This window comes from Streptomyces sp. NPDC107562, from assembly GCF_055657325.1.
Genome location: NZ_JBVKBE010000003.1, coordinates 859,639 through 915,880 on the forward strand (window position 1 = coordinate 859,639; position 56,242 = coordinate 915,880).

The following is a 56,242-nucleotide window of genomic DNA, read 5'->3' on the forward strand; positions in this document are numbered from 1 at the left end:
GGACACCCGGTGCGGGTGGTGCACGGCGAGGTGCAGCCCCACCGCGCCGCCCAGCGACACCCCGGCGTACGCGAACCGCTCCACACCGAGGGAGTCGGCGAGTGCGAGCACCTGCCGGGCCAGGTCGGCGACGGTGGCGCCGGCCGCGATCAGGTCCGCCGCCGAACCGCCGTGACCCGGCAGGTTCCAGCGGATCACCCGGTGGGTGACGGACAGTTCGGGCGCGACCTTGTCCCACAGGGCGTACGAGGTCCCCAGGGAGGGGCCCAGGAGCAGCGGGGGTGCGGAGGGGGCCCCTTCGACGCGGTGGTCGAGCAGCTTCAACGTCGCTCCAGAGCACGATCGACGAGGGCTCCGGCGGAGCCCGTGTAGTGGGCGGGTTCGAGGTCGGCGTCCTTCAGCTCCGGCGCCTGCTGGAGCGGTCGCCCCTCGGCGGTCAGCCGGGCGAGCAGCTCCTTGGCGCCGGCCCGGCCGAGCGCGGGCGCGAGCTCGGCCGTCAGCCGCTCGGAGACGATCGCCCCCCGGGTGAGGCCGAGGTGCGCGCGCATGACGTCCGCGTGGACCCGTAGCCCGGCGGTCATTTCGGCCGCGTCCCGGGCCGCGCCGCCGGTCAGCCGCAGCAGGTCCCGGAGCGGTTCCCACTCGGCGTGCCAGGCCCCGGCGGGGCGCTCGTCCTCCGCCACCAGCGAGGCGTACAGCGTGGCGGCCGGCTGCGGGGCGCGCCGGGCCGCGGCGGCGATCAGCGTGGACCGCACGGGGTTCGCCTTGTGCGGCATCGCCGACGAAGCCCCGCCGCTGCCCTCGGTGACCTCGCCGATCTCGGTCCGGGACAGGGTGAGGACATCCGCGGACATCTTGCCGAGCGCCCCGGCCGTCAGCGCCAGACATCCGGCGAGGTCGGCGAGCGGGGTCCGCAGCGTGTGCCAGGGCAGCTCCGGCGCCCGCAGGCCGAGTTCACGGGCGTAGGCAGCCGTCAGCGCGGTGGGGTCGGCCGCGCCGTACGCCCCGAAGGCGGCCAGCGTCCCGGCGGCGCCCCCGAGCTGCGCGGGCAGTGCCTCCCGTACGGCCGCCACCCGGTCCCGGGCGTCCAGCACCAGCGACCGCCAGCCGGCCGCCTTGAGGCCGAAGGTGGTCGGTACGGCGTGCTGGGTGAGCGTGCGTCCCGGCATCACCGTGTCACGGTGCACGGCGGCCAGCCGGGCCAGCGCGGACCCGGTGCGGGCGAGGTCGGCCAGGATCAGGTCCAGGCAGCGCGCGGCGACCAGCATCGTGGCCGTGTCCACGATGTCCTGACTGGTCGCGCCCCGATGGACGTACGGCCCGTGTTCCGTGCCGACCGCCTCCGTCAGGTCGGCGACCAGCGGGACGACGGGGTTGCCGGCGCCGCGGGCGCGATGTGCGAGGGACGCCACGTCGTACCGGGCGGCGTCGGCCGCGCCCGTGACCGCGGTCGCCGCCCCGGCAGGGGCCAGCCCGAGGGAGGCCTGCGCCCGGGTGAGGGCCGCTTCGGCGTCGAGGAGTGCCTGGAGGTAGGCGGTGTCACTCGTCGCGGACGCGGCGGGGGAGCCCGCCCACCCGGGGGCGAGAAGGCCTGTGTCGGGCGCCGGGGAGGTCACCGGAACTCCAGGAAGACCGTCTCGCCCGCACCCTGCAGACGGATGTCGAAGCGGTAGGTGCCGTCGTCCTCGGCGTGTGCGACGAGGGTGTCGCGGCGCTCCCGTGCCAGGCCGGACAGCAGCGGGTCCGAGGCGTGCGCGGCCTCGTCGCCCGGCAGGTAGATCCGGGTGAACAGATGCGTGAGCAGGCCGCGCGCGAACAGGCACACGCTGACGTACGGGGCGCTGTTCCCCCGCGCGCCGGGCCGGAGCGTGCGGGCGTACCAGAGGCCGTTCGCGTCCGTCTGGACGCGGCCCCAGCCGGTGAACTCCACGCCGTTGCGGCCGAGGAAGCCTCCGGACGCCGGATCGCGCCGCATCGAGCCGTCCACCTGGGGCAGCCTGCCCCGCGGGTCCGGGCCCCAGAGCTCCAGGAACGCGTCCGGCAGCGGCGCGCCCGCGCCGTCGAGCACCCGGCCGTGCAGGGTGATGGTGTCCGGGTGGCCGGTGGGCGCGATGTCCTCCCCGCCCGGGAAGGGCAGCGCGTACCCGTAGAACGGGCCCACCGTGTGCGACGGGGTGGGCGGCACGCCCCCCGGACCGCTGGTGTCGATCTTCGTCATGGGGGTCAGCGTCCCTCTTCCGTCCAGGTGGCCCGCGGGCCGTCGAGCACGATGTCCCAGTGGTAGCCCAGCGAGAACTCCGGCACCGACAGGCCGTGGTCGTAGGTGGCGACCAGGCGCCGGCGGGCCGCGTCGTCGGTCACGGACTGCAGGATCGGGTCGTACGCGAAGAGCGGGTCGTCGGGGAAGTACATCTGCGTCACCAGGCGCTGGGTGAACGCCGCGCCGAAGACGGAGAAGTGGATGTGCGCGGGACGCCAGGCGCCCACGTGGTTGCGCCACGGGTAGGGGCCGGGCCGGACGGTGGTGAAACGGTAGTGGCCGTCGGCGTCGGTGAGGGTGCGGCCCGCACCGGTGAAGTGGGGGTCCAGCGGCGCGTCGTGCTGCTCGCGCCGATGGGCGTACCGGCCCGCCGAGTTGGCCTGCCAGATCTCGACGAGCTGGCCGCGCACCGGCCGCCCGGCGCGGTCCAGCAGACGGCCCGAGACGGTGATGCGCTCGCCGATCGGCTCGCCCGGGTGCTGCCGGGTCAGGTCGTTGTCGAGCTCGGTGATGTCGCGCTCGCCGAAGGCGGGGGAGGCCAGTTCCACCAGCTCCGGGTCACGGGCCACGTCGATCGCGACGAGCGGCTGCCGGGGGTGGCGCAGCAGCGAGGAGCGGTACGGGGCGTAGTCGCGCCGCGGGTGGTGCTCGACGGGGCCCCCGTCGGCGAGCCGCTTCTCGTAGGCGGCGCGCTCGGCCGCTATCTCCAGGTCGATGTCGTGCTGGGTGAGCGCCATCACGCCTCCTCCTGTTCCGGCGCCGTCGGCGTCGACGACGGGGACCTCTCTCCTGTGCGCACCTTCGCGGCCGTCCGGGCGACGACGTCCTCGGCGGTGACACCCGGCGCGCACTCGGCCAGCACGAGCCCGTCGTCGGTGACGTCGAGCACGCCGAGATCGGTGACGATCCGGTCCACGCACGCCTTGCCCGTGAGCGGCAGCGTGCACTCGTCGAGGATCTTGGGGCTGCCGTCCTTGGCGGTGTGGGTCATCACGACGACGACGGTACGGGCGCCGTGCACCAGATCCATGGCCCCGCCGATACCGGTCACCAGCTTGCCCGGAACGGCCCAGTTCGCCAGGTCCCCGCGGGCCGAGACCTGCATGGCGCCGAGCACGGCGACGTCGATGTGCCCGCCGCGGATCATCCCGAAGGACAGCGCCGAGTCGAAGAAGGAGGCGCCGGGCAGCACGGTGACCGTCTCCTTGCCCGCGTTGATCAGGTCCGGGTCGACGTCCTCCTCGGCCGGGTAGGGGCCGGTGCCGAGGATGCCGTTCTCCGACTCCAGCACCACCTCCACGCCGGCCGGGAGGTGATTGGGGATCAGGGTCGGCAGGCCGATGCCCAGGTTGACGTACTGCCCGTCCTTCAGCTCGCGTGCGGCCCGTGCGGCCATCTGCTCACGTGTCCAGGCCATCAGCCGCTCACCGTCCGCCGCTCGATCCGCTTGTCGGCGGCCTGTTCCGGGGTCAGGGCGACCACCCGCTGGACGAAGATGCCCGGCAGGTGCACCGCGTCCGGGTCGATGCCGCCCGGTTCGACCAGCTCCTCCACCTCCGCGACGGTCACCCGGCCCGCCATCGCCGCGAGGGGGTTGAAGTTGCGGGCGGACTTGGCGAAGACGAGGTTGCCGTGCCGGTCGCCCCGAGCGGCGCGCACGAGGGCGAAGTCGGTGCGGATGCCGTGCTCCAGCACGTGCTCCACGCCGTCGAACTCCCGTACCTCCTTGGGCGGAGAGGCGACCGCGACACCGCCCCGGCCGTCGTAGCGCCACGGCAGTCCGCCCTCGGCGACCTGGGTGCCGACCCCGGCCGGCGTGTAGAAGGCGGGCACTCCGGCGCCGCCCGCCCGCAGCCGCTCGGCCAGGGTGCCCTGCGGGATCAGCTCCAGCTCCAGCTCCCCGGCCAGGTACTGGCGGGCGAACTCCTTGTTGGCGCCGATGTAGGAGCCCGTCACCCGGGCGATCCGCCCGGCGGCGAGGAGTACCGCCAGGCCGGCCTCCATGGCGCCGCAGTTGTTCGACACCACGGACAGTCCGCCGACGCCGCGCCGGTACAGCGCGTCGATCAGCACGTCCGGGACGCCGCTGAGCCCGAAGCCGCCCACCGCGAGCGACGCGCCGTCGCCCACGTCGGCCACCGCCTCCAGGGCCGTGGCGACCACCTTGTCCATCCGTGAGGTCCCCTGTCTCCCGAGCACTTGCTCAGCACACTGAGCATCCAGTGAACTTTTCTTCACGCTGTCACCCGCCGCCCTGGCCGTCAACCCCCGTGCGCCACCCCTCCGCATCCCCGACGCCGCTTCGCCGCCCACCCGCGACGGACCGGTCTCCCGGCGGTATCGTTCCGTGCACTGACATATGCGCAGGCCTCGGGAGGGCACATGCCGGCGGTGGATCTCGCCAACCAGCCCGGGCATCTCGCCCGGCGGCTCCAGCAGGCGCACCACCTGCTGTGGAACGCGATGGTCTCCGAGGAGACCACCTCGCCGCAGTTCGCCGTGCTGAACGCGCTCGCCGACGAGCCGGGCGTCGACCAGCGCACGGTGGGGGAGCGGGTCGGGCTCGACCGCTCCACCGTCGCCGAGGTCGTCGGCCGGCTCGACCGCCGGGGCCTGCTGGACAAGGTCCGCGACCCGCGCGACGGCAGGCGCTTCCTGCTGCGCCTGACGGGGGACGGGGCGCGCACCCATCGCAAGCTGGCGGTGCGCACCGCCCGGATGAACCAGGTCTTCCTCGCGCCCCTGTCCGCCGCGGAGCAGCCGGTGTTCCTGGAACTGATCCGGCGGGTCGCGGATGCCGCGGAGGGGCTGCGCGATCCGGGTGACCCGGCGCAGCCCCTCGTGGGACGGCGCTGACTCACGCCCTGGTGAGCAGCACCCACACCTGGCCCTCGGCGAAGTTCAGCGGCGCGCCCTCGGGCGTGCTGAACCGCGTGCCCGCGCCCGGATCGGGGCGCTTCCAGAGCGCGTCGTACGTCCTTCCCCCACGCAGCACCTTCGCCGTGCCCGAGCCGACGGTCTGCGTGTACGGCGTGTTGCTGCCCCGGGAGTCGAAGTAGCCCGACGGGCGCATCCGCACGTACTGCACGACCACCGTCGCCGGCGCCGGGGGCCGCCCGTCCCTCGCCCCGGCGGCGTCCCCGTCCAGCGCGACCCGGTAGCGGTCCCGCCGCGCGTCCCAGGTGAAGGTGAAGCGGGCGGCCGGGTAGCGGACGGTCCGGGTGGTCTGCGCCGTGCCGCCCTCGGGGGCGGCGCCGAAGGTGAAGCCGGCGGGCGTGAGGGCTTCCCTGCCGGGGGCCGCGGGCATCAGGCGGTGGGGGCGCAGGTACAGGTTGTGCGGAGCCGCCCTGCCCCCGCCGCGGAAGTAGGCATCGGGACTCTCGCCCGGTGACGCGGCGCGCAGCGGGGACCGGTCGATCAGCGGCAGCAGCCTGGTCTGGGCGCCGGAGAAGGCGAGGACGGGTCGCTCGAACTGACGCAACAACTCCAGATCCGTCTCGCGGGCGCTGCGCACGGGACCGACCTCCTCGGGCAGGCCGCTCGCGTACACCGCCATCAGCCGGCTCAGACCGCCCTCGACCTGCTCGACGTAGACGACGTCCGCCGTACCGAGCCCGGTGTGCGGCCGGGCCGGGGGCGCGTTGTCGATCTTCACGGCGAGCACCGGCCCCACGGGCGGCGCGCTGGGGGACGGCGACGGCGTGGGTCTGGGGCGCGGCGCCCGTCCGTCGTCGTCGGGTGCGCCCCCGCCGCCCGTGCAGCCCGCCAGGAGCGAGACCGCCGCGCAGGCGAGCGCCGTCGCCGTCACGGCGGTCCGCCGCAGGCGCGCTCTTCGTCCCCAGCCCATGCCCACCGCCGCCACCCGACCTGTCCCGTGCCCTCGATTGTGTGGTTGTCCGTTCATCAATGGCCATACCCGGTCGGACCCGGTCGCTCTTACGCATGAGCCGATCGCGCATCCCGGCTAGCCCGCCCGGCCCAGTCGGCGGGCCGCCGCCCGGCCGACGGTTCGCCGCCGCACCCTCGGGTACCCGGGCCGCACCGCGGTACCGGAGGACGAGGACATGCGACGAAGGGAGTGCGGGTGATGAGGGCTGTGACGTGGCAGGGCAAGCGGGACGTACGGGTGGAGACCGTCCCCGATCCGCGGATCGAGGAGCCGACCGACGCCGTCATCCGCATCACCTCGACCGGGCTGTGCGGCTCCGACCTGCACCTGTACGAGGTGCTGACGCCGTTCATGACACCGGGCGACATCCTCGGGCACGAGCCCATGGGCATCGTCGAGGAGGTCGGTCCCGGGGTACCCGACCTGGCGGTCGGCGACCGGGTCGTCGTGCCGTTCCAGATCGCGTGCGGCAACTGCTGGATGTGTCTCAACTCGCTGCCCACGCAGTGCGAGACGACCCAGGTGACCGGCGAGGGCATGGGCGCCGCCCTGTTCGGCTACACCCGTCTGTACGGCTCGGTGCCGGGCGGCCAGGCCGAGTACCTGCGCGTCCCGCAGGCCCAGTTCGGCCCGATCAAGGTGCCGCAGGGGCCGCCCGACGACCGTTTCCTGTACCTGTCCGACGTGCTGCCCACGGCCTGGCAGGCGGTCGCGTACGCCGACATCCCGCAGGGTGGTTCCCTCGCCGTCCTCGGACTCGGCCCGATCGGCGACATGGCGTGCCGGGTCGCCCAGGTCCAGGGCGCCGGACGGGTGTTCGGCGTCGATCTGGTCCCCGACCGGCTGCGCCGGGCGAAGGAACGCGGCGTGGAGACCTTCGACCTGCGGGCGTTCGACACCGAGAAGGAACTGATCGCCGCCATCCGCGACGAGACCGACGGACGCGGTCCCGACGCCGTGATCGACGCGGTCGGCACCGAGGCGCACGGCAGCCTCGCCGCCCGCCTCACCCAGAAGGCGTCGGCCATGCTGCCGCGCAGGATCGGCGGCCCCCTCGCCGAACGCTTCAGCGTCGACCGGCTCGCCGCCCTGCACACCGCCATCGAGCTGGTGCGCCGCGGCGGCACCCTCTCGCTCTCCGGCGTCTACGGCGGCATGGCCGATCCGCTGCCGATGCTCACCCTGTTCGACAAGCAGCTCCAGATCCGGATGGGCCAGGCCAACGTCCGCCGCTGGGCCGACGAGATCCTGCCGTACCTGAGCGAGGACGACCCGCTCGGCGTCGACGACTTCGCCACCCACCGGCTGTCGCTGGACGAGGCGCCGCAGGCCTACGAGATGTTCCAGCACAAGCGGGACGGGGCCGTGAAGATCGTCATGCAGCCCTGAACCGGCCCGTGCGCCCGGCCGGCCGGGTCACCTGAAGGGCGGTCTCACGCCTGGGGCGCGAAGATCTCCGCGAGGTCGTAGCGCACCGGCTCGTCGAGCTGCGCATAGGTGCAGCTCTCCGGAGTGCGGTCCGGCCGCCAGCGGCGGAAGCGGGCCGTGTGGCGAAAGCGCGCGCCGTTCTCCATGTGGTCGTACGCCACCTCGCACACGCGTTCCGGTCTGAGCGGCACCCAGGACAGGTCCTTCTTGCCCGACCAGCGGCTCGGCGCCCCCGGCAACCGGGCAGTCTCGTGCGCCGCCTCCTGGGCCCAGGCCGCCCACGGATGCCCCGTCACCTCGTCCAGACGCAGCGGTTCCAGCTCCTCGATCAGCTCCGCGCGCCGGGCCATGGAGAAGGCCGCCGACACCCCGACGTGCTGGAGGGCGCCCTTGTCGTCGTACAGGCCGAGCAGCAGCGAGCCGACCACGGGTCCGCTCTTGTGCAGCCGGTAGCCGGCCACGACGACATCGGCCGTCCGCTCGTGCTTGACCTTGAACATGGCCCGCTCGTCCGGGCGGTAGCCCAGCGTCAGCGGTTTGGCGACCACACCGTCCAGGCCCGCCCCTTCGTACTGCTCGAACCACTGCCGCGCCACGTCGATGTCGGTCGTCGCCGGCGCCACGTGCACCGGGGCCGTCACCCCGGACAACGCCATCACCAGCAGCGCGCGGCGGTCGGCGAGCGGTACGTCGAGCAGCGAGCGGTCGGCCAGCGCCAGCAGGTCGAAGGCGACGAACGAGGACGGGGTCCGCTCGGCCAGGGTCCGCACCCGGGACGCGGCCGGATGGATCCGCTCGGTGAGCGCGTCGAAGTCCAGCCGGCCCTCCCGGGCGATCACGATCTCCCCGTCCAGCACGCAGCGCTGCGGCAACCGCTCCTTGAGCGCCTCCACCAGCTCCGGGAAGTACCGCGTCAGCGGCTTGGTGGTACGGCTGCCGAGCTCGACCTCGTCGCCGTCGCGGAACACGATCGCGCGGAAGCCGTCCCACTTCGCCTCGTAGTGCATGTCCGGCGGGATCTTCGCCACTGACTTGGCGAGCATCGGCTTGACGGGCGGCATCACCGGCAGGTCCATGCTCCGACTCTAGGCGGACTCCGGACGCGGCGCCGTGCCGGCGGCGAGGGACTGCTCCGGACGCGGTGGGGCGCGGAGGCGGCGGCCGACGCCCGGGTGCGGGACGGGGGCGGTGCGCCTACCGTGGCTCGCATGGGTGACGCGGTGGAACTGGAGGCGGGCGGCCGCACGGTACGGCTGTCCAGTCCCGGCAAGGTGTTCTTCCCGGAGCGCGGCTTCACCAAGCTGGACCTCGCCCGGTACTACCTCGCCGTGGGCCCCGGCATCCTGCGCGCCCTGCGCGACCGGCCCACCACCCTGGAGCGCTACCCCGAGGGCGTGGGCGGCGAGTCCTTCTTCCAGAAGCGGGCACCGAAGAACATGCCCGACTGGATCCCGACCGCCCACATCACCTTCCCGAGCGGCCGCAGCGCCGACGAGATGTGCCCGACGGAGGAGGCCGCCGTCGTGTGGGCCGCCCAGTACGGCACCCTCACCTTCCACCCGTGGCCGGTGCGCCGCGACGACGTCGACAGCCCCGACGAACTGCGCATCGACCTCGACCCGCAGCCCGGCACCGACTTCGACGACGCGGTCCGCGCCGCCCACGAACTGCGGTCCGTCCTCGACGAGTTCGGCGGCCTGCGGGGCTTCCCCAAGACCTCCGGAGGCCGCGGCCTGCATGTCTTCGTGCCCATCGAGCCCCGCTGGACCTTCACCCAGGTCCGCCGCGCCGCGATCGCCGTCGGCCGGGAGATGGAGCGCAGGATGCCCGAGCACGTCACCATCAAGTGGTGGAAGGAGGAGCGGGGCGAGAAGATCTTCATCGACTACAACCAGACCGCGCGGGACCGCACGATCGCCTCCGCCTACTCGGTGCGTCCCCGTCCGCACGCCCCCGTCTCGGCGCCGCTGCGCTGGGAGGAGGTCGGGGTGGCGCACCCCCGGGACTTCGACCTCGCGACGATGCCCGCGCGCTTCGCCGAACTCGGCGACGTGCACGCGGACATGGACGACCGGCGCTACTCGCTGGACGCGCTGCTGGAGCTCGCGAACAAGGACGAGCGCGACCACGGGCTCGGCGATCTGCCGTACCCGCCCGAGTACCCGAAGATGCCGGGCGAGCCCAAGCGGGTGCAGCCGAGCCGCGCGAAGAAGGGCGACCCCACGACGTAGGGCCGCCCCATGACTTCACCGAACGGTCACAGCTCCTTGATCCGGATGTCCCGGTAGGAGACCACGTCCGTCGTGCCGTGCACCTGGAGCCCGATGTAGCCGGAGGCGAACCGCCGCCCGTCCGTGCCCGGGTCGTCCGAGCGGGGCGGGGAGAAGTCCTGACCGCCGATGTTGTCGAACTCGTTGATCAGCTTGCCGTTGCGGTAGACCGAGTAGTGCTGGTCCACCACGCGGATCTCGTAGTCGTTCCACGTGCCCTTCTGGGTGACGCCCGCGCCCGCGAGCCCCACCCGGTCGAAGCCGTAGACCGACCCCGTCTTGTACATGTCGCCGGTGGGCGAGTCGAACACCTGCACCTCGTGCCCGTACTTGATGGCGACCCACTCCGGCCGCGTCTCCTCCGGGTGGTCGTGGACGTACGGGAACCGCACGAACACCCCGGAGTTGGCGTTGCCGGTGCCGGGAGCGTCGTCCCGCCACTGGAGCTTCAGCGAGAAGTCGCCGTACTTGCGCTGCGGGAACCACAGCATGCCGAGACCTGCCCGGGTGGTGCCGCTGGTCATGGTGCCGTCGGCGTTGAGCGCGAACGAACCGCCGCCCACATGGCTCCACTTGGCGAAGGAGTCCGCGGTGCCGTCGAACAGCGGACGGTAGCCCTCGGTCTGGCCGGGCTTGCCGATACCGGACTGGCGGGCGGCCCTGGTGACGACGTTGTACTCACGGTTGTCGATCACGCCGTCGGCGCGCAGCCCGTCCAGCACCTGCTTGACGTGCTTGAGGAACAGCGCGTGGGACGTCCACTCCTTCTCGTCCTCGATCAGCTCGTTGATCCGGCACCGGTTCTCGGTGAGCCGGTTCGGCACGCCCGTGTCGACCGTGCCGACAACGACCGTCAGCCGCTCGTCGTACTCGGGACAGGGCGGCGCCGGCACGCCACCCGCGACCACCGTGAAGCTCACGGTGCGCGCCGCGGAGGTGTTGCCCGCCGTGTCGCTCGCCCGGTACGCCAGGGTGTGCGCGCCCGCCCGGTCGACGATCACGGGCCCGCCGTACGCGAGGTACGGCCCGCCGTCGAGCGAGTACTCGACGCTCGCGACCTCACCGCCGTGGTCGGTGGCGCTGACGGTGACCTCGGCGCTCCCCACGTAGGCCCCGTCGGAGTTGCGGGTGCCCTCGACGGTCACCCCCGTCACCGGCGGTGTGGTGTCCTGCGGCGGCGCCGCGACGACCGTGAACTGCACGCTCTTCTCGGCCGCGACGTTGCCCGCCTTGTCGGTGGCGCGGTAGCGGACGGTGTGGGTGCCCACCTGATGCACCATCACCGGCTGTGCGTACGGCTGCCAGGCGCCGGACGCCCCGATCGCGTACTCGATCGTGTTGACGCCGGAACCCGTGTCGGACGCGGAGACGGTGACCGTCGCCATGTCGACGTAGGTGCCGTCGGGGTTCTGCTCACCGCTGACCGACGCCGAGGTGTCCGGCGCCGTGGTGTCGTCCGACTGCGGCGCCACCACCGTGAACTCGGCGCTCTTCTCGGCGGACACATTGCCCGCCTTGTCGAACGCCCGGTAGCGGACCTTGTGGTCGCCGACCTGGTCGACGACGACCGGGGCCGTGTACGGCTGCCAGGCGCCGGCGTCGCCGACGGCGTACTCGATCCGGTCGACCCCGGAGCCACCGGTCTCGTCGGTCGCGTGCACCGCCACGCTCGCCGAGCCGACGTACTGGCCCTGCTGGTTCTGCGTGCCGCTGACGTGCGCCGACGCCTCGGGCGCGGTGGTGTCCTCGCCGCCGCCCTCGGTCACCGTGAGGATGCCCTGCATCATGCCGTGGCCCGGGATGGTGCAGTGGTAGAAGTACCGGCCCGGCGTGAGCGTGACCTCGGCGGTGTGCTTGCCGCCCTGGTCGTCGTTGGGGTTGGCGAGGATGTTGAGCTGGACGTCGCTGTTGAACTCCGGGTCGCTGGTCACGAACGTCAGCGTGTGCGGCATGCCGGTGGTGTTGCCGGTCGCCTCACTGTTCTCGAAGACGATCGTGGCCTGGCCCGCCACCGCCGTGGTGGGTGCCGAGGCGTACTTGTCGATGGCGTTGCCGGCCGTCCAGGTCAGCACCTGGGCGGCGGCTGCACTGTCCGCTCGGTCGGACCGCTCGGTCTGCCCGGCCGCCGTGGCGGCCTGGAGCCCGAGCACCATGAGGAGCGCGGCCAGCAGGGCCGCCCACATTCTTCGTTGGCCTGTCACTGCTGTGTCCCCCTCGCCAGCTGACCGGCGGCCGGCGTGGGACCGCCGCCCTGGTACGTCACGCGCCACAGTGCCGACCTCGGGTCCGAGGTGAAGAAGCCACGCCCGTAGTCGAGGACGTACAGCGCGCCGTCCGGACCGAACTTCCAGTCCATCAGGTTCTTGATGCCGTCGTTGCCGATCGGCACGATCTTCTTCAGCGACTCCGAGTGGACCGGCAGCCCGCCGTCACCCAGGGTCTTCGGATCCATCAGTACGGCGTTGCGCGGTTGGTCGGCGTCGTAGAAGTCGCCGACGAACCACTTGCCGTCCCAGTACGCGGGCCACTTGACGGCGCTGTCGGCCGACACGTCCTCGGACCGGTACACCGGACCGTTCATCGCGGCCTGTCCGCCGCCCTTCAGCCACGGCAGCCGGTAGGTGGCCTCCTCCTGCTTGTAGGAGGGGACACCGGCCGCGTCACGTGGGAAGTCCGGTGCGCCGCCCTGGGGCGAGTACCAGATGTTGTTGCCGGTGACCGGCGGCAGGTTCACGAGACCGTCGTTGTTCGGGGACTCGTTCTTCGGGTGGTCGCAGTCGTACCAGCCGAGCGGCTTCGAGGGATCCGGCAGGTTGCGGTCCCGGTAGGGCTGCTTGTTGCCCATGCAGTACGGCCAGCCCCGGTTGCTCGCCTTGGTGATGGCGGCGAAGGTGTCGTACTTCGCGGGGCCCCAGGTCGTCGAGGGCGCCGAGGCGTCCGGGCCCACCCAGCCCGCGTACAGGACGTCCGTCTTCTTGTCGACGAAGATGCGGGCCGGGTTCCTGACCCCCATCACATAGATCTCGCCGCGGGTCTTCCCGCCACCCTCGGCGGTCTCCTCACCGGTGAAGAGGTTGCCCTCCGGGAGCGTGTAGGTCCCGTCCGCCTCCGGGTGGATGCGCAGGATCTTGCCGTTGAGGTTGTTGGTGTTGCCGGCGGTGCGGCGCGCGTCGGCGAACGAGACGCCCTTGTAGTTCGGCTCCGGGTTGTTGCCCGAGTAACCGCCGCTGAAGCCGCTGGAGTTGTTGTCGCCGGTCGCGATGTACAGGTTGCCCTCGGAGTCCCAGGCCATCCCGCCACCGGCGTGGCAGCAGCTGTGGATCTGCACCGGCCAGTGCAGCAGCACCTTCTCGCTGCCCAGGTCCAGCTTGTTGGTGGCGAGGTCCAGCGTGAAGCGGGAGACCCGCCGCTCGGCCATCCTGGCGTCGCGGTCGATCTGCGAGTGCGGCGTCCAGTGCAGGTACACCCAGCCGTTGTCCTCGAAGCGCGGGTCCAGCTCGATGCCGAGCAACCCCTCCTCGACCTTGACCAGTTCGTCGCCGCCGCCCTTGTTGCCGAAGACGGTCAGCGCACCGGCCAGGGTGACCTGCTTGGTCTTCGGGTCGTAGACGTGGATCTCGCCCTTGCCCTTGCCGATGTCCGGGTTGTTCCAGTCGGTGATCACCGGCTGGGAGGAGTCGGCGCCGCCGCGGCCGATGTACAGCACACGGCCGTCGGGGGCGGCGACCAGGCCGTGCGGCTCGCCGATCTGGTCGTTCTGACCGGGCTGGTTCGCCTTGGTCAGCCGCTCCGCCTTGTAGTTGGCGTTGATCGTCGCCTTGCAGTCGGCCCGCGCGATACGGGTCGTCCACTGCAGGGCGCCGCGCAGATGGGCGCGGAAGTCGGTCTCGTCGTACGACGACACCGTGCCGCCCATGCCGGTGTAGAAGGAACGGCCGCCGTCGTAGTCGCGGCACCAGCTGATCGGGTGGTCCCAGCCGTTGGCGCTCGCGCCGGGCTGGTAGGTCGACTCGCGCACCCGGGCCACCGTGTGCACCTCGCCGGACGGGTTCTTCACCCAGTTCGGCCACTGGTCGGGCCGCTTCCACTGGACCGGCAGGTCCTTGGTGGCCGGGTGGACGCGGTCGCCCACCTCGACGGTGGCCCGCTGGACGGACGCCGGACTGTTCGGCGCCGGGCGGGCGCCGACGAGGCCGGTGTACCAGTCGGAGTACGGCTCGGCGCGGGCGGCGTCATGGATGCCGACGAAACCGCCGCCGGCCTCCATGTAGGCCTCCAGGCCCGCCTCCTGCTCCGGCTCCAGCACGTCGCCGCCGCCGGTCAGGAACACGATCGCGTTGTAACGGCCCAGCCTGGTCTCGTTGGTGAAGACCGAGGCGTCGTCCGTGGCCTCGGTCCTGAAACGCTGGTTGGCCGGCCCGGTCAGGCCGATCTGCTCGATCGCCTCGATGCCGGCGTTCACCACGGGTGACTCGTCGCCGGCTGCCGCGGAGCCGTGGAAGACCAGCACGCGGACGTTGGAGCCGCCGGGGGGCGACTTGACGGACATCGTTGTCAGGGACGGATCCGGGGCCGGGCGGGCACTCGCGGCCGAGCCGGAGAGCAGGCCCGCGGTGACTAATCCGGCGGTCAGGGCGGCCGTCCAGGCCCGCCGTCCGGTTTTCGTCCTTCTCGGCGGACTGAGGAAACGGTTGGGTCTGTGGTGCGATGTGGACCGCATGTGGTCATCCACCCCTCGTCGGTCACAGCAACAGCGCCTAGAAGCTAGACCTCTTTGCTCGGTTCGCCAAGAGATATGACCGGGATCGAACGAACTTTGTCCTGACTGTGGATAAACGGCGCCGTCCCCGCTACCGTCTCGAATCCCGTACCGCAGTGGGGAGTTCGGCATGGACAGACGTGGGTTCAACCGGCGGGTCCTCCTGGGTGGCGCCGCTGTCGGCGGAGCCGCCGTCGCGACATCGTTGTCCCTGGGCACGGAGGCGACCGGCGCCGGTCGGACGACGACGGCGCGGACGGCCCCGGCCGGAGGCCAGGTCAGACACATCAAGCTCTACGCGGAGAAGCTCGCCGACGGGCAACTCGGCTACGGCTTCGAGAAGGGCAAGGCGAGCATCCCGGGGCCCTTGATCGAGCTCAACGAGGGCGACACCGTGCACATCGAGTTCGAGAACACCACGGACATCGACGTGAGCCTGCACGTGCACGGGCTGGACTACGAGATCACCAGTGACGGCACCAAGCTCAACAAGAGCCATGTGGGGCCGGGTGGGACCCGTACCTACACCTGGCGCACCCATGTGCCCGGCCGCCGCAAGGACGGCACCTGGCGGGCGGGCAGCGCGGGCTACTGGCACTACCACGACCACGTGGTGGGCACGGAACACGGCACCGGCGGGATCCAGAAGGGCCTCTACGGACCGGTGATCGTCCGCAGGCAGGGCGACGTGCTGCCGGACCGCACCCACACGATCGTCTTCAACGACCTGCGCATCAACAACAGAGCGCCGCACACCGGGCCCGACTTCGAGGCCACGGTGGGGGACCGGGTGGAGTTCGTCGTGATCACCCACGGCGAGTACTACCACACCTTCCACATGCACGGTCACCGCTGGGCCGACAACCGCACCGGCATGCTGACCGGACCCGACGATCCCAGCCAGGTCGTCGACAACAAGATCGTGGGCCCGGCCGACTCCTTCGGCTTCCAGGTGATCGCGGGCGAGGGCGTGGGCGCCGGGGCGTGGATGTACCACTGCCATGTGCAGAGTCACTCGGACATGGGGATGGTGGGCCTGTTCCTGGTGAAGAAGACGGACGGGACGATCCCCGGGTACGAGCCGCACGACCCGCACGAGCCGCACACGGCGGACGGCGCCAAGGACGCCGCGGGGGCGGCCGGAGCCGAGGGCGCGCACGGCGCCCACCATCACTGAGCGGCGGGTCACCGGCACGGAGCGGGGGGCGTTCGCGTGGTGAGCGCCCCCTCCCGCGTGCCGGCGTGCGGTTATCCTGATCGGCAAGCGCCGGTGAGGAGTCCCGAAGTGTCCGAGGCAGTGTCACGTCCCACGCTGGAGGCCGTGGCAGCCCGGGCCGGGGTGTCGCGCGCCACCGTCTCGCGGGTGGTCAACGGCGGGGACGGAGTGCGCGAGCCGCTGATCGAACGGGTGCGGCGCGCCGTCGACGAACTGGGGTACGTGCCCAACCAGGCGGCCCGCAGCCTGGTGACCAGGCGCCACGACGCCGTCGCCGTCGTCATCGCCGAGCCGGAGACCCGCGTCTTCGCCGACCCCTTCTTCGCGCTCCAACTCCGCGGCATCAGCAAGGAGCTGACGGCGCACGACAACCAGCTCGTCCTGCTGCTCACGGAGGGCCGCGACGACCACGCCCGCGTCGGCCGCTATCTCGCGGGCGGACACGTCGACGGGGCGCTGGTGTTCTCGCTGCACCTCGACGACGCCCTGCCGGCCCTGATCCGGGGCGCCGGCGTCCCCACCGTCTTCGGCGGCCGGCCGGACTGGAGTGACGACGGCGACGGTGCCGTCTACGTCGACAGCGACAACCGGGGCGGCGCCCGCGAGGCCGTACGGCATCTCGTGGGCCTCGGCCGCGGCCGCGTCGCGCACATCGCCGGAGCCCTCGACCAGAGCTCCGCGGTCGACCGACTCGACGGCTTCCGGGACGTCATGGCCGACACCGACCCGCGGCTCGTCGCCGAGGGCGACTTCACCCCGGCGGGGGGCGAGCGGGCGATGCGCGAACTCCTGGAGCGTCACCCCGACCTGGACGCCGTGTTCGCCGCGAACGACCTCATGGCGTCGGGTGCCCTGCGCGTGCTGCGGGAGACCGGGCGGCGGGTCCCCGACGACGTCGCCGTGGTCGGCTTCGACGACATGCTGCCCCTCGCCGAGCAGACCGACCCGCCGCTCACCACGGTCCGTCAGGACATAGAGGGGATGGGCCGGCTGATGGCCCGCCTCCTGCTTCGCCGGCTGCGCGCGGGGCACGGCGAGCCGGAGGAGGACACCGAGCCCGGTGTCGTCCTGTCGACGACTCTGGTGCGCCGCGCCTCCGCCTAGCGCCTGTCCGGCGGATCATGCCGGAATCGCGGTGCCTGGGGCGCCGTTGCCCGGAACCGGCCTGATCCGCCGGACGGGCCCTCGCGCCGCCTGGGCCCCCGCCGAGGGCGTGAGGCGCGGGGGTGCTGAGGGTCCGGCGGCTCAGGTCTGCGACGCTGCGGTCCTGATCAGCGCGAAGCGGGCGCCGTAGGGATCGGCCAGCTTGGCGACGCGGCCCACGCCGGGCAGGTCCACGGGCTCCCTGCGGACCGTGCCGCCGAGCTCCCGGGCCCTGGCCACCACGGCGTCCGTGTCGGTGACCTCGAAGTACGGCAGCCAGTGCGGCACGTCCTCCGCCGGGTCGTCGGCCAGCGGGACCAGACCGCCGAACATCGTGTCCTCGTCCTGCCCCGCCGGGTTGAAGCAGGTGTACGAGCCGCCCGGGAAGTGCACCGCCGAGGTCTCCCAGCCGAGCAGCCTGTTGTAGTAGCCGGCGGCCGCCGCGATGTCCGGCGTGTACAGCTCCAGCCAGCACAGCGCGCCAGGGGCGTCGAGCACGTCCACGCCCTTGTTCAGGCCGGGCTGCCAGATGCCGAACGGCACGTTCTGCCGGTCCGCCAGGATCGCCATGCGGCCCTGGTCCAGCACGTCCATGGGCTCCACGAGCACCCGCCCGTGCGCCTGCTCGGCCGCCTTCGCCGTGGCCTGCGCGTCGGGGCTGTGGAAGTACACCGTCCAGGACGGCGGGCCCTGTTCGCCGGTGGCCCGCATGCCGCCGGCCACGGTCAGGCCGTCGAGCTGGAAGAAGCCGTAGCCGCCGGCCTCGGGTCCCGCCGAGCGGAACCGCCAGCCGAAGAGACCGCCGTAGAAGTGGACGGCGCCGTCGATGTCGGGGGTGGCGACATCGATCCAGTTCGGAGCGCCGTTGACGAAACGGGTGCTGAGCATCGTTGCCTCCCGGTCGGACCCGCTGCCTGCACTGCCGAGTCTCGCACCGCCCACCGGCGATCGCGTGGCGGACACCACGCGCCGAACGCTTCCTTGACGCTCACCTTCCGTGACGGGCGGGATCCTCCTCGTCGCCGCCGCTCCCGCGCGCCGCCGTGCGTCACGCCCCGCCGCACGGGCATCATCGGGGCGGCCGGGGGCCCTGGGACGGGGCGTTGAGCGCGCGTTGATCGAACGTTTTTCGCGCCGGGGCAGGCTCTGCGTCATGCACTACGAAACCAGCACCCCCGCGGACACCGCATGGCAGGCCGGGGCCCTGTGCGCTCAGACGGGGTCGGACTTCTTCTTTCCCGAGCCGGGCAGCTCGGTGCGTGAGGCGAAGCGCATCTGCGGCCTGTGCGAGATGCGCTCCGCCTGCCTCGACTACGCCCTGCGGAACGACGAGCGCTTCGGCGTCTGGGGAGGCCTCTCCGAGAAGGAGCGCCTCCACCTCCGCCGCACCTCCTGCTGACGGCAAGTCGCCCTGTCGACAGGGCGATTCAGGACGACGTGCCGCACGTCGTGCCGCCCCGTCCGGCGGAGGGGTCAGGCCGCCCCGCGTGCCGCCATCCGCGCCTTGCGCGCCGCGAGCTTCTCGTCGAACTTCAGGGCCTCGGCGTCCAGCCCGTCCATGAAGAGCCCGAGTTCCTCCTGGGCCTTGAGGCCCTCGGGGCCGAGCCCGTCGATCTCCATGATCTTCAGGAAGCGCAGCACGGGCTGGAGCACGTCGTCGTGGTGGATGCGCATGTTGTAGACCTCGCCGATGGCCATCTGCGCGGCGGCCCGCTCGAAGCCGGGGATGCCGTGGCCGGGCATGCGGAAGTCCACGACGACGTCCCGCACCGCCTGCATGGTCAGGTCGGGCGCCAGCTCGAAGGCCGCCTTCAGCAGGTTCCGGTAGAACACCATGTGCAGGTTCTCGTCGGTGGCGATGCGCGCCAGCATCCGGTCGCAGACGGGGTCACCCGACTGGTGGCCGGTGTTGCGGTGCGAGATCCGGGTCGCGAGCTCCTGGAAGGCGACGTAGGCGACAGAGTGCAGCATCGAGTGCCGGTTGTCCGACTCGAAGCCCTCGCTCATGTGCGACATCCGGAACTGCTCCAGCTTGTCCGGGTCCACCGCGCGCGACGTCAGCAGGTAGTCGCGCATCACGATGCCGTGCCGGCCCTCCTCGGCGGTCCAGCGGTGCACCCAGGTGCCCCAGGCGCCGTCGCGGCCGAAGAGGGAGGCGATCTCGTGGTGGTAGCTGGGGAGGTTGTCCTCGGTCAGCAGATTGACGACCAGTGCGATCCGGCCGATCTCGGTGACCTTGGACTGGTCCTTCTCCCAGGCCTCGCCGTCCTCGAAGAGGCCGGGGAAGTTACGGCCGTCGGTCCAGGGCACGTACTCGTGCGGCATCCAGTCCTTGGCGACCTTCAGATGGCGGTTGAGCTCCTTCTCGACCACTTCCTCCAGGGCGTACAGCAGCCGGGCGTCGGTCCAGACGGAGGGGCTGCCGAGGTGCGGAGAGGTGATCGTCACGGGTACTCCAGGGGGACGTGGGACTAAGAGTGTCGGACCGGCGAGCGGCGCCGGAACCTACGGGATCGTAGGCTACGAATCCGTAGGTTACGAAGACGTAGGTTAAGTGCGCTGTAAAGACCCCTGTTCAGACCCTCTAGGCATACAGCTCACGGAGCCGCACCGAGAGGCATGTCACAGATCCTTCGAGTTTCTCGAACTCGCTGATGTCCACGACCACCGGGGTGTAGCCGAGGTCCGTGAAGAGCTCGGCGGTCTTCGGGGCACTGGCGGCCATGAGCAGTTTGTCCCCGCCGAGCAGCACCACATGGGAGCCGGAGGGCTCCGGCACATGGAGGAAACGCCCGAACAGCGACGGCGTGTCCATCAGCGGAATGTGCCCGATCACGGTCCCGTCCGGCAACGCCGTGACCGCCGACTTCAGATGCAGCACCTTGCTGACCGGTACGGCGACGACACGCGCCCCCAGCGGCTCGAAGGCGGCCCGCAGTTGCCGCAGCCCGGCCGCGTCGGTGCGGCCGCCGCGGCCGACGTAGATCGTGTCGCCGATCTTCAGCACGTCACCGCCGTCCAGGGTGCCCGGCTCCCAGATCCAGTTCACCGAGCAGCCCAGACGGGCGACGACCTCCTCGACGCCCTCCGTCTCGTCCCGCCGGGACTCGGCACCGGAGCGCGCGATCAGCGCGACGTTCCGGTACATGACCACGGTGTCCTCGACGAACACGGCGTCCGGGCAGTCCTCCGCGGGATCGACCTCGATCGTCTCCCAGCCGTGGGTGCGCAGCGCCTCCGCGTACGCCTCCCACTGCCGGACCGCGAGCTCCGCGTCGGCCTTCTCCCGCGGGATGTGCGTCACCAGGCCCTCGGCGAGGCGCGGGCCGGGGCGACGGATGAGGGCCTTCTTGCTGGGCACGAGCGGTCTCCGTATCGGATGGGGCGTTCTTGCTGTCCGGTTACCCGGCCGCGGCCGGAACCTGTCGGGGCCGGCCGACATCATGCAGGGACATTGTGGAAGAGGACAGCCCCCGGAGCGCGCACCTACGCCGACACCCTCCGCAGGTGCTCGCCCGTGAAGGACCCCTCGAAGCCCGACAGCTCGCCCGGCGTCCCCTCGAACACCACCCGGCCGCCGTCCCGGCCGCCGCCGGGGCCCAGGTCGATCACCCAGTCGGCGTGCGCCACCACCTCGAGCGAGTGCTCCACGACGACCACCGTGTTCCCGGCGTCCACGAGTACGTCCAGGAGCCGGAGCAGCCCGTCGACGTCCGACAGGTGCAGCCCGGTCGTCGGTTCGTCGAGGACGTACACCGTGCCGGTGCGGTGCAGCCGGGTCGCGAGCTTGATCCGCTGCCGCTCACCCCCCGACAGCGTGGACAGCGGCTGTCCCAGCGTCAGATAGGGGAGCCCGACCTCCTTCAGGGCGCGCAGCCGGCGCCGTACCCCCGCGTCCTGGAAGAACCCCAGTGCCTGGTCGGCGGTCATCTCCAGCACGTCGGCCACCGAGGTCCCGCGGACGGTCAGCGCCAGCACCTCCTCCCGGAACCGCCGCCCCTCGCAGTCGGGGCAGGTCGTCGTCACCGGGTCCATGAAGGCGAGGTCCGTGAAGAGGACCCCGCGCCCCTCGCAGGTCCCGCACGCGCCCGTCGAGTTGAAGCTGAACAGCCCCGGCGCGACGCCCGTCTCCCGGGCGAAGACCCGCCGCACGGTGTCCATCACCCCGAGGTAGGTGGCCGGGGTGGACCGTGCGGAGATGCCGATGGAGGACTGGTCCACCACCACGGCGTCCGGGTGAGCGGCCGTCAACTGCGTCACCAGCGTGCTCTTGCCGGACCCGGCGACCCCGGTCACCGCGCACAGCACCCCGGTCGGGAACCGCACCGTCACGTCCCGCAGGTTGTGCCGGCCGGCGTCCTTCACCCACAGCCCTCCCGTCGCCCGCCGGGCGGGCTCCTTGACGGTCGTGCGGCGCCCCAGGCAGCGCCCGGTCGGCGTGTCGGCGGCCGCCAGCTCGCCCGGTGTCCCCTCGAACACCACCCGCCCGCCGTCGGCGCCCGCCCCCGGTCCCATGTCGACGACGTGGTCGGCCAGCGCGATGACGTCGGGGTCGTGCTCCACCACCAGCACGGTGTTGCCCTTGTCCCGCAGCCGCAGCAGCAGGTCGCCCAGCCGCCCGACGTCGCGCGGGTGCAGCCCGACGCTCGGCTCGTCGAAGATGTACGTCATCCCGGTCAGGCTGGAGCCCAGATGACGCACGGTCTTCAGGCGCTGCCCCTCGCCGCCGGACAGCGTCGACGTCTCCCGGTCGAGGCTGAGGTAGCCGAGGCCGATCGCCTCGACGCGTTCCAGAGCGGCGACGGCGGCCCCGGCGACCGGTCCCGCCATCGGGTCGTCGATGCCCTTCAGCACACCGATCAGGTCGGTCACCTGCATCCGGGCGCAGTCGGCGATCGACAGCCCGCCGATCCGGGTGGCGAGCGCCGCCTCGTTCAGCCGGGCGCCCCCGCACCGCGGGCAGGTCCCCTCCGCGAGGTACTCCCGCACCAGGTCGCGGGTCTTCTGGCTCAGCGCCGACAGGTCACGCTTCAGGTACAGCCGCTCGAAGCGGTCCGCGAGCCCCTCGTAGTCCGTCGTCCAGGTGCCGCCCGAGCCGCTCACCGAGACCTTGCTGCCGGGCCGTCCCCGCATCAGGAACTCCCGTTCGGCGGCGGTGAACTCTCCCACCGGCTTGTCCGGGTCCAGCTCGTCGCTGTTGGTGTACGTCTTCCCCTGCCAGGTCCCCGCGGTGAACGGCGGGAAGCGGACCGCGCCGTCCGCCAGCGACCGGGCCGGATCGAGGATGCGGTCCCAGTCGGGCCGGACCGCCCGGCCCAAGCCGTCGCAGTCGGGGCACATGCCCGACGGGTCGTTGAACGAGTACGCCGTGGCCGCACCGGCGCTCGGGGTGCCGTGCCGCGAGTACAGCACGCGGAGCACCGACTGGATGTCCGTCATGGTGCCGACGGTGGACCGGGAATGGCCCCCGATCGGCCGCTGGTCGACCACGATCGCGGGCGTGAGGTCCTCCATCCCGTCCGCGTGCGGCCGCTCGTACTTGGGCAGCCGGTTGCGCACGAACCAGGTGAAGGTCTCGTTGAGCTGGCGCTGCGACTCGACCGCGATCGTGTCGAGGACGACGGACGACTTGCCCGATCCCGAAACGCCGGTGAACACGGTCAGCCGGCCTTTCGGGATGCGCAGGGTGACGTCCTTCAGGTTGTTCTCACGGGCTCCGGTCAGGGTGATGTACTCGGTCATGCCTGTGAAGCTAGGAGGGATACCCGACAGCTTCCGGCGTGATTTCCCTGAGTTCGCCGTCCAGCAGCAGCCAGCGCGTGATGCCGATCGACTCCAGGAAGGGCAGGTCGTGGCTGGCCACGATCAGCGCCCCCTCGTAGGACTCCAGGGCCGTGGTGAGCTGCCGTACGCTCGCCATGTCCAGGTTGTTCGTCGGCTCGTCCAGCATCAGCAGTTGCGGGGCCGGCTCCGCCAGCATCAGCGCGGCAAGGGTCGCGCGGAAGCGTTCCCCGCCGGAGAGCGTGTCCGCCCGCTGGTCGGCCCGGGCGCCCCGGAACAGGAAGCGCGCCAGCCGCGCCCGGATCCGGTTGTTGGTGGCGCCCGGCGCGAACCGGGCCACGTTCTCGGCGACCGTCAGCCCACCGTCGAGGACGTCCAGCCGCTGCGGCAGGAAGCGCAGCGGCACGTGCGCCGTGGCCTGACCGGACACCGGCGTCAGCTCTCCGGCGACGGTGCGCAGCAGCGTGGTCTTGCCCGCGCCGTTGCGCCCGACCAGCGCGATCCGCTCGGGACCGTGCAGATCGAGGCCGCCCTCGACACGGGCGCCGTAGGCGAGCTCCAGGTCCCGCAGGGTGAGCACGCTCCGGCCCTGCGGGACCGCGGTGTACGGCAGGTCGACGCGGATCTCGTCGTCGTCCCGCACGGCGTCCACGGCCTCGTCGAGGCGCTCCCTGGCCTCGGCGAGCTTCTCCTCGTGCATGATGCGGTGCTTGCCTGCGGACTCCTGCGCCGCGCGCTTGCGCGCCCCCATGACGATCTTCGGCTCGCGCTTCTGCTCGAACATCTTCTGGCCGTACCGCTTGCGGCGGGCCAGCTTGACCTGGGCGTCGGCCAGTTCGCGCTTCTGCTTGCGGAAGTCGGCCTCGGCGACCCGCACCATCCGCTCGGCCGCCTCCTGTTCGCTCTCCAGGGCCTCCTCGTAGGCCGAGAAGTTCCCGCCGTACCAGGTGATCTCCCCGGAGCGCAGATCGGCGATCTGGTCGACCAGTTCGAGCAGCTCGCGGTCGTGGCTGACCACCACCATGACGCCCGGCCAGGCCGCCACGGCCGCGTACAGCCGCCTGCGCGCGTACACGTCGAGGTTGTTGGTGGGCTCGTCCAGCAGCAGGACGTCCGGCCGCCGCAGCAGCAGGGCCGCCAGGCGCAGCAGGACGGACTCACCGCCGGAGATCTCGCCGACCGTGCGGTCCAGACCGACATGGCCGAGGCCGAGTTCGCCGAGGGTCGCCAGGGCGCGCTCCTCGACGTCCCAGTCGTCGCCGACGGTCTCGAAGTGCGCCTCGCTCGCGTCGCCGGACTCGATGGCGTGCAGCGCGGCACGCCGGACGGCGATGCCGAGGACCTCGTCGACGCGCAGGGCGGTGTCCAGGGTGACGTGCTGCGGGAGGTGGCCCACCTCGCCCGCGACGCGCACGGTGCCGTCCGTCGGGCGCAGCTCGCCCGCGATCAGCTTGAGCAGGGTGGACTTCCCCGAACCGTTGACGCCGACGAGCCCGGTCCGGCCGGGGCCGAAGGAGGCGTCGAGGCCGTCGAGGACCGAGGTGCCGTCGGGCCAGGCGAAGGTGAGGGACGTACAGGTGATCGAAGTATGCACAAAGGCCTCGCGGTTGCTTGAAGCGTTCAGGGGCAACGCGTATCGAGACACCGGAAGGCGGCGACCACCGCGCGGGCCGACGGGCCCAAGGGGTGCGGGAGCACAGGCGAAGCCCTGCTCCGCCAAGGACGGCTCGAACGCCGAGGTCGCACGCGGCATACACACCCGTCAGGTGTGCAGCGGTGTCTCAGGACCTCAGACGAGCAACGTCCTTCTCCAATCGGCGGCAACAGGACTCATACAACGTACGAGGGGCGCCAGGGCCTGTCAACGGAATAACGGGCGCCCGCGGTCACGACGCCCCGCACACCGGAAAGGGCCTGGTCAGCAGGCGTCCCGCAGCAGCTCCGCCAGGTCGTGGTCGAGGTCGAGGCAGGCGTGCTCCAGGCCCTCGGGCACCAGCACGCGCGTCGCCTCCAGGAACCGGCGCAGTTCGCCCGAGCGGACGTGCACGACGGCCGTGCCCTCCGGGGCGTGGAACTCCAGCACCGTCCGGTCGTAGGCGTAGGGCCGCACCCGCACGTCGCCGCGGCCCTCGGGCTCGTGCATGCCGGCGGCGAGCAGCTCACGGGAGAACGTCCAGCAGACCTCCTCGTTCCCCAGCGTGGCCGGGGCCGGGAACGTCATCCGGATCGCGAACGGATCCGCCAGGTCGTAGGTGAGCGTCGCGGGGATGCTCGGCATCCGGGGGGCGGCGGCGACGAGACGCGCCTCGACTGACTGCTCGATGACGGTGGACATCGCCTTGCTCCCTTGTGACGGCCGGACGGCATTCCGGTGTGAGGCCGGGCACTGGGTGAGACGACGGAATCCGCGCATCCGTGCACCCGCGCGCGCAGTGACGTACGTCACCGTGCCCGGCGCCGGGGGCGCGGTCGCGTCGCCGGTCCGGAGAGCTGCTCGCGCCCCGGGTGTCGTATTCACCCACGAGGGGGGTACTCGTTCGCCCGATGTGAGAGGAAGTGAGCGGACATGCCGAGCGGTTCGAGCCCCAAGCGGGAACGGCAGTACGAGCACATCAAGCAGAGTGCTCAGGACCGGGGCGAGAGCGCCGGGCGCGCCAAGGAGATCGCGGCCCGCACGGTGAACAAGGAACGCGCACGCTCCGGCGAGTCCAGGACCGCCGGCCGGACCTCCACCGAGGACATGTCGTCCGGCAGGCGGGGCGGCCTGCGGTCCGGGAAGGGGTCTCAGGGCCCCACCTACGACCAGCTGTACCAGGAGGCCAAGCGGCGCAACATCCACGGCCGTTCGGACATGAACAAGCAGCAGCTGCGGCGCGCGCTCGACAAGTGACCCGGCCCGAGCGGCCCGAGGGCAGGACCGCCCGGCCCCGTACCCTCGTCCTCACCATGACGACGACCGTAGGCATCCCCGAGGACTGGCCGGCCACCGAGGAGCAGGCGCGCGCCGTGCAGGACGCGTTGCGCCGCCGGGTGGTGCTCGACGAGCCGGGGCCCGCGCCCGGCACCGGCCATGTCACCGGCGTCGACGTCGCCTACGACGACGAGCGGGACGTGGTGGCGGCCGCGGCCGTCGTGCTGGACGCGGCCACGCTCGACGTCGTCGCCGAGGCCACGGCCGTCGGGCGGATCTCCTTCCCGTACGTGCCCGGCCTGCTCGCCTTCCGCGAGATCCCCACCGTCCTCGCCGCCCTCGACGCCCTGCCGGTCCCGCCCGGCCTGGTGGTGTGCGACGGCTACGGCCTCGCCCACCCCCGCCGCTTCGGGCTCGCGAGCCACCTCGGCGTCCTGGCGGGCCTGCCCACGATCGGCGTGGCCAAGAACCCGTTCACCTTCACCCACACCGACCCGGCACCCGCGCGCGGGTCGTCGTCCCCCCTGCTCGCGGGCGACGAGGAGGTCGGCCGGGCCCTGCGCACCCAGCAGGGCGTCAAACCGGTCTACGTGTCCGTCGGGCACCGCGTCTTCCTGGACACGGCCTGCGCCCACGTCCTGCGCCTCAGCCCGCGCTACCGCCTGCCGGAGACCACCCGTCTGGCCGATTCGCTGTGCCGCCGGGCCCTGCGCGAGGCGACGGCCGGCGCGTAGCTGAGTACACGGGCCCGCCGTGACCGGGCCCGTCTGAGTACCCGTACGGATGCCGGCGCCCCGCCCGGTCGGCAGGGTGGGCCGCATGACGACACACCGCGCCCCCGATCCCGCCGCCCGCCCGAGCCGCCCCGTGGAGCGCGCGATGGCCGCGGCCCTGTCCCTGGCCGTACTGGCGGGCCTGGCCTGGCTCGGCGCGATGATCTACACGCTCGCCGAGTGGACGACGTGACGGCCCCCGCCGGTCCGCCGTTCAGGCACGGCGGGCGCCGGAGCGGGCCCCGCGTCGTGGGCGCCGGGACTACCTGCTGGCCGCCAGGCGGAAGGTGATGCCCGCGGCGCGGAGGCGGTCGAGGAGCGCGTCGCCCATCGCCACCGCCGTGGTGACCTGGCCGGCGGTCGCGGGCAGCTCGTCGAAGGCCAGGGACAGGGCGCCCTCGGCGAACATCTTCGCCGTCTCGCCGTACCCCGGGTCACCGCCCGCGACCTCGGTGAACACCTTGCGGCCGCCGCCCTCGCCCACGAAGCGCACGGAGAACCAGCTCTTCGCCCGCCGCTCCGCGCTCGGTCCCTGTCCGGGCTTGAGGCGGTCGGACAACCAGCGCCGCGCGGGCGGCAGTTGGGCGGCCGCCGCGAGCGCGCCGACCGCCGCGACCCCGCCCACCGCCACCGGCAGCCGCCGTACCGCGGCGTAATGCCGGTAGCGGAAGTCGGGGCCGTAGCGCTCCAGGGCCTTCGCCGAGCGGCGCACGATCTGCGGGTCGATCGTCGGCAGCGGCAGCGCCCAGGCGCGCACCTCCGGGACGAACCGCGGCGCACCGGACGGCGCCGTCGCGCGCCGCCCCACCAGCCGGGGCTCGTGCCGGTGCCGTTCCCGCGCCGCGGCCGCCATCTGCCGCGGCCGCGCGAACTGGTTCAGCGCCGAGGCGAACGTCCCGCCCGAGAAGGTCGCCTCGACCGCGACGAACCCGTCCACCGTCAGCGGCACGCCGGCGGGCAGCTGCTGGACGGTGAAGTACACACCGAGGTCGTGCGGCACCGAGTCGAACCCCGCCGCGTGCACCAGCCGGGCCCCGGTCTCCCGCGCGCGGGCGTCGTGCCGGACGTAGGTCAGGTCGACGAACTCGGGTTCACCCGACAGGTCGAGGTAGTCGGTCCCGTTGTCCGCGCAGGCGGCCACGAGTTCCTCGCCGTAGGTCACGTAGGGACCCACCGTCGTGGCCACCACACGCGCATGCTCGGCGAGGCGGCGCAGCGAGGCCGGGTCGGTCACGTCGGCCCGCAGCACCCCGATCTCCGGGCCTTCGGGCGAGCGCTCCCGCAGCCGCTCGCGCAGCCGCGCCAGCTGCAGCTCACTCCGGCCGGCCACGGCCCAGCGCAGGTCCTCGGGGGCATGCCGGGCGAGGTACTCGGCCGTGAGCGTCCCCACGAAGCCCGTGGCTCCGAAGAGCACGATGTCGTACGGACGGTCCGCCCTGGACGGCTTGTTCATGACACCCCTCGCTTCTGCAGCCCGCGCCGCTGTCGGTGGCTGAGGCTAGCGTGAGCGGTGCGGAGCCCGACGACGAGCCCGGAGGTGGACGGTGACGGTGCCCGGGAACGCCCCGAAGAAGTGGGAAAAAGCGCGCGCGTCCGCGCCTTCGCCGTCCGGTGCGGTCGCGGAGCGCCCCTGGGGCGGGCCCGTCGCCGACCCCGGCACGAGGAGCCGCGGCAACAGCCCCCGCGACGCCGCCCCCGAACGCCTGATAGCGGGGCCGGACGCCCGCTGACGCCGCTCCGGCGTGGTGGCGCGGCCGGTCACCTGGCACCCTGATGTCTAAGCGCTTGCTCGTTCCGGCTCCTCCGGGCCTTGTGCCCACCGGAACACGTTCTTACCATCACCGGTGTTACATCAGTTGTGTCACAGCGACAGGGGGCTGCAGACCATGGCGAAGACGCCACCGCACGGCCCGCTCACCGGCGTACGCGTGGTCGAGCTGGCCGGAATCGGCCCCGGCCCCTTCGCCGGCATGCTCCTCGCCGACCTCGGCGCCGACGTCGTGCGCGTGGACCGCCCGGGCGGCGGCGGCCTCGCGATCGACCCCCGCCACGACCTCACCAACCGCGGCAAACGCTCGGTGGTCGTCGACCTGAAGACCCCGGACGGCCCCGCCCGCGTCCTGGACCTCGTGGCCCGCGCCGACGTCCTGATCGAGGGCAACCGCCCCGGTGTCGCCGAGCGCCTCGGCGTGGGCCCCGAGGCCTGCCACGCCCGCAACCCGGCGCTCGTCTACGGCCGCATGACCGGCTGGGGCCAGGACGGCCCGCTGGCCCAGCGCGCCGGCCACGACATCGCCTACATCGCGCCGACCGGCACCCTCGGCATGATCGGCCGTCCCGGCGAGCCCCCGGCCGTCCCGGCCAACCTGGTCGGCGACTACGCGGGCGGCTCCCTCTACCTGGTCGTCGGTGTCCTCGCCGCCCTGCACCACGCCCGCGCCACGGGCACCGGTCAGGTCGTCGACGCCGCCATCGTCGACGGCACCGCCCACCTCACCGCGATGATCCACGGCATGCTCGCCGCCGGCGGCTGGCAGGACCGGCGCGGCGCCAACCTCCTCGACGGCGGCTGCCCGTTCTACGGCACCTACGAGACGGCGGACGGCGAGTACATGGCGGTGGGCGCGCTGGAACAGCAGTTCTACGACGAGTTCGTGTCCCTGATCGGCCTCGCCGACCAGGCCCCGGCACGCAAGGACGTCACCCGCTGGGAGGAACTGCGCGAGGCCGTCGCCGCCCGGTTCAAGACCCGTACCCGCGACGAGTGGACCGCCCTCTTCGAGAACACCGACGCCTGCGTGGCGCCCGTGCTGTCGCTGCGCGAGGCGCCGCGCCACCCGCACCTCGCCGCGCGCGGCACCTTCACCGAGCACGGTGGCATCACCCAGCCCGCCCCCGCGCCCCGCTTCTCCGCCACCCCGACCGCCGTCCGCGGCGGCCCGGCACTGCCCGGCGCCGGCACCGCCGACGTGGCCCGCGACTGGGACGTACCGAGCCTGACGCACGACGGGACCCCGACGTCCGAAACCCCTGCGAAAGCCCCTCACCGAAAGGCCCCCCAGTGACCACCGAAGCGTACGTGTACGACGCGATCCGCACCCCGCGCGGACGTGGCAAGGCGAACGGCGCCCTGCACGGCACCAAGCCCATCGACCTGGTCGTCGGGCTCATCCACGAACTCCGCGACCGCTTCCCGGGCCTCGACCCCGCCGCCGTCGACGACATCGTGCTCGGCGTCGTCGGCCCCGTGGGCGACCAGGGCTCCGACATCGCCCGGATCGCCGCCGTCGCCGCGGGCCTGCCGGACACGGTGGCGGGCGTCCAGGAGAACCGCTTCTGCGCGTCCGGCCTGGAGGCCGTCAACATGGCGGCGATGAAGGTCCGCTCGGGCTGGGAGGACCTCGTCCTCGCGGGCGGCGTCGAGTCGATGTCCCGGGTGCCGATGGCCTCGGACGGCGGCGCCTGGTTCAACGACCCGATGACCAACCTCGCGACCAATTTCGTCCCGCAGGGCATCGGCGCCGACCTGATCGCCACCATCGAGGGCTTCTCCCGTCGCGACGTCGACGAGTACGCGGCCTTGTCGCAGGAGCGCGCGGCGACCGCCTGGAAGGAGGGCCGCTTCGCCCGCTCGGTCGTGCCCGTGAAGGACCGCGCCGGCCTCGTCGTCCTCGACCACGACGAGCACCCCCGCCCCGGCACCACCGCCGACTCGCTCGCCAAGCTGAAGCCGTCGTTCGCGGACATCGGCGACCTCGGCGGCTTCGACGCCGTGGCGCTGCAGAAGTACCACTGGGTCGAGAAGATCGACCACGTGCACCACGCGGGCAACTCCTCCGGCATCGTGGACGGCGCCGCCCTCGTCGCGATCGGCTCCAGGGAGGTCGGCGAACGCTTCGGCCTGACCCCCCGCGCGCGGATCGTGTCCGTCGCGGTCTCCGGCTCCGAGCCCACCATCATGCTCACCGGCCCCGCCCCCGCCACCCGCAAGGCGCTCGCCAAGGCCGGGCTCACCATCGACGACATCGACCTCGTCGAGATCAACGAGGCCTTCGCCGCGGTCGTCCTGCGGTTCGCGCGGGACATGGGCCTGTCCCTGGACAAGGTCAACGTCAACGGCGGCGCCATCGCCCTCGGCCACCCGCTCGGCGCCACCGGCGCGATGATCCTCGGCACCCTCGTCGACGAACTGGAGCGCCAGGACAAGAGGTTCGGCCTCGCCACGCTGTGCGTCGGCGGCGGCATGGGCATCGCCACGATCGTCGAGCGCGTCTGACCCGGCCCGTCCCAGATCCCGATACGGAGTAGCAATGACCGAGAGCACCACCATCCGCTGGGAGCAGGACGAGACCGGCGTCGTCACCCTCGTCCTCGACGACCCGAACCAGTCCGCGAACACCATGAACGGGGCGTTCCGCGCCTCCCTCGCCGCGGTCACCGACCGGCTGGAGGCCGAACGGGACTCCATCCGCGGCATCGTCCTCACCTCCGCCAAGAAGACCTTCTTCGCCGGCGGCGACCTGCGCGACCTGATCCGGGTCACCCCGGAGACCGCCCAGGACCTGTTCGACGGCGGTCTGGCCATCAAGCGCGACCTGCGCCGCATCGAGACGCTCGGCAAGCCGGTCGTCGCCGCGCTCAACGGCGCCGCACTCGGCGGGGGTTACGAGATCGCCCTCGCCTGCCACCACCGTGTCGCCCTCGACGCCCCCGGCTCGAAGATCGGCTGCCCCGAGGTCACCCTCGGCCTGCTGCCCGGCGGCGGTGGCGTGGTCCGCACCGTCCGCCTGCTCGGTATCGCCGACGCCCTCCTCAAGGTGCTCCTCCAGGGCACCCAGTACAGCCCCCGCCGCGCCCTGGAGAACGGCCTGGTCGACGACGTGGCCGGGACACCCGAGGAGATGCTCGCCAAGGCCCGCGCCTTCATCGACGCCCACCCCGAGTCGCAGCAGCCCTGGGACAGGCCCGGCTACCGCATCCCCGGCGGCACCCCCGCCAACCCGAAGTTCGCGGCCAACCTGCCCGCCTTCCCCGCCACCCTGCGCAAGCAGACGAACGGCGCCCCCTACCCCGCTCCCCGCGCCATCCTCGCCGCCGCCGTCGAGGGTTCCCAGGTCGACTTCGAGACCGCCCAGGTCATCGAGGCCCGCTACTTCGTGGAGCTGGCCGCCGGACAGACCTCGAAGAACATGATCCAGGCGTTCTTCTTCGACCTCCAGGCCGTCAACTCCGGGGCCAACCGCCCGGCGGGCGTCGAGCGCCGCCAGGTCGGCCGGGTCGCGGTCCTCGGCGCCGGGATGATGGGCGCCGGCATCGCCTACTCCTGCGCCCGAGCCGGCATCGACGTCGTGCTCAAGGACGTCTCCCTGGAGGCCGCCCTCAAGGGCAAGGAGTACTCCGAGAAGCTGTGCGCCAAGGCCGTCGCCAAGGGCCGCACCACGCAGGAGAAGGCCGACGCGCTGCTCGCCCGCATCACCCCCACCGCCGAGGCCCAGGACCTCGCCGGCTGCGACGCGGTGATCGAGGCCGTCTTCGAGGACACCGCGCTCAAGCACAAGGTCTTCCAGGAGATCGAGCAGATCGTCGCGCCGGACGCGCTGCTGTGCTCCAACACCTCCACGCTCCCCATCACCGCCCTCGCCGAGGGGGTGCAGCGCCAGGGCGACTTCATCGGGCTGCACTTCTTCTCGCCGGTGGACAAGATGCCGCTCGTCGAGATCATCAAGGGCGAGCGGACCGGTGACGAGGCCCTGGCCCGCGCCTTCGACCTGGTCCGGCAGATCAACAAGACGCCGATCGTCGTCAACGACTCGCGCGGCTTCTTCACCTCCCGTGTCATCGGCCACTTCATCAACGAGGGCGTGGCGATGGTCGGCGAGGGCGTCGAGCCCGCCTCCGTCGAGCAGGCGGCGGCCCAGGCGGGCTACCCGGCCAAGGTGCTCTCCCTGATGGACGAGCTGACGCTCACCCTTCCGCGCAAGATCCGCAGCGAGACGAGGCGGGCCGTCGAGGAGGCGGGCGGCACCTGGACCCCGCACCCGGCGGACGCCGTCATCGACCGCATGGTCGACGAGTTCGGGCGCACGGGCCGCAGCGGCGGCGCCGGCTTCTACGAGTACGGCGAGGACGGCAAGCGGGCCGGCCTGTGGCCGGGGCTGCGCGAGCACTTCACCCGCGCGGGCACCGAGGTCCCCTTCCGGGACATGCAGGAACGCATGCTCTTCGCCGAGGCGCTCGACACCGTCCGGCTGCTGGAGGAGGGCGTGCTGACCTCGGTCGCCGACGCCAACATCGGCTCCGTCCTCGGCATCGGCTTCCCCGGCTGGACCGGCGGCGTCCTGCAGTACATCAACGGCTACGAGGGCGGCCTGCCCGGCTTCGTAGCCCGCGCGCGGGAACTCGCCGAGCGCTACGGCGACCGCTTCCTGCCGCCGGCGCTGCTGGTCGAGAAGGCGGAGAAGGGGGAGCGGTTCAGCGACTCAGCCCGTTCCTGACTCCGCGAGCCACTCGCCCAGCTCCTCCTTGAGCGACCGCTGAAACGTGGTCAGGAGCGCCTGCACCACCAACGGGTGCATGTGGGCCGACAGGGACTTCACGTCCCGCGGCCCACGCTCCGACACCTCACCGCGGAAGAGCTGGGCGAGCTCGCGCGCGGCGGCGCGCGAGTGCGCGATGAGCACGCCCCGCGCCGCCAGGATGGCCTCCTCGGAGAGCGGTACGTCCAACAGCCGCACGCCGAGCCGCAGCAGCCCGAGGTCGACGTCGCACGCGCCGTCCCCCGGCCGGACCACGCCCATCGCGCCCAGCCGCTCGACGTCGGCGTCGCTCAGGGGCCGCCCCGCCCGCCGCTCCAGCTCCGCGCGCGTCATGCTCTCCACGGTGTCCGGCGCCCAGGAGGCCACGACCGCCCGGTGGATCGCCAGGTCGTGCGCGCTGAGATCCGCCGGCAGCTGCCGCAGATAGCGCTCGATGGCGGCCAGCGTCATGCCCTGCCGTTGCAGCTCCTCGATGAGTTCCAGCCGGGCCAGATGCCCGCGCCCGTAGTGCCCCACGCGCCGTCGGCCGATCTCGGGCGGCGGCAGCAGGCCCTTGCTGCCGTAGAAGCGCACGGTGCGCACCGTGACGCCCGCCCGCGCTGCCAGCTCGTCGATCGTGAGGGTCGGCTCCTCGGCGTCGGTCGTCATGTCCAGCAGTATCGCTGTCCCACCAGTGCTGTGAAACCTCGTGCGCACCCCGCGTGCACGCTGTGGTGAACCGAAGATGATCGTGGGGTGACCTTGGGGTGACCGTGTGAGAAGCAACGCTCTGTGACGCGAGCCACCGTCGGGGGGTCGATTCGTGTGGGAAGGTGCTGCCTTGGTCTGTGCCACGTCACGAGCGCGGTCACGGACCGGAGTCACGTACGGACACCCGAGCGCACAACGTTCGGGCGCACCAGAGAGTGGTACCACCCGTGAGCAAGGAAGCCGTGGACACGGCCAAGATCACCGCCGGGAACGGGACGACCACGACGCCCGCGGACGCGGGCGACGCCGGCTACAGCAAGGATCTCAAGGCCCGTCACGTCAACATGATCGCCATCGGCGGCGCCATCGGCACCGGCCTCTTCCTGGGCGCCGGCGGCCGTCTGCACAGCGCGGGCCCGGCGCTCGCGCTGGCCTACCTGGTCTGTGGCGTCTTCGCCTTCTTCGTCGTCCGGGCCCTCGGCGAGCTGGTCCTGTACCGGCCGTCCTCCGGGTCCTTCGTGTCGTACGCGCGCGAGTTCCTCGGTGAGAAGGGCGCCTACGTCGCCGGCTGGATGTACTTCCTGAACTGGTCGACGACCGGTATCGCCGACATCACCGCGATCGCGCTCTACACGCACTACTGGAGCATGTTCACCGACATCCCCCAGTGGGTGCTGGCGCTGATCGCCCTCGCGGTGGTCCTGGCGGTGAACCTGATCTCGGTGAAGATCTTCGGGGAGATGGAGTTCTGGTTCGCGATCATCAAGGTCGCGACGCTGGTCGGCTTCATGCTCGTCGGCATCTTCCTGCTGGCCACCCAGCACGAGGTCGGCGGCACGACGCCCGGTCTGAGCGTGATCACCGACAACGGCGGGTTCCTGCCGCACGGCGTGATGCCCGTCGTCCTCGTGATGCAGGGCGTGATCTTCGCCTACGCCGCGCTGGAGCTGGTCGGTGTCGCGGCGGGCGAGACCGCCGAGCCGGAGAAGGTCGTCCCGCGCGCGGTGAACTCCATCATGTGGCGCGTCGGCCTGTTCTACGTCGGCTCCGTCGTCCTGCTGGCGCTGCTGCTGCCCGGCTCGGTCTACTCCGCCGACCAGAGCCCCTTCGTCACGGTGCTGTCGAAGATCGGCGTTCCCGCGGCCGGCGACGTGATGAACCTGGTCGTCCTGACCGCGGCCATGTCGTCCCTCAACTCCGGTCTGTACTCGACGGGCCGCATCCTGCGCTCCATGGCGATGGCGGGCTCCGCGCCCAGGTTCACCGCCCGTATGAACCGCAGCCAGGTGCCCTATGGCGGCATCCTGCTGACCTGCGCGGTGTGTGTGCTCGGCGTCGGCCTCAACTTCCTCGTGCCGGCCCAGGCCTTCGAGATCGTGCTGAACGTCGCGTCCCTCGGCATCATCAGCACCTGGGTGATCATCATGGTCTGCCACCTGGTCTTCGTCCGGCGCGCCCAGGCGGGCCTGGTGCGGCGTCCGCACTTCCGGCTGCCCGGCAGTCCGGTCACGGAGATCGCCACGATCGCCTTCCTGCTGGCCTGCCTCGCCATGATGTGGAACGACCCCGAGGTCGGCCGCAAGACGCTGCTGCTGATCCCGCTGATCGCGGTCATGCTCGTCGGCGGCTGGTACGCCCTGCGCCGCCGCGACGCGCACCAGGAACCGGCCCGTCCGACGAACTAGCCCCCACTGTCGGCGGCCCCTACGGTGGCGTGATGTCGAAGATCACCATCCAAGGCGACGCCACCGCCCCGTCACTCCACCGCGGAGCCCGCGCGCCGAAGGGGCGCGCCCTGAAGCGGCGCGGGGAACTGCGCGCCCGGCCCGGGACAACCCGTAGGGACTCCCGGCTCGGCGGGGTTCACCGTGCGGATGCACGCCCCGGGAGAGGGCGCGAGTACGTCCGGGGCGACGCCCCCATCCGGTCTCCCCGCGGTCAGCGGCGCGCCCTGAAGGGGCGCGGGGAACTGCGCGCCCGGCCCGGGACGGCCCGCAGGGACTCCTGGCCCGGCGGGGTTCACCGTGCGGATGTACGACCCGGGGGAGGGCGCGAGTACGTCCGGGGCGACGCCCCCATCCGGTGTCCCCGCGGTCAGCGGCGCGCCCGGCACGGGACGGCCCGCAGACACCCCCTGCCTGGTGGGCCCACGGCGGGTATCGGGTTCACGGCGACGGTCCGCGACCACGCGGAGGGCGTCAAGTGAGCGAAGGTATCGACGTGCTCGTGCTGGGTGGGGCCGGGGTGGACACGATCGTGTACGTGCCGGAGTTGCCGCTGCCGTACGCCGACAGCTACATGATCGATTCCGGGATCCGTACCCGTGCGGGCCAGACCGGCGACTTCGTCGCCCTCGGCCTCGGCGCGCTGGGCCTGCGCACCCACCACCTCGACCTGCTCGGCGACGACCCCGAGGGCGACCTGGTCCGCGCCCTGCACCGGGACAGGGGCATCGCCCTCACCGCCGTCCCGCAGCCGGCCGGCACCAAGCGCGCGGTCAACCTCGTCGGCCCCGACGGCAGGCGGCTGTCCCTGTACGACACGAGCCGCGCACACGCCGACGACCGGCTGCCCGAGGCGACGGTCCGGACACTGGCGGAGTCGAGCCGCCACGTCCACGTCTCCCTCACCCACCCCTGCGCGCACGCCCTGCCCGTCCTGCGCGAGACCGGCGTGCCGCTCTCCACCGACCTGCACGACTGGGACGGCGAGAACGCCTACCACGAGCCCTTCGCCCTCGCCGCCGACATCGTCTTCGTCTCGGCCGCCGCCCTCACCGACCCCGAGCGCACCATGCGCCGCATCGCCGAACGGGGCCGCGCCCAGCTCGTCGTCGCCACGGCAGGAGCCGAGGGCGCGTACCTCCTCGCCGACGGCGACCTGACCCGCGTGCCCGCGGTGGCGCCGCCCGCCCCGGTGGTGGACTCCAACGGCGCGGGGGACGCCTTCGCCGCGGCCTTCCTCTTCGGCCACCTCGGCGGTGAACCGCCCCACCGGTGCGCCCTGTACGGCGCGATCGCCGGCGCCCACGCCTGCACGGTGCCCTCGACCGAGGCGGACGCGATAGGACGGCGCGAACTCCTCGCCCGCGCGGCCGCGACGACGGGGTAGGGGTCGCCGATACCGCGATCGCCGGGGGAGTGGCCGGCGGCGGACGCCGGGACGGCCGGCAACAGGGACGCCGCCGCGAGCACGCCCGGCGACGTGGTTCTGCGGTGCACCGAATCTCCAAGCCGCCACCCCCCTCCGTCCCGACGCGCCGTCAGTCGCCCCCTTCTGCACAGGAGTTGACGGCGGTACCGTCCGGCGCATGCCGACACGTATGCGCTTCAGCTGGAGACCGCTCGCGACGGCGGCCACCGCCGCCCTGACGGCCACCCTGCTCACTCCCGCTGCCGCACAGGGCACGCCGGGGCACAGCACGCCCCGGGAGAGCCGCCCCGTCTACTCCTACGACGCCGCCGTCCGTGAGGCCGTCTGGGTGGACACCGGCCTCGACGGAGACGGCGACGGGAGGTCCGACCGCGTCGCCGTCGACATCGTGCGCCCGCGCGAACCCGCCCAGCAGGGCCGCAAGGTGCCGGTCGTCATGGAGGCCAGCCCCTACTACTCGTGCTGCGGCCGGGGCAACGAGAGCCAGCGCAAGACGTACGACGCCGACGGCGAGGTCGTCGGGATGCCGCTGTACTACGACAACTACTTCGTGCCGCGCGGCTACGCCTTCGTCGCCGTCGACCTCGCCGGCACCAACCGCTCCGACGGCTGTGTCGACGTCGGCGGCCGCTCCGACGTGCGGTCCGCGAAGGCCGTCGTCGACTGGCTGAACGGGCGCGGCAGGGCCTGGACCACCCGCACCGGCAGCACCAGGGCCACGGCCGACTGGACCAACGGCCGCACGGGGATGATCGGCAAGAGCTGGGACGGCACCATCGCCAACGGCGTCGCCGCCACCGGCGTCGAGGGCCTGGAGACCATCGTGCCGATCAGCGCGATCTCCTCCTGGTACGACTACTACTTCGCCAAGGGCGCCCCGCTGTACGGCTCCGGCCCCGACTGGCTCTCCGACTACGTCAACAGCCCCGACGCCCGCGCCCGCTGCGGCGACGTGCAGCGCAGGCTCGCCGAGGGCGCCCCGCGCACCGGGGACTGGACCCCGCTGTGGAGCGAGCGCGACCACGTCCGGGACGCGGACAAGGTGCGCGCGAGTGTCTTCCTGGTCCACGGCATGCAGGACCTCAACGTACGGATGCAGCACGTCGGACCGTGGTGGGACGCCCTCGCGCGAAGCGGCGTGCAGCGCAAGATCTGGCTCTCCCAGACCGGCCACGTCGACCCGTTCGACTTCCGCCGCGCCACCTGGGTGAAGACCCTGCACCGCTGGTTCGACCACGAACTCCTCGGCTACGACAACGGCATCGACCGGGAGCCGATGGCCGACATCGAACGCCACCCCGACCAGTGGGTGACGTTGCGGTCCTGGCCGCCGCGCGGCACGGACACCGTACGGCTGCGCCCCGCCCAGGGCCCCCGGCCCGGCGTCGGCACCCTGGGCCTGCGCCCCGGCCACGGCACCGAGACCTTCACGGACGACCCGCGCCACAGCGAGACCGACTGGGCCGCGCGGATCGACCTGACCACCCCCGACAAGGCCGGTTTCGTCACCCGGCCCCTCGCCCGCGACCTGCGCCTGGCCGGCGCCTCCGAGGTCACCGTCTCCGTGACCCCCTCGACGCCCACGGCCCACCTCTCGGCCGTCCTCGTGGACCTCGGCCCCGCGACCATCCGCGACTACGCCGACGCCGCCGAGGGCATCGTCACCCTCCCCGACCGCACCTGCTGGGGCCCCTCCACCACCGCTGACAGCTCCTGCTACAAGGAGACCGAGGCCAAGAGGACCGACGTCGGGTACACGATCGTCAGCCGCGGCTGGGCCGACCTCGGCAACCACGCCTCGGACCTCACCGGCGCACCGCTCACCCCGGGCAAGCGCTACTCCCTCACCCTCGACCTGGCGGCGACCGACCACGTGATCCCTGCCGGACACCGGCTGGGCCTGATCGTCGCGGGCACCGACAAGGACCTCATCGACCCGCCGTCCCACACCCCGGCGCTGACCGTGGACCTCGCCCGCAGCTCCGCACGCGTCCCGGTCGTCGGCGGTACGGCCGCATATGTCCGTGCCACCGCCGGCGCGTACGCCGACGCCGCCCTCCCGGCCGCCGAGCTGAGCGGCGTACGCGATCCCCGCACCGCAGGGCGCCTGCCGGAGGGACGGAGGTGATCCGGAACGGCGTGTCCCGACACGGGCCGATGAAACAGGCCTATTTTCCGCCACATGGGTAGGGGCCGAGACGGAGGGATCACCTGTGACCTCCGTGGCTCTGACGAAAGGTGCCGCCCGTGACGAACGAACAACCGACCGACCACCCCGGCCCGGCAGGCGACGCGCTGCCGGGCTCGGAGGCGGGTCTGCCCGGGCAGGGGCGCCCCCGGACCGACAAGGTCGTGTTCGGGGTCACCGCCGCGCTCACGCTGGCCTTCGTGATCTGGGGCGCGACCGCGACGGACTCCCTGGAGAGCGTCTCCAGCAGCATGCTCAGCGGGCTGATGCACAACGGCGGCTGGGCGTTCATGCTCACCGCCTCGGGGTTCGTCGTCTTCGCGCTCTGGCTCGCGATCAGCCGGTACGGCCGGATCCACCTCGGCGCCGAGGGTGAGGAGCCCGAGTTCCGCACGGTGTCCTGGGTGGCGATGATGTTCAGCGCCGGCATGGGCATCGGCCTGATGTTCTACGGCGTCAGCGAGCCGCTCGCGCACTACACCACGCCACCGCCGGGCACGGATCCGGTCGACTCCGGCGAGCGCATGGAGACGGCCATGGCCACGACCCTGTTCCACTGGACGCTCCACCCGTGGGCGATCTACGCCGTGGTCGGTCTCGCCATCGCCTACAGCACCTTCCGCAGGCGCCGGCGGCAGACCATCAGCGCGGTCTTCACCCCGCTCATCGGCCGCAAGCACGCGAACGGCACCGCCGGGCGGGTCATCGACATCCTCGCGATCGTCGCGACCGTCTTCGGCTCGGCGGCCTCCCTCGGACTCGGCGCGCTCCAGATCGGCTCCGGCGTGCGGGAGCTGGACTGGATGGACGACGTGAGCACCGGACTGCTCGTCGCGATCATCGCGGTGCTCACCCTGGCGTTCGTCGCCTCCGCCGTGTCCGGCGTGGAGAAGGGCATCCAGTGGCTGTCCAACACCAACATGGTGCTGGCGCTGGTGCTCGCCCTGTTCGTGTTCGTCGCGGGCCCCACGGTGATCGTCCTCGACCTGCTGCCCACCTCGATCTTCGCCTACCTCGGTGACCTCCCGCAGCTCGCGGGCCGCACCGAGGCGAGCGGTGGCGAGGGCGTCGCGGACTGGCTCGGCAGCTGGACCGTCTTCTACTGGGCCTGGTGGATCTCCTGGACGCCGTTCGTCGGCATGTTCATCGCCCGGATCAGCCGAGGCCGTACGATCCGCCAGTTCGTCGGCGGTGTCATCCTCGTGCCCAGCTCGGTCAGCCTGGTCTGGTTCGCGGTGTTCGGGGGCTCGGCGATGAAGATGGAGGAGCAGGGGCGGCTCGGCGACGAGTCGACGCCGGAGGGGCAGCTCTTCGCGCTCCTGCGGGAGTTCCCGATCGCCACGGTCACCAGCCTGCTGGTGATGATCCTCGTCGGCATCTTCTTCGTCTCCGGCGCCGACGCGGCCTCGATCGTCATGGGCAGCCTCTCCCAGAAGGGCGCCCTCGAACCGGCCCGCACGGTCGTGGTGTTCTGGGGTGTGCTCACCGGAGCGGTCGCCGCCGTCATGCTCCTGGTCGGCAGCGGTCAGGGCGACGCGCTGACCGGTCTGCAGAACCTGACGATCCTCGCGGCGGCACCGTTCGTCGTCGTGATGATCTTCATGTGCGTCGCGCTCCTGCGCGACCTGCGCCGCGACCCGGTCATCGTCCGTAACGAGATGGGTTCGGAGGCGGTCGAACTGGCCGTCATCGAGGGCCACAAGAAGTACGACGGCGAGTTCGAGCTGCGCATCGGCCCGGGCCGCGGCACGGACGTGGAGGGCGACCCGATCGGCAAGCACTGACCGCCGGCTCCGCGTCAGGAGGAGGCGGTCAGTCCGGCCGCCTCCTCCGCGCACCCCCACGCCACGGTGACCCCCGCGCCCCCGTGACCGTAGTTGTGCACCAGCACCCGCCCGTCCGGCAGAGTCACGCGCTCCAGCCGCACGGCGTCGCGCACCGGCCGCAGCCCCACGCGGTGCTCCAGCACCCGCGCCCCGGCGATCTCCGGTCGCAGGGCCGCGCACCGCCGCACGATCGCCTCGGCCTCCGACGGATCCGGCGTCCTCGACCAGGAGTCCTCCTCCGAGGTGCCGCCCAGCACCAGCCGCCCCGGATGCGGGAACACGTACGCCATCGCACCGGCGGCGTCCTGGGAGACGACCCAGGTGCGGATCCCCGGGTTCTCCACCACGACCAGCTGCCCGCGCACCGGGCGCACGGACGCGTCCGGCACCAGCTCCCGCGCGCCGAGCCCCGTGCAGTTCACCACCACCGGCGCGTCCACCTCCACGAGCGCCGACACCGCGCGCTCCGCCACGACCCCGCCGGCGGCCCTCAACCGGTCCCGCAGATACGGCAGATGGGTGGCCATGTCGATCAACGGCAGCCGCGCCCACAGGCCCACCGGACCGGCGTACTCCTCGGGTGTCGCCGCACGCAGCCCGTGCAGCCGGCCCGCCGCCCACGCGTCCGTCGCGTCCGCGTCCGTCTCGCCCATCACCCCTTCGACCAGGCGCACGCCGGTGACCTCGGGGCTCGCGGCCAGTCGCTCGTAGACCTCCAGCGAGCGCAGCGCCCAGCGGCGCGCCGCCTGTTGCGGCTCGATCCGGTAGGGCCACCACAGCGCGCCCGCCACCGCCGAGGTGGTCCGCTCGGCCGGCTCCCGCGTCCACACCCGCACCCTGAGGCCCCGCTCCGCCAGCACCACGGCCGTCGTCAGCCCCACGACACCGCCGCCGACGACGACGACATCGCCCCTCGCGTCACTGCTCATGCGGGGACGGTAGCGGAATGTGCCATGCCGCGATCAGGGTGCCGTAAGTGTGGGGATACTCACCGTATGTCTGCCGTGTACGTGACCTTCGCCCTGGCACCGGCCATGCGTGCCGGTGGAGTTCTCGCGGACGGCGGCCACCAGGTGCACCGGGACTTCGTGGACTTCGTCGTCGACGGGCGCCCGCTGCTCTTCCAGCTCTCGGACCTGGACGCCGTGTCCCCGCTCGCCTCCGACGTCCCGTCCGCGGTCCTCACCGCCCACGTGCGCGGCCTGCTGCTGGAGGCCGAGGCCCCGCTGCCCGGCGGGCGCTACGTCCTCTACGGCTGCCCCGAGTGCGCGGACCTCGCGTGCGGCGCGGTCACCGCGGTCATCGAACGCGTCGACGACGACTACGTGTGGCGGGACTTCGCCTGGCAGACGTCCGGACAGGCCGACCTGGAACGGAACGGCTACCGGGGCATCGGCCCGTTCCGCTTCCACGGCGCCGCGTACCGCACGGCCCTGCGCTCGCTGCTGGACGCCGCCGGGCCCGAGCGCCCGCGCGTGCTGCTGATCGGGGCCCGCGTCGCCCTGGTCGCCAGACTCGCCGCCGCGCTGCGCACCATCGGCATCGGCGCCGACATCGCCCACGACGCCGACGGCGTCCCCGCCGAAGAACTGCGCGGCTACCGCGCCGTCGTCCTCCCCCGGCAGGTGGACGCGCGGCAGCGCGCCGCCGTGCGCCGGGCCTTCGAGCGCGCCGGGGCCGAGGCGGCCCACGTCGACGGCCTCGCCCCGATCGTCCCGCTGCTGGTCGCCCAGATCGAGCACGCCCTCGACCGCAGACCCGTCGCACGGCGCCGCCTGACCGGCCTCGTCACCGCCGACGGCGAGGCGGGCGTCGAGGTCACCTCCGCCTGCCGGGTGCGCCTGACCGCGTACCGCCTCGACCGGCTCTCGCGCACCCGCACCCACGAGGTCTTCGACGGCCTGCTCGAACCGGGCCGGCACCGCATCCCGCTCGACGCGAAGGCCGTGAGGGGCGCCGCGTACGTGGTCGCCAGGACGGCGGAAGGCGTGCTGGTGGCGGCGATGGCGCGCTGACGGCCGCCGCGGTCGGGTGACCCGGCGGGGCCACCAGGGCCTGTCTGAACAATTCCCGTCTGCCGTCCGGCGGCCCTCCGGGCGACGACGCGAGTTGTCGGACAGGCCCTAGAATCGGCGGTCTGATGACTGCCACCCTCGTCGCCAAGAACCTCGCCGCCGGCCACGGCGACCGCGCACTCTTCACCGGCCTCGACCTGGTCGTCGCGCCCGGCGACGTGATCGGGCTCGTCGGCGCCAACGGTGCCGGCAAGTCGACCCTGCTGCGCATGCTCGCCGGACTCGCCACGCCGGAACAGGGTGAGCTGCGTCTGTCCCCGCCCACCGCCACGGTCGGGCATCTGCCACAGGAGCCGGAGCGGCGGCCCGGCGAGTCGGTGCGCGCGTTCCTGGCCCGCCGCACCGGCGTCGCCGAGGCCCAGCGGGTCATGGACGCCGCCACCCAGGCCCTGGTCGACGGCGCCCCCGGCGCGGACGACGCCTACGCCCTCGGCCTGGAGCGCTGGCTCGGCCTCGGTGGCGCCGACCTCGACGAGCGCGCCGAGGAGGTCGCCGACTCGCTCGGCCTCGCCGTCGGCCTCGACCAGCCCATGACCTCCCTGTCCGGCGGCCAGGCGGCCCGCGCCGGACTCGCCTCCCTGCTGCTCTCCCGCTACGACGTCTTCCTGCTCGACGAACCCACCAACGACCTCGACCTCGACGGACTGGAGCGCCTCGAACGCTTCGTCGGGGGACTGCGCGCCGGCACGGTCGTCGTCAGCCACGACCGCGAGTTCCTCACCCGCACGGTCACCAAGGTCCTCGAACTCGACCTCGCCCAGCAGCAGATCAACCTCTACGGCGGCGGCTACGCGGCCTACCTGGAGGAGCGCGACGTGGCCCGCCGGCACGCGCGCGAGGATTTCGAGGAGTACGCCGACAAGAAGGCCGCCCTCCAGGACCGTGCGCAGATGCAGCGTTCCTGGATGGACAAGGGCGTCAAGAACGCCCGGCGCAAGGCGGGCAACGACAACGACAAGATCGGACGCAAGTTCCGCAGCGAGGCCAGCGAGAAGCAGGCCGCGAAGGCGCGCCAGACCCAGCGCATGATCGAGCGGCTGGACGTGGTCGAGGAGCCCCGCAAGGAGTGGGAGCTGCGCATGGAGATCGCCTCGGCGCCCCGCTCCGGCGCGGTCGTGGCGACCCTGCGCGACGCCGAGGTCCGGCGCGGCGGCTTCACGCTCGGACCGGTCTCCCTCCAGGTCGACTGGGCGGACCGCGTCGCGGTCACCGGCGCCAACGGCGCCGGCAAGTCGACGCTGCTCGGGGCGCTGCTCGGCCGGGTCACGCCGGACGCGGGGCACGCCACGCTCGGCTCGGGTGTGCTGGTCGGCGAGGTCGACCAGGCCCGCAAGCTGTTCCACGGCCCGCAGACCCTGCTCGACGCGTTCCAGCAAGCAGCCCCCGACACCGAACCGGCCGACGTGCGCACCCTCCTGGCCAAGTTCGGCCTGAAGTCGGACCATGTGCTGCGTCCGGCGGACACCCTCTCGCCCGGGGAGCGTACCCGTGCGGCCCTCGCCCTCCTCCAGGGCCGTGGCGTCAACCTGCTGGTCCTCGACGAGCCGACCAACCACCTCGACCTGCCCGCCATCGAGCAACTGGAGTCGGCCCTCGACGCCTACACCGGCACCCTGCTGCTGGTCACTCACGACCGCCGCATGCTGGACGCCGTCCACGTCACCCGCCGGCTGGAGGTGGCGGACGGCAAGGTGACCGAGCGCTAGCGGGGCGTCAGCCGCGACGCCAGTTCGGGGTAGTCCACCACTAGGCCGTCCGCGTCGAAGTCCAGGTCGCTGCGGAAGTCGCCCGAGGCGTACCGCACCCGCCCGCCGCCGGTGCCGGCGAGGTGGGTGTAGGTCTGCACGGAGGGCCGGACGGCCAGTTCCGGTACGGCGACCCAGGCCATCAGGAACTCCCGTTCACCGGCGGTCCGGTGCAGGTCGTGCCGGAGCACCGGCATGGTGTTGGTCAGGGGACACAGGCCCAGGTCGCAGTCGAGCGCCCCGTTCACCTCCGGCAGCGGTTCACCGTCGGCGGTCCACTCGCCCCGCCCGTCGTGCCGCAGATCGAGGGTCCGCGTCACCTCGGGGGTCTCGGTGGTCACCCGCAGCCGCCGGGTCACGTACCCCTCGGCGGTTTCGAGCTCGTACGACACCCAGTAGGGCTCCGGATCCGTCCCCACCGCCCGGCCCCGCGCCCGCAGGGTCTCCCCGTCGAACGCGACCCAGGCGGTCTCGAAGCCGTGACTGGCCATGACGTCCCAGGTCACCGCACGCGAAGTGGTCATGGCGTCACCCTACGCGCGGACGGGGGCGGCCCGGGGCCGCGCGCTCGCGCGCCCCCGAACCGCCGAACTCAGCCCCGGCCGCCCTTCTTCGGGTCGAGCAGCCCGGCGCGGCGCAGGGCGTCGGCCATCGCGCTGTTCGCCGGAGCGGGGGCCTGCCGGGCACCACCGGCGCCCTGCCGGCCGCCACCGCCACCGCCCTGACGGCCGCCTCCGCCACCGCCCTGGCGCTGCTGCGGCGGTCGCCCGCCCCGCTGCGGACGGCGCTCGCCGGCACCCCGCTCCTGGGGCGCCGCCTCGTCGTCCAGACGCAGCGTGAGGGAGATCCGCTTGCGCGGGATGTCGACGTCGAGGACCTTCACCTTGACGATGTCACCCGGCTTGGCGACGTCCCGCGGGTCCTTGACGAACGTCTTCGACATGGCGGACACGTGCACCAGGCCGTCCTGGTGGACGCCGACGTCGACGAACGCCCCGAACGCGGCCACGTTGGTGACCACGCCCTCCAGGACCATGCCCGACTCCAGGTCGGCGAGCTTCTCGACGCCTTCCTTGAAGGTGGCCGTCCGGAACGCCGGGCGCGGGTCGCGCCCCGGCTTCTCCAGCTCCTTGAGGATGTCGCCGACCGTCGGCAGGCCGAAGGTCTCGTCCACGAAGTCCTGCGGCCGCAGCGACCGCAGCACGCTCGTGTTGCCGACCAGCGCGGCCACCTCCTGGCCGGTGGTCTTCACCATCCGCCGCACCACCGGGTACGCCTCGGGGTGCACGCTGGACGCGTCCAGCGGGTCCGAGCCGCCCCGGATGCGCAGGAAGCCCGCGCACTGCTCGTAGGCCTTCGGCCCGAGCCGCGCCACGTTCTTCAGCTCGGAGCGGGACGTGAACGGGCCGTTGGCGTCCCGGTGGGCCACGATGTTCTCCGCGAGCCCGGAGGAGATGCCCGAGACACGGGAGAGCAGCGGCGCGGACGCGGTGTTGACGTCGACACCCACGCCGTTCACACAGTCCTCGACCACCGCGTCCAGCGAGCGCGACAGCTTCACCTCGGACAGGTCGTGCTGGTACTGGCCGACGCCGATCGACTTCGGGTCGATCTTCACCAGCTCGGCGAGGGGGTCCTGGAGCCGGCGTGCGATCGACACCGCGCCGCGCAGCGACACGTCCATGTCGGGCAGTTCCTGCGAGGCGAAGGCGGAGGCCGAGTACACCGACGCGCCGGCCTCGGACACCATCACCTTGGTGAGCTGCAACTCCGGGTGCTTGGTGATCAGTTCACCGGCGAGCTTGTCGGTCTCGCGGGACGCGGTGCCGTTGCCGATGGCCACCAGTTCGACCGCGTGCTCCTTGGCGAGCCGGGCCAGCTTGGCGATCGCCTCGTCCCACCGGTTGGCCGGGACGTGCGGGTGGATGACGTCGGTGGCGACGACCTTGCCGGTGGCGTCGACGACGGCCACCTTCACCCCGGTGCGGAAACCGGGGTCCAGGCCCAGCGTGGCGCGCGTGCCGGCCGGGGCGGCGAGCAGCAGGTCGCGCAGGTTCGCCGCGAACACGCCGACGGCGTCGTCCTCGGCGGCGGTGCGCAGCCGCAGGCGCAGGTCGATGCCGAGGTGGACCAGGACACGGGTCCGCCAGGCCCAGCGGACGGTGTCCGTCAGCCACTTGTCGCCGGGGCGCCCGCGGTCCGCGATCCCGAACCGGCCGGCGATGATCCCTTCGTACGACGAGGGGCCCTCCACCGGCTCCTCCGGCTCCAGGACGAGGTCGAGGACCTCCTCCTTCTCCCCGCGCAGCATCGCGAGGACGCGGTGCGAGGGCAGTTCGGTGAAGGGCTCGGCGAAGTCGAAGTAGTCCGCGAACTTGGCGCCGGCCTCCTCCTTGCCCTCCCGCACCTTCGCGGCCAGCCGCCCGCGCACCCACATGCGCTCGCGCAGCTCACCGATGAGGTCGGCGTCCTCCGAGAACCGCTCGGTGAGGATCGCCCGCGCGCCGTCCAGGGCGGCCTGCGGGTCGGCCACGCCCTTGTCCGCGTCGACGAACGCCGCCGCGGCCGCGAGGGGCTCGACGGAGGCGTCGCCGAGCAGCCCCTCGGCCAGCGGCTCCAGACCGGCCTCCCGCGCGATCTGCGCCTTCGTACGCCGCTTGGGCTTGTACGGCAGATAGATGTCCTCCAGGCGCGCCTTGGTCTCCGCGGCCAGGATCCGCGCCCGCAGTTCGTCGGTGAGCTTGCCCTGCTCGCGCACCGACTCCAGGATCGCCGTGCGCCGCTCCTCCAGCTCCCGCAGATAGCGCAACCGTTCCTCGAGCGTGCGCAGCTGCGCGTCGTCGAGCATCTCGGTCGCTTCCTTGCGGTAGCGGGCGATGAAAGGCACCGTGGAACCGCCGTCGAGCAGCTCCACGGCAGCCTTGACCTGCCGCTCCCGTACGCCGAGCTCCTCGGCGATCCTGCCTTCGATGGACCCTACGAGGGGTGTCGTCACGATCCCGTACCGCCTTCTCCACTTCGGGTTGCGCGGCAATTGTGGCAGGTGGCACCGACAACGGGGGACCAGGGCGGGAAGTGGCGGGGCGGCGGTTCTCAGACCCGGCGCGCGCCACGCCGTCCGGATCCGGAGGCACCGCCGAGGAGGCGGGCCACGGCCCTGAACGGCAGCGTCACGACCGTGGCGACGGCACCGCCGATCTGGCGCAGGACATCCGCGATGGCACGGAACACGTTGTTCCCCTTTCGTCCGTGGTGCTGTTCTTCCTCGTCCGCGGCGCAGCGGTCGCTGCCGGGCGGACGCCTGTCGAGTACCTCGTCCTCGGCGGCCCATGCCGATCAAGGCGAAGGCAGGAAAGGTGGGAAGCGCGTCATTGCGGCCATGCCGGGACACGCGAAGAATCGCCGGTATGGCGCAGCGAACCGTTCTGGTCGTCCTCTTCGACGGCGTGCAGAGCCTCGATGTCAGCGGCCCCGTGGAGGTCTTCGCGGGAGCCGAGCAGCTCGTCCCCGGGACCTACCGCATCCGCACCGCCTCCCTGGACGGCGGTCCGGTGCGCGCCTCCAGCGGACTGACGCTCGTACCGGACCAGGCGCTCGCCGACGCCCCCGATCCGCACACCCTCGTGGTGCCCGGCGGGCGCGGCACCCGCGGGCCCGACCCGCGTCTGACCGACTGGCTGCGCGTGCGCGGACCGCGTGCCGCGCGGCTGGTCTCCGTCTGCACCGGCGCCATCCTGCTTGCGGAGGCCGGCCTGCTCGACGGCCGGGACGCCACGACCCACTGGGCCTACGCCGCCACCCTCGCCCGGAACCACCCCGCGGTACGGGTGGACGCCGATCCCATCTACGTCCGCGACGGTCACGTCGCCACCTCGGCGGGTGTCACCGCGGGCATCGACCTGGCCCTCGCCCTGGTCGAGGAGGACCTGGGCCGCGACGTGGCCCTGACCGTCGCCCGGCACCTGGTGGTCTTCCTGCGCCGACCCGGCAACCAGTCCCAGTTCAGCGCCCAGCTCGCCGCCCAGACCGCGCGCCGCGAACCGCTGCGCGAGGTGCAGCGGTGGATCACCGAGCACCCTTCCGGTGATCTGACCGTCGAGGCCCTCGCGGCGCGTGCCGGCTTCTCGCCCCGCCACTTCGCCCGCGCCTTCCGCGCCGAGACCGGCACGACACCCGGCCGCTACGTGGACCGCGTCCGCCTCGAACACGCCCGCCGCCTGCTGGAGGACACCGGCGAGGGCATACACGAGATCTCCCGTTCCAGCGGCTACGGCACCCCGGAAGCCATGCGCCGCGCCTTCGTCGCCGCCCTGGGAACGCCCCCGGCCGAGTACCGCCGACGCTTCCGCCCGGCCCCGGCCCCGGCCCGATGAGGCTCCGCCCACCCACCGAAAGGCCCGCCATGCAGATCGCCCTGCTCGTCTTCGACCGTTTCACCGCCCTCGACGCCGTCGGCCCCTACGAGATCCTCTCCCGGATCCCGGACGCCGAGACGGTCTTCGTCGCCAAGGAGGCCGGACCCGTCCGCAGCGACAACGGGGTGCTGGCCCTGACCGCGGACAGGGCGCTCGACGAGGTCCGGCGACCGGACGTCGTGGTCGTCCCCGGCGGCCCGGGACAGAGCGCCCTGATGGACGACCGGGTCCTCCTGGACTGGCTGCGCGCCGTGGACGCCACCAGTACCTGGACGACCTCCGTGTGCACCGGCTCCCTGCTGCTCGCCGCGGCCGGCCTGCTCGCCGGGCGCCGTGCCACCTCCCACTGGCTGGCCCTCGACCAGCTCAGGCCGCTCGGCGCCGAACCGACCGGCGAGCGGGTCGTCTTCGACGGAAAGTACGTCACCGCCGCCGGCGTCTCCTCCGGCATCGACATGGCACTGACCCTCCTCGGCAGGATCGCCGGTGACGACCACGCCCAGGCCGTGCAGCTGGCCACGGAGTACGACCCGCAGCCGCCCTACGACGCCGGGTCCCCGCAGAAGGCGCCGGCGCATGTCGTCGAGGCCCTGCGCGCCCGGAGCCGTTTCATCCTGAGGTAGGCACCGTCCAGGTGAAGCGCGGCCGGCGCCGCTCCAGGAACGCGGCGACGCCCTCCGCCGTGTCGGCGCTGCCGCGCGCGTGCTCGGCCCAGTGGGCGTCGCGGTCGGTGCGCCCGTCGGCGAACTCCTTCGCCGAGGCCTGCGTCAGCTGCGAACGGGAGGCCAGGATCCGGGTGAACTCGGCGACCCGCTTGTCGAGTTCGCCCTCGGCCAGCACCTCGTCGACCAGCCCGGTGCGCAACGCCCGGCCGGTGTCGATCAACTCGCCTGAGAACAGCAGGTACTTGGTGGCGGCCGGACCGATCAGCGACACCAGCCGCCGGGTCGCGGAGGCCGGATACACGATCCCGAGCTTCGCGGGCGTCACCCCGAACAGCGCGCCCTCCTGCGCGAACCGCAGGTCGCAGGCGGCCGCGAGCTGTGCCCCGCCGCCCACACAGTGCCCGCGGACCGCCGCCAGCGTCGGTTTCGGGAACGCGGCGAGCGCCTCCTCGGCCAGCACGGCCAGCCCCTGTGCCTCGGCGGGCGAGGAACGTAGCGTGGAGATGTCGGCGCCCGCGCAGAACGTGCCGCCCTCGCCCGTCAGCACCAGGGCCCGTACCCCGGGGTCGGTCGCCAGGGCGTCCAGCAGCACGGGCAGCGCGCGCCACATCCCGGCGGTCATGGCGTTGCGCTTGGCCGGATGGGAGATGACGACGGTGGCGACCGAGTCGGTGACGTCGTCCAGCAACTGGGGCTCCATGTGCCGGATGCTAGCCGTAGCAAGGCTCACCACCGGCGCCGAGGGCTCGGGAGAGGAGGCGGTCCGATGACCGGGACCGCGAAGGACGAGAAGGCGAAACTGCGGCGTGGCTTCGGCCGGCTGGTCGCGCTGGGCGTGCTGCTGGTCCTCGGCGGTCTCGTGGGGCTGGTGTACACGGGTGTGGCCACCCTGACGTCCATGCTGCTGTTCGGCTGGCTGCTGCTGATCGGTGGCGTCGTCGGACTGCTGCACGCCATCGAGGGGCGGGGCAGCAACTTCTTCTGGCTCGCGGCGATCGTCGCGGCCCTGAACCTCGCGGCGGGCGTCGTGATCCTGAAGAGCCCCGAGGCCGCGGCGGACGCGCTGGCCATGTTCGCCGCCCTGCTGTTCCTCACCGCGGGAATCTTCCGGCTGGTCGGCGGTCTGGTGGTGCGCGGCCCGCAGTTCGGCTGGACGCTGCTGCTGGGCGCCTTCGACCTGCTGCTGGGCATCGCGGTGCTGGCGTCGTGGCCGAGCGCCGGCCAGTACGTCATCGGCACGTTCATCTCGCTGGCCCTGCTCTTCGACGGCCTCGGCCTGATCGCGACCGGCTTCGGCGGCCGCCGGATCGTCGGCCTGGTGGAGGAGGCCACCGGCGCAGGCGCCGAGGAGGACGGCCCGGACGGCACCACGAAACCCGTACAAGCCGAATAGTTCGTAAAGTCGGCACCGGCGGAACAGGATGCAGTCCCACACCTGACGGGGTCATACGCCAACGGTCAGAAGCGCTCGATAGTCGCTGACTTCTGTTCAGTCCTCCGGTGGGGAGCGGTCCGGTACCAACACTCGACGTGTGGTGACAATCGAGCACAAGGGTGGCGACCGGACCATGGACGACCACGGGCGCGGGCCCGCCCCACGCCCCGAAGGCGGCACAGACGCACCCGTCGAGCCGAGGACACGCGACCCCTTGTCCTACGAGGGGGTGTGGCGGTTCACCGCTCCGGCGGTCGACGCCTCGGTCCCGCAGGCCCGGCACGCCGTACGGGACCTGCTCCTGCGTCAGCGGGTGCCGGTCACGGAGGACGTGCTCCAGGGACTGCTGCTGATCGTCTCCGAGCTGGTCACGAACGCCGTACGGCACGCGGCGGTGCTCTCGCCGATGCTGGCCGTGGAGGTCGCCGTCGGCGCCGAGTGGGTGCGGGTGTCCGTCGAGGACAACCACCCCTACCGCCCCACCGCCCTGGAGACCGACTACGGCCGGACCGGCGGCCGGGGCCTGCTGCTGGTGCGCGAGATCACCCGTGAGGTGGGCGGGGTGTGCGACGTCGAGCACACGACGAGCGGCGGCAAGGTGATCTGGGCCGCCCTGCCGCTCGACCCCCGCGGGCTGATCTGAGGCTCACCAGCCCTCGGACGGACCGGTCAGCTCCCTGATCGCGGGACGGGCCGCGTCCAGCACCGTCATGAACCAGGCCGAGAAGGTGTCCTTGGCGTGCCGCTCCGTCAGCTCGTCCGGTGTGACGAACGCGGTGGCGTGCACCTCCTCCGGGTCCGGCCGCAGCGGCGCCTGCACCAGTCCGACGAAGAGGTGGTTGTACTCCTGCTCCACCAGTCCGGAGGCGGGATCCGGGTGGTTGTAGCGCACCGTGCCCGCCTCGGCGAGCAGGGACGGGGAGACGCCGAGCTCCTCGAACGTCCGCCGGGCCGCCGCCGCGAAAGGCGCCTCGCCCGGGTAGGGGTGGCCGCAGCAGGTGTTGGACCACACACCGGGGGAGTGGTACTTGCCGAGGGCCCGCTGCTGCAGCAGCAGACGGCCGTACTCGTCGAACAGGAACACCGAGAACGCCCGGTGCAGCTGCCCCGGCGGCTGATGGGCGGCCAGCTTCTCCGCGGTACCGATCGTCGCGCCGTTCTCGTCGACCAGTTCCAGCAGGATCGCTTCCGCGGTGCCGTTCGACGAGCTGTGCGTCGCGGTGGCAGGTGTGATCGGCATACCCATCCTTCGCCTCGTTCCTCGCGCCCCAGTCTGCCGTACGAATCCGGCACTCCCGGCACTTCCCGGCGCGTCGGCACCGGAAGAGGGCCCCGGAAGGTGATCGTGCCCGGATCACGGAGAAGGAACCATCCGTTACGGGCTGTGCGCGAAGACGCGGGCGCGCGCGGCGGCGCGGCGCGCTCCGGAGGCTCCGGCGCGGGCCCGTCCCCCGTCGTGCGGGCTCGGGTGCGCCGGCCCGGCGCTCAGTGGCACAGCCTCGGCTCGTGCTCCGCGTGGCCGCCCGGCTCCAGCTGGAAGGTGCAGTGCTCCACGTCGAAGTGGTGGCCCAGGCAGCCCTGGAGCTCGTGCAGGATCTTCTCGTGCCCTATCGCGTTCAGGACGTCGGAACGGACGACGACGTGCGCCGAGAGCACCGGCATCCCCGAGGTGATCGTCCAGGCGTGCAGGTCGTGCACGTCCTCGACCCCGTCGACCCCGAGCATGTGGGTGCGCACCTCCGCCATGTCGACGCCCTTGGGCGCCGACTCCAGCAGCACGTCGAGCGTCTCGCGCAGCAGTTTCAGCGTGCGCGGCACGATCATCAGGCCGATGACCAGCGAGGCGATCGGGTCGGCGGCCTGCCAGCCGGTCGTGAGGATCACCGCGGCCGAGATCAGCACCGCGACCGAGCCCAGCGCGTCGGCGGCGACCTCCAGGAACGCGCCGTGCACGTTCAGGCTCTCCTTCTGACCCCGCATGAGCAGCGTGAGCGAGATCATGTTCGCCACCAGACCGATCGCGCCGAACACGAGGGTCAGTCCGCCCTCGGTGGGGGTCGGCGTGATGAAGCGCTGGATCGCCTCGACGAGCACGTAGCCGCCGACCCCGAGCAGCAGCAGACAGTTGGCGAGCGCGGCGAGGATCTCGGCGCGGGCGAACCCGAACGTCCGGTTGGCGCTGGCCGGCAGGTTGGCGAAGTGGATCGCCAGCAGGGCCATGCCGAGACCGAGCGCGTCGGTGGCCATGTGCGCGGCGTCGGCGATCAGCGCGAGGGAGTCCGCGAGCACACCGCCGACGATCTCGACCACCATCACGGTGAGCGTGATGCCCAGCGCGACCCGCAGCCGGCCGCGGTACGCCGCGGCCGCCGTACCGGTGGGCGGCGCGCCGTGCGCGTGCCCGTGATCGTGCCCTGCCCCCATGAAACGCCGCCTCCTGCGATCGGGTCCGGAGCCCAGTGAACTACGGGCGGGGGGTATCCGGCAACGCGGCACTGAACACCGTTGTCATGTGCCCTGACCTGCGGAAACGAAGGGCAGGTCAGGGCAGTGCGAGGCGCGGTGGGGGCTCAGCGGCCGTGGTGGAGCCGCCATCCCCGCCATGCCGATTCGACCATCTCGGGTACTCCGCGCCGCGCTGCCCAGTCCAGCTCCGCGGCGGCCCGCGCCGCCGAGGCGACGGCGCGCGGCGCGTCCCCGGGCCGACGCGCCTGGACGACGGCGGGACGCCTGTCACCGGTCACCTCACCGATCAGGCTGACCAGCTCACGCACCGAGACACCCTCGCCGCGTCCGATGTTCACGGTCAGGTCGCCGGGCGCCCCGGGCGCCGAAAGCCGCCGGGCCGCCGCGAGGTGCGCGTCGGCGAGGTCGGCGACATGGATGTAGTCGCGCACACACGTGCCGTCCGGCGTCGGGTAGTCGTCGCCGAAGATGCGCGGGGCCTCGTCGCGGGTCAGCCGGTCGAAGACCATGGGAACCACGTTGAACACCCCGGTGTCGGCGAGCTCCGGGCTCGCCGCGCCCGCCACGTTGAAGTAGCGCAGGCACGCGGTGGCGATGCCGTGCGCCCGGCCCGCCGCGCGCACCAGCCACTCACCGGCGAGCTTGGTCTCGCCGTAGGGGCTCAGCGGGGCGCACGGGGTGTCCTCCGTGATGAGTTCCACATCGGGGTTGCCGTACACGGCCGCGGAGGAGGAGAAGAGGAAGCGCCCGATCCCGGCGTCGGCGACCGCCTCCAGCAGGGTCGCGAGACCGCCGACGTTCTCCGCGTAGTAGCGCGCCGGCTGCGCGACGGACTCGCCGACCTGCTTGCGTGCCGCGAGATGCACGACACCGGTCACCGCGTGCTCGGCGAGCACCCGCTTCAGCAGCTCGGCGTCCCCGGAGGAGCCCCGCACCAGGGGGACGTCCGCCGGGAGCCGCGCCGGCACCCCGGCCGAGAGGTCGTCCAGCGCCACGACGCGCTCCCCGGCCTCCGCCATGACCCGCGCCACATGCGCTCCGATGTATCCGGCACCGCCGGTGATCAGCCATGTCATGGTGGCCCACCCTAAGGGCCGGAGCGGAGGTTCCCGTCGTCGCCCGCCTGGGGAGGTCCCGTCTCCCGTATGCCGTGTTCGCCCGCTCACGGGGATCCGATGTTGTCCGCCGAGCCCGGCGTCCCCGACGATGATCACCGCGGAGGCTCAGCAGACCGTGTCGACCGGACCGTTAACGGCCGGTGAACACGGGCTTCCCATCATCCGATAGCCTCTGCCGACACGCCGTCCGCCGGTGCAGCTCCGCCTGCCCCGAGGGGCGCCCCACCATGCACACGACCGGCGCGAGAGCGCCGGCCCCCAGGGAGTGAGTTCGGTTGCCGACCGCCATCCTCACCGGTCAGCCGGTCCCCGGATCGTCGATCGAGGGCGATCTGCGGTCACTCGGCTACGAGGTGCGCATCGCCGCCGACCCCGCCGAGACCGAGACCCTGCTCGCCCAGGTGCCCGGTGACCGGCGGGTCGCCGTGGTCGACGCACGGTTCGTCGGTCATGTGCACGCGCTGCGCCTCGGCCTCACCGATCCGCGCTTCCCGCTCGCCGCGATACCCGGCGCCGTCACGGCCCGGCCCGCCGGCCGTCAGGCCCTGACGCGCGCGCTGGCCCGTGAGACCTCCGCCCAGGGCGCGCTGCTGGTCGACAGCCTCCCCGACCGGATCACCGGCACCCTGGACACGGAGGTGCACCGGCCCGAGCTCGGCAGCCTGGTCGCCGTCGTGCCCGCCGACCCGCAGGCCCGCAACGAGGCCCGGCAGGCCGTGGCCGCCGTCGACGACGAGGCCGTACGCCTGAAGTCGGCCGTCAAGTCGCGCGACGGCTTCTTCACCACCCACTTCGTCAGCCCCTACTCCCGCTACCTCGCGCGCTGGTGCGCCCGGCGCGGGCTGACCCCCAATCAGGTCACCACCGCCTCGCTGCTCACCGCCCTGGTGGCGGCGGGCTGCGCGGCCACCGGCACCCGAGCCGGATTCGTCGCGGCCGGCGTGCTGCTCATCGCGTCCTTCGTGCTGGACTGCACCGACGGGCAGCTCGCCCGCTACTCCCTGCAGTACTCCACCCTGGGCGCCTGGCTGGACGCCACCTTCGACCGCGCCAAGGAGTACGCCTACTACGCGGGCCTCGCCCTCGGCGCCGCCCGGGGCGGCGACGACGTGTGGGCCCTCGCCCTCGGCGCGATGATCCTGCAGACCTCCCGGCACGTCGTCGACTTCTCCTTCAACGAGGCGAACGCCGGTGATCCCGGCGGCCCCGCCAACACCAGCCCCACCGCCGCACTTTCGGACAAACTGGACAGCGTCGGCTGGACGGTGTGGCTGCGCCGGATGATCGTCCTGCCGATCGGCGAGCGCTGGGCGCTGATCGCCGTCCTCACGGCCCTCACCACCCCGCGCATCACCTTCTACGCGCTGCTCGTCGGCTGCGCCTTCGCCGCGACCTACACCACGGCGGGCCGTGTCCTGCGGTCGCTGAACCGCAAGACGGGGCGCACCGACCGCGCGGCACGCGCCCTGGCCGATCTGGCGGACAGCGGACCGCTCGTGG

49 protein-coding genes (2 of these 49 running past the window's edge) are annotated in these 56,242 nt (G+C 72.5%); 23 read left to right on the plus strand and 26 right to left on the minus strand.

From position 1 onward, the window contains the following. The 6 genes in view from pcaDC to ACZ7LV_RS14025 are tightly spaced (at most 5 nt apart) and all read right to left on the minus strand, a layout consistent with a single transcriptional unit that may run on beyond the window. Positions 1-324, minus strand: the start of a protein-coding gene (gene pcaDC, locus ACZ7LV_RS14000) for a bifunctional 3-oxoadipate enol-lactonase/4-carboxymuconolactone decarboxylase PcaDC (RefSeq protein ID WP_471939060.1). 798 nt of this gene lie to the left of the window's left edge; only the first 324 of its 1,122 coding nucleotides appear in the window; it begins with the start codon at positions 322-324; its stop codon lies beyond the left edge, outside the window. Continuing rightward, on the minus strand, positions 321-1,616 hold the full coding sequence (pcaB, locus tag ACZ7LV_RS14005) for a 3-carboxy-cis,cis-muconate cycloisomerase (protein WP_471939062.1): 1,296 nt from the start codon (positions 1,614-1,616) through the stop codon (positions 321-323). The genes pcaDC and pcaB overlap by 4 nt, the downstream gene beginning before the upstream one ends. Further along, on the minus strand, positions 1,613-2,218 hold the full coding sequence (gene pcaG / locus ACZ7LV_RS14010) for a protocatechuate 3,4-dioxygenase subunit alpha (RefSeq protein WP_471939063.1): 606 nt from the start codon (positions 2,216-2,218) through the stop codon (positions 1,613-1,615). Before pcaG ends, pcaB begins: the two co-directional genes overlap by 4 nt. Positions 2,219-2,223: 5 nt before the next feature. Beyond that, positions 2,224-2,997, minus strand: coding sequence for a protocatechuate 3,4-dioxygenase subunit beta (pcaH, locus tag ACZ7LV_RS14015; protein WP_471939065.1), 774 nt, complete (start codon positions 2,995-2,997; stop codon positions 2,224-2,226). Then, on the minus strand, positions 2,997-3,677 hold the full coding sequence (locus ACZ7LV_RS14020; RefSeq protein WP_471939066.1) for a CoA transferase subunit B: 681 nt from the start codon (positions 3,675-3,677) through the stop codon (positions 2,997-2,999). The genes pcaH and ACZ7LV_RS14020 overlap by 1 nt, the downstream gene beginning before the upstream one ends. Then, positions 3,677-4,432 carry a CoA transferase subunit A gene (locus ACZ7LV_RS14025; protein ID WP_471939068.1) on the minus strand — a complete coding sequence of 252 codons (756 nt, stop codon included), beginning with the start codon at positions 4,430-4,432 and terminating at the stop codon, positions 3,677-3,679. The genes ACZ7LV_RS14020 and ACZ7LV_RS14025 overlap by 1 nt, the downstream gene beginning before the upstream one ends. A gap of 210 nt (positions 4,433-4,642) precedes the next feature. Here ACZ7LV_RS14025 and ACZ7LV_RS14030 point away from each other — a divergent pair, with 210 nt between their 5' ends. Further along, on the plus strand, positions 4,643-5,116 hold the full coding sequence (locus ACZ7LV_RS14030; RefSeq protein ID WP_471939070.1) for a MarR family winged helix-turn-helix transcriptional regulator: 474 nt from the start codon (positions 4,643-4,645) through the stop codon (positions 5,114-5,116). A 1-nt stretch (position 5,117) separates the two neighbouring features. Here the strand turns inward: ACZ7LV_RS14030 and ACZ7LV_RS14035 are convergent, their stop codons facing one another. Beyond that, positions 5,118-6,107: a DUF3048 domain-containing protein gene (locus ACZ7LV_RS14035; RefSeq protein WP_471939072.1), complete on the minus strand. Its 990-nt coding sequence runs from the start codon at positions 6,105-6,107 to the stop codon at positions 5,118-5,120. A gap of 240 nt (positions 6,108-6,347) precedes the next feature. On the opposite strand from ACZ7LV_RS14035, the gene ACZ7LV_RS14040 reads away from it, so the two are divergent. Further along, positions 6,348-7,538, plus strand: a complete 1,191-nt coding sequence (locus ACZ7LV_RS14040) for a zinc-dependent alcohol dehydrogenase (protein ID WP_471939074.1) — start codon at positions 6,348-6,350, stop codon at positions 7,536-7,538. Between the two features lie 44 nt (positions 7,539-7,582). Here ACZ7LV_RS14040 and ACZ7LV_RS14045 read toward each other — a convergent pair whose 3' ends face one another. Next, the gene (locus ACZ7LV_RS14045; RefSeq protein ID WP_471939076.1) at positions 7,583-8,653 is read right to left on the minus strand and encodes an ATP-dependent DNA ligase; all 1,071 of its coding nucleotides are present in this window, start codon (positions 8,651-8,653) and stop codon (positions 7,583-7,585) included. A gap of 132 nt (positions 8,654-8,785) precedes the next feature. On the opposite strand from ACZ7LV_RS14045, the gene ligD reads away from it, so the two are divergent. Then, complete coding sequence (gene ligD, locus ACZ7LV_RS14050; protein ID WP_471939077.1) at positions 8,786-9,808, plus strand: non-homologous end-joining DNA ligase; 1,023 nt, start codon at positions 8,786-8,788, stop codon at positions 9,806-9,808. A 26-nt stretch (positions 9,809-9,834) separates the two neighbouring features. Here ligD and ACZ7LV_RS14055 read toward each other — a convergent pair whose 3' ends face one another. Then, a complete protein-coding gene (locus tag ACZ7LV_RS14055) occupies positions 9,835-12,030 on the minus strand; it encodes an OmpL47-type beta-barrel domain-containing protein (protein ID WP_471939224.1) in 2,196 nt (731 codons plus the stop codon). Between the two features lie 14 nt (positions 12,031-12,044). Next, complete coding sequence (locus tag ACZ7LV_RS14060) at positions 12,045-14,480, minus strand: ThuA domain-containing protein (RefSeq protein ID WP_471939226.1); 2,436 nt, start codon at positions 14,478-14,480, stop codon at positions 12,045-12,047. Between the two features lie 256 nt (positions 14,481-14,736). On the opposite strand from ACZ7LV_RS14060, the gene ACZ7LV_RS14065 reads away from it, so the two are divergent. After that, on the plus strand, positions 14,737-15,783 hold the full coding sequence (locus ACZ7LV_RS14065) for a multicopper oxidase domain-containing protein (protein ID WP_471939079.1): 1,047 nt from the start codon (positions 14,737-14,739) through the stop codon (positions 15,781-15,783). A gap of 108 nt (positions 15,784-15,891) precedes the next feature. Further along, entirely contained in the window at positions 15,892-16,926 is a 1,035-nt protein-coding gene (locus ACZ7LV_RS14070; protein WP_471939081.1) for a LacI family DNA-binding transcriptional regulator, read from the plus strand. Between the two features lie 141 nt (positions 16,927-17,067). Here ACZ7LV_RS14070 and ACZ7LV_RS14075 read toward each other — a convergent pair whose 3' ends face one another. Further along, positions 17,068-17,853, minus strand: a complete 786-nt coding sequence (locus tag ACZ7LV_RS14075) for a VOC family protein (RefSeq protein ID WP_471939083.1) — start codon at positions 17,851-17,853, stop codon at positions 17,068-17,070. A 265-nt stretch (positions 17,854-18,118) separates the two neighbouring features. Here ACZ7LV_RS14075 and ACZ7LV_RS14080 point away from each other — a divergent pair, with 265 nt between their 5' ends. Then, entirely contained in the window at positions 18,119-18,364 is a 246-nt protein-coding gene (locus ACZ7LV_RS14080) for a WhiB family transcriptional regulator (RefSeq protein ID WP_471939085.1), read from the plus strand. Between the two features lie 74 nt (positions 18,365-18,438). Here the strand turns inward: ACZ7LV_RS14080 and ACZ7LV_RS14085 are convergent, their stop codons facing one another. The 5 genes from ACZ7LV_RS14085 to ssgD all read right to left on the minus strand — a co-directional run bounded on the left by ACZ7LV_RS14085 (position 18,439) and on the right by ssgD (position 25,081). After that, positions 18,439-19,413, minus strand: coding sequence for an acyl-ACP desaturase (locus ACZ7LV_RS14085; RefSeq protein WP_471939087.1), 975 nt, complete (start codon positions 19,411-19,413; stop codon positions 18,439-18,441). 136 nt (positions 19,414-19,549) lie between these two features. Further along, positions 19,550-20,326, minus strand: coding sequence for a dimethylargininase (gene ddaH, locus ACZ7LV_RS14090; RefSeq protein ID WP_471939089.1), 777 nt, complete (start codon positions 20,324-20,326; stop codon positions 19,550-19,552). A gap of 125 nt (positions 20,327-20,451) precedes the next feature. Further along, positions 20,452-22,707 (minus strand): ATP-binding cassette domain-containing protein, encoded by a 2,256-nt coding sequence (locus ACZ7LV_RS14095; protein ID WP_471939091.1) that lies wholly within the window; start codon positions 22,705-22,707, stop codon positions 20,452-20,454. A 10-nt stretch (positions 22,708-22,717) separates the two neighbouring features. Then, positions 22,718-24,340, minus strand: a complete 1,623-nt coding sequence (locus ACZ7LV_RS14100) for an ABC-F family ATP-binding cassette domain-containing protein (protein ID WP_471939092.1) — start codon at positions 24,338-24,340, stop codon at positions 22,718-22,720. A 324-nt stretch (positions 24,341-24,664) separates the two neighbouring features. Next, a complete protein-coding gene (gene ssgD / locus ACZ7LV_RS14105) occupies positions 24,665-25,081 on the minus strand; it encodes a spore wall synthesis regulator SsgD (protein WP_471939094.1) in 417 nt (138 codons plus the stop codon). Positions 25,082-25,312: 231 nt separating this feature from the next. Here ssgD and ACZ7LV_RS14110 point away from each other — a divergent pair, with 231 nt between their 5' ends. The 3 genes from ACZ7LV_RS14110 to mmpA all read left to right on the plus strand — a co-directional run bounded on the left by ACZ7LV_RS14110 (position 25,313) and on the right by mmpA (position 26,623). Further along, positions 25,313-25,636 (plus strand): plasmid stabilization protein, encoded by a 324-nt coding sequence (locus ACZ7LV_RS14110; protein WP_401666256.1) that lies wholly within the window; start codon positions 25,313-25,315, stop codon positions 25,634-25,636. Between the two features lie 56 nt (positions 25,637-25,692). Further along, entirely contained in the window at positions 25,693-26,391 is a 699-nt protein-coding gene (locus ACZ7LV_RS14115) for an endonuclease V (RefSeq protein ID WP_471939096.1), read from the plus strand. 85 nt (positions 26,392-26,476) lie between these two features. Further along, entirely contained in the window at positions 26,477-26,623 is a 147-nt protein-coding gene (gene mmpA / locus ACZ7LV_RS14120; RefSeq protein WP_471939097.1) for a morphogenic membrane protein MmpA, read from the plus strand. 69 nt (positions 26,624-26,692) lie between these two features. On the opposite strand, the gene ACZ7LV_RS14125 is transcribed toward mmpA, so the two are convergent. Further along, on the minus strand, positions 26,693-27,883 hold the full coding sequence (locus ACZ7LV_RS14125; RefSeq protein WP_471939099.1) for a saccharopine dehydrogenase family protein: 1,191 nt from the start codon (positions 27,881-27,883) through the stop codon (positions 26,693-26,695). Between the two features lie 433 nt (positions 27,884-28,316). On the opposite strand from ACZ7LV_RS14125, the gene ACZ7LV_RS14130 reads away from it, so the two are divergent. Genes ACZ7LV_RS14130 through ACZ7LV_RS14140 form a run of 3 tightly spaced genes read left to right on the plus strand, consistent with a single transcriptional unit; the run spans position 28,317 to position 32,924 of the window. Continuing rightward, complete coding sequence (locus ACZ7LV_RS14130; RefSeq protein ID WP_471939101.1) at positions 28,317-29,495, plus strand: CaiB/BaiF CoA transferase family protein; 1,179 nt, start codon at positions 28,317-28,319, stop codon at positions 29,493-29,495. Continuing rightward, positions 29,492-30,706, plus strand: coding sequence for an acetyl-CoA C-acetyltransferase (locus ACZ7LV_RS14135; protein ID WP_471939103.1), 1,215 nt, complete (start codon positions 29,492-29,494; stop codon positions 30,704-30,706). The genes ACZ7LV_RS14130 and ACZ7LV_RS14135 overlap by 4 nt, the downstream gene beginning before the upstream one ends. Before the next feature lie 34 nt (positions 30,707-30,740). Further along, a complete protein-coding gene (locus ACZ7LV_RS14140; RefSeq protein ID WP_471939105.1) occupies positions 30,741-32,924 on the plus strand; it encodes a 3-hydroxyacyl-CoA dehydrogenase NAD-binding domain-containing protein in 2,184 nt (727 codons plus the stop codon). Here the strand turns inward: ACZ7LV_RS14140 and ACZ7LV_RS14145 are convergent. Then, on the minus strand, positions 32,910-33,614 hold the full coding sequence (locus tag ACZ7LV_RS14145; protein ID WP_471939107.1) for a MerR family transcriptional regulator: 705 nt from the start codon (positions 33,612-33,614) through the stop codon (positions 32,910-32,912). The genes ACZ7LV_RS14140 and ACZ7LV_RS14145 overlap by 15 nt on opposite strands. Before the next feature lie 269 nt (positions 33,615-33,883). Here ACZ7LV_RS14145 and ACZ7LV_RS14150 point away from each other — a divergent pair, with 269 nt between their 5' ends. The 4 genes from ACZ7LV_RS14150 (at position 33,884) to ACZ7LV_RS14165 (ending at position 40,781) form a co-directional block, all read left to right on the plus strand. Continuing rightward, a complete protein-coding gene (locus ACZ7LV_RS14150) occupies positions 33,884-35,341 on the plus strand; it encodes an amino acid permease (protein ID WP_471939108.1) in 1,458 nt (485 codons plus the stop codon). Between the two features lie 517 nt (positions 35,342-35,858). Beyond that, entirely contained in the window at positions 35,859-36,767 is a 909-nt protein-coding gene (locus tag ACZ7LV_RS14155) for a PfkB family carbohydrate kinase (protein ID WP_471939109.1), read from the plus strand. Between the two features lie 199 nt (positions 36,768-36,966). Next, on the plus strand, positions 36,967-38,937 hold the full coding sequence (locus tag ACZ7LV_RS14160; protein ID WP_471939111.1) for a Xaa-Pro dipeptidyl-peptidase: 1,971 nt from the start codon (positions 36,967-36,969) through the stop codon (positions 38,935-38,937). A gap of 119 nt (positions 38,938-39,056) precedes the next feature. Then, positions 39,057-40,781 carry a BCCT family transporter gene (locus ACZ7LV_RS14165; RefSeq protein WP_471939113.1) on the plus strand — a complete coding sequence of 575 codons (1,725 nt, stop codon included), beginning with the start codon at positions 39,057-39,059 and terminating at the stop codon, positions 40,779-40,781. A 14-nt stretch (positions 40,782-40,795) separates the two neighbouring features. On the opposite strand, the gene ACZ7LV_RS14170 is transcribed toward ACZ7LV_RS14165, so the two are convergent. Then, positions 40,796-41,752: an FAD-dependent oxidoreductase gene (locus tag ACZ7LV_RS14170; protein ID WP_471939114.1), complete on the minus strand. Its 957-nt coding sequence runs from the start codon at positions 41,750-41,752 to the stop codon at positions 40,796-40,798. 66 nt (positions 41,753-41,818) lie between these two features. Between ACZ7LV_RS14170 and ACZ7LV_RS14175 the strand changes: the two genes are divergently transcribed. Both ACZ7LV_RS14175 and ACZ7LV_RS14180 read left to right on the plus strand, forming a co-directional pair. Continuing rightward, positions 41,819-42,838: an oxidoreductase gene (locus ACZ7LV_RS14175; protein ID WP_471939116.1), complete on the plus strand. Its 1,020-nt coding sequence runs from the start codon at positions 41,819-41,821 to the stop codon at positions 42,836-42,838. 125 nt (positions 42,839-42,963) lie between these two features. After that, the gene (locus tag ACZ7LV_RS14180) at positions 42,964-44,604 is read left to right on the plus strand and encodes an ABC-F family ATP-binding cassette domain-containing protein (RefSeq protein ID WP_471939118.1); all 1,641 of its coding nucleotides are present in this window, start codon (positions 42,964-42,966) and stop codon (positions 44,602-44,604) included. Here the strand turns inward: ACZ7LV_RS14180 and ACZ7LV_RS14185 are convergent. From ACZ7LV_RS14185 to ACZ7LV_RS14195, 3 genes are all read right to left on the minus strand, one after another. Further along, positions 44,601-45,167 (minus strand): putative glycolipid-binding domain-containing protein, encoded by a 567-nt coding sequence (locus tag ACZ7LV_RS14185; protein ID WP_471939120.1) that lies wholly within the window; start codon positions 45,165-45,167, stop codon positions 44,601-44,603. The genes ACZ7LV_RS14180 and ACZ7LV_RS14185 overlap by 4 nt on opposite strands. Before the next feature lie 68 nt (positions 45,168-45,235). Beyond that, on the minus strand, positions 45,236-47,638 hold the full coding sequence (locus tag ACZ7LV_RS14190; protein WP_471939122.1) for a Tex family protein: 2,403 nt from the start codon (positions 47,636-47,638) through the stop codon (positions 45,236-45,238). Positions 47,639-47,736: 98 nt separating this feature from the next. Continuing rightward, positions 47,737-47,874: an LPFR motif small protein gene (locus ACZ7LV_RS14195; RefSeq protein WP_218512358.1), complete on the minus strand. Its 138-nt coding sequence runs from the start codon at positions 47,872-47,874 to the stop codon at positions 47,737-47,739. A gap of 176 nt (positions 47,875-48,050) precedes the next feature. Between ACZ7LV_RS14195 and ACZ7LV_RS14200 the strand changes: the two genes are divergently transcribed. Both ACZ7LV_RS14200 and ACZ7LV_RS14205 read left to right on the plus strand, forming a co-directional pair. Continuing rightward, the gene (locus tag ACZ7LV_RS14200) at positions 48,051-49,016 is read left to right on the plus strand and encodes a GlxA family transcriptional regulator (RefSeq protein ID WP_471939124.1); all 966 of its coding nucleotides are present in this window, start codon (positions 48,051-48,053) and stop codon (positions 49,014-49,016) included. A gap of 29 nt (positions 49,017-49,045) precedes the next feature. Next, positions 49,046-49,681, plus strand: coding sequence for a DJ-1/PfpI family protein (locus ACZ7LV_RS14205; protein WP_471939126.1), 636 nt, complete (start codon positions 49,046-49,048; stop codon positions 49,679-49,681). On the opposite strand, the gene ACZ7LV_RS14210 is transcribed toward ACZ7LV_RS14205, so the two are convergent. After that, positions 49,668-50,423 carry an enoyl-CoA hydratase/isomerase family protein gene (locus tag ACZ7LV_RS14210; protein WP_471939128.1) on the minus strand — a complete coding sequence of 252 codons (756 nt, stop codon included), beginning with the start codon at positions 50,421-50,423 and terminating at the stop codon, positions 49,668-49,670. The two genes, ACZ7LV_RS14205 and ACZ7LV_RS14210, sit on opposite strands and share 14 nt — an antisense overlap. A 66-nt stretch (positions 50,424-50,489) precedes the next feature. Here ACZ7LV_RS14210 and ACZ7LV_RS14215 point away from each other — a divergent pair, with 66 nt between their 5' ends. Together ACZ7LV_RS14215 and ACZ7LV_RS14220 are read left to right on the plus strand one after the other, a co-directional pair. Beyond that, positions 50,490-51,116 carry an HdeD family acid-resistance protein gene (locus ACZ7LV_RS14215; RefSeq protein WP_471939130.1) on the plus strand — a complete coding sequence of 209 codons (627 nt, stop codon included), beginning with the start codon at positions 50,490-50,492 and terminating at the stop codon, positions 51,114-51,116. 175 nt (positions 51,117-51,291) lie between these two features. Next, complete coding sequence (locus ACZ7LV_RS14220) at positions 51,292-51,801, plus strand: ATP-binding protein (protein WP_471939228.1); 510 nt, start codon at positions 51,292-51,294, stop codon at positions 51,799-51,801. Between the two features lie 3 nt (positions 51,802-51,804). Here ACZ7LV_RS14220 and idi read toward each other — a convergent pair whose 3' ends face one another. From idi to galE, 3 genes are all read right to left on the minus strand, one after another. Then, on the minus strand, positions 51,805-52,398 hold the full coding sequence (gene idi / locus ACZ7LV_RS14225; protein ID WP_401666321.1) for an isopentenyl-diphosphate Delta-isomerase: 594 nt from the start codon (positions 52,396-52,398) through the stop codon (positions 51,805-51,807). Positions 52,399-52,643: 245 nt separating this feature from the next. Next, positions 52,644-53,582, minus strand: a complete 939-nt coding sequence (locus tag ACZ7LV_RS14230; protein WP_471939132.1) for a cation diffusion facilitator family transporter — start codon at positions 53,580-53,582, stop codon at positions 52,644-52,646. Positions 53,583-53,728: 146 nt separating this feature from the next. Then, a complete protein-coding gene (gene galE / locus ACZ7LV_RS14235) occupies positions 53,729-54,700 on the minus strand; it encodes a UDP-glucose 4-epimerase GalE (protein WP_471939134.1) in 972 nt (323 codons plus the stop codon). A 317-nt stretch (positions 54,701-55,017) separates the two neighbouring features. Here galE and ACZ7LV_RS14240 point away from each other — a divergent pair, with 317 nt between their 5' ends. Continuing rightward, on the plus strand, positions 55,018-56,242 hold the 5' portion of the coding sequence (locus ACZ7LV_RS14240; RefSeq protein WP_471939135.1) for a DUF5941 domain-containing protein. Its footprint extends 563 nt past the window's final position; the window shows 1,225 of its 1,788 coding nt (coding positions 1-1,225); it begins with the start codon at positions 55,018-55,020; the stop codon falls past the right edge of the window.

What these genes read in the sequence shown, in the direction of transcription:
- pcaG (WP_471939063.1), bottom strand. Translation starts at nt 2,218, where the DNA reads ATGACGAAGATCGACACCAGCGGTCCGGGGGGCGTGCCGCCCACCCCG.
- pcaH (WP_471939065.1), bottom strand. Translation starts at nt 2,997, where the DNA reads ATGGCGCTCACCCAGCACGACATCGACCTGGAGATAGCGGCCGAGCGC.
- ACZ7LV_RS14020 (WP_471939066.1), bottom strand. Translation starts at nt 3,677, where the DNA reads ATGGCCTGGACACGTGAGCAGATGGCCGCACGGGCCGCACGCGAGCTG.
- ACZ7LV_RS14025 (WP_471939068.1), bottom strand. Translation starts at nt 4,432, where the DNA reads ATGGACAAGGTGGTCGCCACGGCCCTGGAGGCGGTGGCCGACGTGGGC.
- ACZ7LV_RS14030 (WP_471939070.1), top strand. Translation starts at nt 4,643, where the DNA reads ATGCCGGCGGTGGATCTCGCCAACCAGCCCGGGCATCTCGCCCGGCGG.
- ACZ7LV_RS14035 (WP_471939072.1), bottom strand. Translation starts at nt 6,107, where the DNA reads ATGGGCTGGGGACGAAGAGCGCGCCTGCGGCGGACCGCCGTGACGGCG.
- ACZ7LV_RS14040 (WP_471939074.1), top strand. Translation starts at nt 6,348, where the DNA reads ATGAGGGCTGTGACGTGGCAGGGCAAGCGGGACGTACGGGTGGAGACC.
- ACZ7LV_RS14045 (WP_471939076.1), bottom strand. Translation starts at nt 8,653, where the DNA reads ATGGACCTGCCGGTGATGCCGCCCGTCAAGCCGATGCTCGCCAAGTCA.
- ligD (WP_471939077.1), top strand. Translation starts at nt 8,786, where the DNA reads ATGGGTGACGCGGTGGAACTGGAGGCGGGCGGCCGCACGGTACGGCTG.
- ACZ7LV_RS14055 (WP_471939224.1), bottom strand. Translation starts at nt 12,030, where the DNA reads ATGTGGGCGGCCCTGCTGGCCGCGCTCCTCATGGTGCTCGGGCTCCAG.
- ACZ7LV_RS14065 (WP_471939079.1), top strand. Translation starts at nt 14,737, where the DNA reads ATGGACAGACGTGGGTTCAACCGGCGGGTCCTCCTGGGTGGCGCCGCT.
- ACZ7LV_RS14075 (WP_471939083.1), bottom strand. Translation starts at nt 17,853, where the DNA reads ATGCTCAGCACCCGTTTCGTCAACGGCGCTCCGAACTGGATCGATGTC.
- ACZ7LV_RS14080 (WP_471939085.1), top strand. Translation starts at nt 18,119, where the DNA reads ATGCACTACGAAACCAGCACCCCCGCGGACACCGCATGGCAGGCCGGG.
- ACZ7LV_RS14095 (WP_471939091.1), bottom strand. Translation starts at nt 22,707, where the DNA reads ATGACCGAGTACATCACCCTGACCGGAGCCCGTGAGAACAACCTGAAG.
- ssgD (WP_471939094.1), bottom strand. Translation starts at nt 25,081, where the DNA reads ATGTCCACCGTCATCGAGCAGTCAGTCGAGGCGCGTCTCGTCGCCGCC.
- ACZ7LV_RS14110 (WP_401666256.1), top strand. Translation starts at nt 25,313, where the DNA reads ATGCCGAGCGGTTCGAGCCCCAAGCGGGAACGGCAGTACGAGCACATC.
- ACZ7LV_RS14115 (WP_471939096.1), top strand. Translation starts at nt 25,693, where the DNA reads ATGACGACGACCGTAGGCATCCCCGAGGACTGGCCGGCCACCGAGGAG.
- mmpA (WP_471939097.1), top strand. Translation starts at nt 26,477, where the DNA reads ATGACGACACACCGCGCCCCCGATCCCGCCGCCCGCCCGAGCCGCCCC.
- ACZ7LV_RS14125 (WP_471939099.1), bottom strand. Translation starts at nt 27,883, where the DNA reads ATGAACAAGCCGTCCAGGGCGGACCGTCCGTACGACATCGTGCTCTTC.
- ACZ7LV_RS14130 (WP_471939101.1), top strand. Translation starts at nt 28,317, where the DNA reads ATGGCGAAGACGCCACCGCACGGCCCGCTCACCGGCGTACGCGTGGTC.
- ACZ7LV_RS14140 (WP_471939105.1), top strand. Translation starts at nt 30,741, where the DNA reads ATGACCGAGAGCACCACCATCCGCTGGGAGCAGGACGAGACCGGCGTC.
- ACZ7LV_RS14145 (WP_471939107.1), bottom strand. Translation starts at nt 33,614, where the DNA reads ATGACGACCGACGCCGAGGAGCCGACCCTCACGATCGACGAGCTGGCA.
- ACZ7LV_RS14160 (WP_471939111.1), top strand. Translation starts at nt 36,967, where the DNA reads ATGCCGACACGTATGCGCTTCAGCTGGAGACCGCTCGCGACGGCGGCC.
- ACZ7LV_RS14170 (WP_471939114.1), bottom strand. Translation starts at nt 41,752, where the DNA reads ATGAGCAGTGACGCGAGGGGCGATGTCGTCGTCGTCGGCGGCGGTGTC.
- ACZ7LV_RS14175 (WP_471939116.1), top strand. Translation starts at nt 41,819, where the DNA reads ATGTCTGCCGTGTACGTGACCTTCGCCCTGGCACCGGCCATGCGTGCC.
- ACZ7LV_RS14180 (WP_471939118.1), top strand. Translation starts at nt 42,964, where the DNA reads ATGACTGCCACCCTCGTCGCCAAGAACCTCGCCGCCGGCCACGGCGAC.
- ACZ7LV_RS14185 (WP_471939120.1), bottom strand. Translation starts at nt 45,167, where the DNA reads ATGACCACTTCGCGTGCGGTGACCTGGGACGTCATGGCCAGTCACGGC.
- ACZ7LV_RS14200 (WP_471939124.1), top strand. Translation starts at nt 48,051, where the DNA reads ATGGCGCAGCGAACCGTTCTGGTCGTCCTCTTCGACGGCGTGCAGAGC.
- ACZ7LV_RS14205 (WP_471939126.1), top strand. Translation starts at nt 49,046, where the DNA reads ATGCAGATCGCCCTGCTCGTCTTCGACCGTTTCACCGCCCTCGACGCC.
- ACZ7LV_RS14210 (WP_471939128.1), bottom strand. Translation starts at nt 50,423, where the DNA reads ATGGAGCCCCAGTTGCTGGACGACGTCACCGACTCGGTCGCCACCGTC.
- ACZ7LV_RS14215 (WP_471939130.1), top strand. Translation starts at nt 50,490, where the DNA reads ATGACCGGGACCGCGAAGGACGAGAAGGCGAAACTGCGGCGTGGCTTC.
- ACZ7LV_RS14220 (WP_471939228.1), top strand. Translation starts at nt 51,292, where the DNA reads ATGGACGACCACGGGCGCGGGCCCGCCCCACGCCCCGAAGGCGGCACA.
- idi (WP_401666321.1), bottom strand. Translation starts at nt 52,398, where the DNA reads ATGCCGATCACACCTGCCACCGCGACGCACAGCTCGTCGAACGGCACC.
- ACZ7LV_RS14230 (WP_471939132.1), bottom strand. Translation starts at nt 53,582, where the DNA reads ATGGGGGCAGGGCACGATCACGGGCACGCGCACGGCGCGCCGCCCACC.
- galE (WP_471939134.1), bottom strand. Translation starts at nt 54,700, where the DNA reads ATGACATGGCTGATCACCGGCGGTGCCGGATACATCGGAGCGCATGTG.